A 56,037-nucleotide genomic window follows, 5' to 3' on the forward strand; every position below is an offset into this window, starting at 1 on the left:
CCGGCAAATACTCTGCTGGCTGCCCTACCCTCTGACCTTCGCGCTGTGATGAAGTCTGTAACCAAGTACACTGATAATACCGGCAATGGCAGCAATGTGGCTGGGAACGTCACTGCTACAACTGATTATCTCTGGCTCTTTGCTGAGTTTGAGGTCTTTGGTGCTCGGTATTATGCGAACCAGTATGAACAGAACAGCCAGGCCCAATATGCCTACTTCTCTGCTGGAAACTCTCGTGTAGCGTACAAACATTCGTCTACTGGCACGGCCGTCTGGTGGTGGCTCCGCTCCGCCTATTACGACGGCACCAATACCTTCTGTTATGTCAACACCGACGGCTCCTACACCAATGACAATGCTTCCTGGTCGGCGGGTGTCCTCGCCGGCTTTGCTGCCTAATCCTCCGCAGAGCTATCCAGACCCCATCCCGCCCCCGGAAGGGGGCGGTCCCCCGATAGAAGTAAGGAGCTCCAGGGAGCGCCGAAAAAAGAATATCGGCGCGAAGCGCCGACGCGATTTTTTAAAAAACGCCCCCTTAAAATGCTATCACTTACCTGTCTTTTGACTGCATACAGGAGGCGAAAATAGTCATAAAATAGCCCTATGCCAATCAGTTTGGGGGTATTCTATGGCTACAAATAAAAGAGTGTTCACCCTCCGCCTGTCTGATGAAGTGTTTCAGAAAATCGGAATATTGGCTACCAACGAGCACCGTTCCGTTACGAACTATATTGAGTTTGTGCTGCTGAAGCACCTGGAGGATGTGGAGAGGGAGCAAGGCGAAATTAAGGCCGGTGAAACAGAGGTGTAGCTATGTCGGTATTGAAATCCAAGAGAACTGTCAGCAAGGCCGAGTTTGTGAATACGGCCCACCAAATTTTCGTTGAAACCCTGAATTTCCTCACCCGCCTGTCTGCCCGGTATTCCCGCCTTCTGGCGGAGCCTACCGCAAAACTGGCTGGTGAGGTCATTGACCATGCCGAGAAGGCCAACAGTATTTTCCCATCTGACCCCCAGAGGGTGGAGCTGAGAAAAGCCCACCTGCTGGAGGCAAGGGCTTCGCTCATGGCTCTGGATGTACGGCTTACCCACTGTTATACGATTATGAGCCAGAACCCCCAGGGCTGCTTTACCAACAGCAAGGGGAAAAGCCTATCTCCTTCTGAGGCTACTGAGAAACTGGACCGAATGGCTCAAAGCCTGGGGGAAAAGATTGACCAGGAAAACGAGCTGCTGAAGGGCCAAATCAAGAGCTTGGCCCAAAAGAAGGAATAGCCCTATATTGGGTGCGTGTCTGATAATTCCAGGCTCGGTGTTTTCGGCCCTTCGGGCCGTCTGGTGGTGGCTCCGCTCCGCCAATTACAACAACAACAATAACTTCTGTAATGTCAACACCGACGGCAACTACAACAATAACAATGCTTCCTGGTCGGCGGGTGTCCTCGCCGGATTTTGCGATATGCGGGGTCAAATGGAGTAGCGAAAGTGAAAGACGACCCACGCAAAAGGAGACACGCTTCCCTGGGTGAAAGTCCCTAAAACTGCCCTCTGATGCTTCCGCACGAACGCTTCTTGCATGGCGGGGTGATATGCCTACCCCCGTTTCATGTGCTGGAGCAAAGCAGATTAGACGGCATCCTACACCACATCTGTACGGAGGTGCGAATACCCATTATGACCAGTCAAGAGCGCCGAGAGGCGCGATACCAAAGGCGCCAGGACCGCCGCCTGGAGAATAAGCGAGCCCGCTGTGAGAGCTTGGGCGGACTGAAGAAGGCATTCTCCTATCGGAAGATGTTCTTCCATGGGAAGAAGTGCTGCAACGGCGTAGGATGGAAGCAGAGCACCCAAAACTTTGGGCTCCACCTGTTCTCTGGCACTGCCCGCCGCCGAAAGGATATACTGAACGGGAAATACAAGTTCAAGAAATGCTCCCACTTCACCCTGAGGGAAAGAGGGAAAGTCCGCCCTATTGATGCACCGCATGTCACAGACCGGCAAATCCACAAGACCCTGTGCAATGAGGTCCTAATACCGCTATACAGCCCGTGCATGATTTATGACAATGGGGCATCCCAGAAAAAGAAAGGGCTCCACTGGGCATACCGCCGACTGGAGGAACAACTTCACTGGCATTTCCGCCGGTATGGCCGCCAGGGGGCTGTGTTCCTGCTGGACCTGAAAGGCTTCTTCCCGAATGCCCCCCATGCTGCCCTTTACCAGCGGCACCGTCAACTCATTTTCGACCCTGAGCTCCTGGCCCTGGCTGATGCCATCGTTGCAAGCTCCCCCTGTCCTACCCCTGGACGCGGTATGCCATTGGGTGTGGAGCCATCCCAGCAAGAGATGGTGGCCCTTCCTAGCTCCGTGGATAACTGGATAAAATGCCAAGCTGGGGTGCATGTTGCAGCCCACTACATGGATGATTACTATATCATCCTGCCTGATATTGAAAAACTGAAGGAACTCGCCCGCGAGGTTGTGCGTCGTTTTGAGGCAATGGGCATTAGGGTGAATAAGCGGAAATGCAAGATAATCCCCCTCACCAAGCCCTTCCGCTTCTGTAAGGTCCGCTTTACCCTGACTGAGAGCGGGGCCGTCAAGCGGAATGGGTGTCGTGATGGAATGAAGCGGAGCCGCAGAAAACTGAAGTTTTTCCAGCGGGAGGTTGCCGCCGGCAGACGTACCCTTGCTGAAGCTGCTGAGTATATGCAATCCCAACGAGCCTATTACAGCAGTTTTGATGACCACGGTAGGCTGCTCCGCCTGGAGCGGCTGGCCTATTCAATTTTTGGAGGTGTAAAACTGTGTTCAAAATTCTTAAAGACGGAACCCAAATCGGCATGACCGAAGCCCCGAACTACATAAAACTGGCACCCAACGGATGCTATAACCTCTGCCCTGAGCCCGAAGCTCAGGGCATTGTTTTTTCCGGTACTGTGTACCAGCTTATTGGACGGGAGGAGATGGGAGACAGCCTGGGCTCTGTCTCTCTGGAGGAGACCGACGCAGGGGAGGAGATTACCAAGGCCGTCGGTGTCAATGGTATTATGTTCGTCACCCTGACTGAGGCTGGGAGTATTGATGACACTACCGCCTCAGAACACGCCGACCTATTTGCCTCCTGGGCATACCCTGTGAACTATACCAAGGGACAGATCCGCCGCTATACTGACGGGAAACTGTATAAATGCCTCCAGGCCCACACCTCTCAGTCTGATTGGACCCCCAACACCGCCGTGAGCCTCTGGGTGAGTATTTCTGACCCGGCCGAGGAGTGGCCTGAGTGGTCCCAGCCACTCGGTGCCCATGATGCCTATGAAATGGGGGCGAAGGTGAGCCATAACGGGAAGCACTGGACCAGCGACGTCGCCGCCAATGTGTGGGAGCCTGGTGTCTATGGGTGGACGGAGGTGCAGAGCTAATATGGGAAAATATGTAGCGCGAGACCGGGCGAGATTCAAAGGGTTTTCCGGTCCTGTCAATATCCCTTGGGGGTCCGTCCTGGATGAGCAGGACGGACTTCTTTTTTGGCATGGAGAAGCTGTCTGCACCATCACAAGCCAAAATGCCTATGACTTCTTCTCTGCTGATAATGACGGTCAAGGGAAACTTCGCGGGAAACTGGTGACCGCCATCAAGAAGAAACTGGAGAAACGGGACACAGGGTATCAGGCCAGATGGGACAAGGTGTGGGCTGATGACCTATGCCAGAAGTACCGGCGGCCCGAGCACGAGGATTGGTGGCTCTGGAACCACGATTTTTTCAATGCCCCAATTCAGGACCTCCGTCATATTGCCTCCCTGGTCGGAGCTCCTTCTATCTGGTGAGGAGGACCGACTATGAGCAACCTTCAAATTATCGAAAGCCTCTGCTCACTTGCTGAGGAGCAAAGCGCCATCATCCGGGCCATGAACCTGCGCCTCGGTGAGCTGGGCGCCGCCTTTGGTGAGGATGAGCTTGCCGCCGCTGACGAGCAATTCAGGCGGCTCATCGGTAGAGAGAACCAGTCAGAAAGGGGGTGATACCAGTGGTTCAAATTGACGTTGGTAAACTGCTTCTGGCCTTTGTTGTTTCTATGGGTATCCCTAGCACCATCATGGGGCTTATCGTCTGGCGTCTGAAAGGCCGAATTGAGGAAAAGGACTCCGCCCAGGCAAAAAGAACCAAAGACCAACAGGACCTATTCCTCATCATTGTCCAGAGTACCAGGGCCTCCATTGCCTTGGGAGAGGCTACTGCCAAGGCCGTCCAGCGTATCCCGGATGCTCATTGCAATGGGGATATGCACGCCGCCCTGGAGTATGCAACCAGTATCAAGCACAAGCAGAAAGAATTTTTAGACCGGCAGGGAATTTCTGCCCTGCTCGATGACTGAAAGGAGAATTTACCATGACTTTTGACATCACCCCTATTGTTGAGGCTGTCGCCGCGGTCCTGTGCGCCGTCGTTACCTGTGTCCTGGTCCCCTACATCAAGAGCAAGACCACTGCCGAGCAGCAGAAGGAAATCAATGCGTGGGTGAAGATTGCCGTTGCCGCTGCCGAGCAGATTTATGTCGGTTCCGGGCGCGGCGAGGAGAAGAAGGCCTATGTCCTGGAGTGGCTGCGGGCTCACGGGGTCACTGTGGACGATGAGAAACTGGATGCCATGATTGAGGCCGCCGTTTATGAGCTGTCCCAGGGCCTCATCCCCCTGGAGGGCGTTGTGGTTGGGGAGGAAAAGAGCAATGAATAAACGCCCTGTATCCTATCTCCAGACTGACCCCCGCTGGAAAAACAAGCCCTACCGGGTGACGGGTGAAAACTCCACCATTGGCGGCTCCGGCTGCGGGCCTACGGCGGCGGCCATGCTCATTGAGACTATCACTGGCAAGACCTTCACCCCGGAGGATGCCTGCAACTGGAGCATGGCGCACGGGTACAAGGCCCTGAACCAGGGAACCTACTACGCCTACTTCACCCCCCAGTTCGCGGAGTTCGGCATTGATTGCCAAATGCTGAATTGGACCAATACCTACGGGAAGCCTGACCACGCCAACCACGAGAAAGTGGTGGAGAAACTGAAAGAGGGATACTATGCTATCGCCCTGATGAACAAAGGCCTTTGGACCAGTTCCGGCCATTTTGTTGTCCTGTGGTGGCAGGATGATAAGGTCCGTATCAATGACCCTGCCAGCACAAAGGATGCCAGGGTAAACGGAGACATCCGGACCTTCCGCTCCCAGGCCAAATATTACTGGCTAATTGATGCCAGAGACTACAACAAGGAGGATGAAGATATGGACCAGAGCAAATTCAATGAGATGTTCAAGACGGCTATGTCCGAGTACCGTAAGGAGCTCCGGGACAACGATAGTGGAGACTGGAGCGATGAGGCCCGCGACTGGTGCGTGTCTGTTGGCTTGTTCGCCGGTAACGGTACCACGGTGGACGGCCAGCCCAATATGATGTGGGAGGACCTTCTGACCCGTGAGCAGGCCGCCCAGCTCTTTTACCGCTTTGCCAAGAACAATGGGCTTGCCTGATGAGCGGCGGTAAGAGAGAAGCCGTCAAGAAGCGCCGGGGGCCCCTGGAGGCCTTAGGCTTCACCAACTGCCTGGCCGTTTGCCTGGTGGCCCTTCTGGCTGCTGGGCTGGCCGGGGGCTTTTATCTTGCTGACCTGAGTATCCGCTATCAGTACACCGGCGCCCTGGCTTGCTGGACGGTTGTTTTTACTCCAATAGGCACCGCCCTGTCTTTGGTGCTGGCCCGCATAGTGGACAAGAGCCGCGCAGAGAATACCGGGGCTGACGGAGAGGGCATTACCTATGCCGCGGCAAAGGCCTCTGGATTCCAGAAACCCGATACAATGACAGGAAGCGAGAACAGCCCTGGAATTTAGGCAACAACGTGGATGCGCTGAAATCCCCCATACGGCCCTCCGCCCCTTCTGTGTGGATATTCCCTCCCCTGAATAGGAAAGCGGCTTGTGCGGTCAGCAGAGCGGCAATGCGTGGCCTTCTGCCCACGCCCCTTGCGTCGCTTCTCCCAATGTGATATACTCGGCCCATAGACTTGCCCCTCTCTGCCACGAATGTCCCCAAAGTTTCCTGTGGCTCTATTTTGGGGGCACGGGAATTATGGACGAGGTGGACTACAAGGAAACGGCAATCCTAGGGCAAAATGAGAGGACTGGGAAAGAGAAAAAAGACCGCAAAATACCCTTCCCCGGTAGAGTGGGAATGACGCTCGAAACGGCGAAAACCCGCATGAATACAGGCTTTTTTGCCCGTCCATACTGCTCTTGATACTGGATTGATACTATTTGTGTCCGCCCGGTATTCTCAAGAGAAAAATCCCAAAAGGACAAGCAAAACCGCCCTGCTGAACGACAAATTCAGCAGGGCGGTTTTTTTGCTTGTCTTATTTATTTTTCCGCCAAGGGATATAATATTCGCTTTCCAGGCCATCGTCGCAGGTATGGGGCCAGTTGAGTTTCCATTCAAAATACTCTTCCCTGGTGATCTCCCCGGCGTGTAACTCCTGCTGACGAAAAAGCCATTCCCGCATGAACTCGTCCACAAGGCCATACTGGAAGTACATACCCACGGGAGGGTGTGCGGGCCAGTCATCGCTATCATTGTACCGTACAGCGGTATCATCAGCGGCCCCTGCTCTGCCCGGATTGCGGACAAGTTGGAACAGGCGGATAGCGCCAGGGCTGTCCTCGTCCAGCCAGAAGAATGTCCGCATGAAGTCCTCGGCAGAGCCGGGGGCGATGGTGTAGAAGTTCTGGCGGTCTACCCGCAGCGCCTCGGCCATCTTGTCCAGCAGTTCCCGTTTCGGAACACGGTAATTCGTCTCATACTGGGCGATCCGGTTGTCCGCTCCCTTTTCCTCAAAGCCGATAGCAAGCCCCAATTCCTTTTGTGTCATGCCTCGAAAGGTGCGGATTTTCTTTATCTTGTCTCCGACTGTCATAATATCCCACCGCCTTTGCCAATAGTATAGCGCAAAAAAGCGAAAGATGCAAGATAATCTTTAACAAAAATGCGAAATAAATTCTTGACATTAACACTTATGTTAATGTATAATGAAGATGGTGACATTAACATATTTGCGAAACTAAAATAAGGAGGTGCTGACCATGGAAAAGGAGCTGTTTGTGAGAGCAGAGGAGGTCGCCAGGGAGCTGGGCATTTCCAAGCCCTACGCCTACAAGCTGGTGCGGGAGATGAACGAGGAGCTGAAGAAAAAAGGCTTTCTCACCATTCCCGGACGGGTAAGCAGGCGCTACTTCGAGGAAAAATTCTATGGGCTGCGGGACAGACAATAAGGAGGGAACCACAATGCCGGCATACAAAGACAAGGCAAAGGGCACATGGTATGCGTCCTTTTACTACGAGGACTGGACGGGCAAGAAAGTAAAGAAAATGAAACGGGGCTTTCCCACCAAGCGGGAGGCTCTGGAGTGGGAGCGGACATTCCTGCAACAACAGACCGCCGACCTGGAAATGACCTTTGAAAACTTCGTGGCTGTCTATGTGGCGGACATGAAAGGCCGTATCAAGGAAAACACCTGGGGGACGAAAGAGCATATCCTCTACAAGAAGTTGGTGCCGTACTTCGGCAAGCGGAAGATGTGCGACATTCACTCCAAGGAGGTCATCGCCTGGCAGAATGAAATGCTGGGTTACCGGGACAAGAACGGCAAGCCCTACTCTCCGGTGTACTTAAAAACGCTGCACAATCAGTTGAGCGCCGTGTTCAACCATGCGGTACGGCACTACAATCTAAAGGTCAATCCCGCTGCCCAGGCGGGCAATATGGGAAAGCCAAAGGGACGGGAAATGCTGTTCTGGACAAAGGCGGAGTATCTGAAATTCGCCGAGGCCATGATGGACAAGCCCCTTTCCTATTACGCCTTTGAAATGCTCTACTGGTGCGGCGTCCGGGAGGGGGAGCTGCTGGCCCTCACTCCTGGCGACTTCGACTTTGAGAAACAGACCGTCACCATCTCCAAGTCCTACCAGCGGATTAAGGGCAAGGATGTGATTACCGACCCCAAGACCCCTAAGAGCAACCGGGTCATTCAAATGCCCGCTTTCCTCTGTGAAGAAATGCGAGACTATATCAAGAGCCTGTATGGGGTGAAGCCCACCGACCGCATTTTCACGGTGACAAAATCCTACCTCCACCGGGAGATGGACAGGGGTGCGAAAGAGGCCGGGGTAAAGCGGATCAGAATACACGACCTGAGGCACTCCCACATTTCGCTGCTCATTGACATGGGCTTTACGGCCCTGGCAATCGCTGACCGGGTGGGACATGAAAGCATTGATATTACCTACCGCTACGCCCACCTGTTCCCCACCCGGCAGGCGGAGATGGCGGACAAACTGGACATGGAGCGAAAGGGGGCCTAAATCATGTCAGTGAAAAATCTTGACCGACACAACCGCTGGAGAAACAAAACTGTGGCTTTCCGGGTGTCCCCGGATGAGGACAGGGAAATTGAAACCGCTGTGCGGCTCTCCGGCCTTACCAAACAGGACTACATCACCCGACGGCTGCTGTGCCGGGATGTGGTGGTACAGGGCAACCCCAGGGTGTATAAGGCCCTGCGGAACGAGCTGGCCGCCGTTCTGGAAGAACTGGAGCGTATCGAGGCCGGGAATGGCGTGGATGGGGAGTTGCTGGACACCATCCGGCTGATCGCCGCCATCATGGACGGCATGAGGGAGGATTGATAGATGGATAGATTGCAAGAGAAAACGACTGCCCCATATCCGCCTGTTGGCGCAGACGGGGGACAGTCGCTCTCACAAAAACCTAACCAAAGTATAGCAGAGGGCGTGACAGAACACAAGCCCCCGGAAAGAGATTTGGAGGAAATCCTGCGGCAGATAAGCCGGGTCAATGACCCGGCCTATCTGCCTACCGTGTCTATGAATGACCTCTACGAACAGGTGTACCCCGGCAGACCTCCTGTGGTAGACGGTCTGCTCTATGCGGGGACATATCTCTTTGTGGGCGCTCCCAAGGTGGGCAAGTCCTTTCTCATGGCCCAGCTTGCCTATCATGTGAGTATGGGCCTTTCCCTGTGGGGGTATGAGGTGCGCCAGGGGACAGTCCTCTATCTGGCCCTGGAGGACAACCACCGTCGCTTACAGGAGCGGTTGTACCGGATGTTTGGAGTAGAGAGTACCGGAAACCTGTTCTTTGCCATCGGAGCTAAGCAGCTCGGCGGTGGCCTGGAGGAGCAGCTAAAGGGCTTTGTCCGGGAACACACGGACACCCGGCTTATTATCATCGACACCCTGCAAAAAATCCGGGAGGCCGGGGCAGAGAAGTACAGCTATGCCAACGACTATGAGGTAATCACCAAACTGAAACGGTTTGCCGATATAAGCGGGGTTTGCCTCCTGGTTGTACATCACACCCGCAAGCAGCAGGCCGATGATAAGTTTGATATGATCTCCGGCACCAACGGCTTATTGGGTGCGGCAGACGGGGCCTTTCTGCTCCAAAAGGAGCGGCGGGCAGACAACGCCGCCACCCTGGACATTTCTGGGCGGGATCAGCAAGACCAGCGCCTCTACCTCAAGCGGGACGAGGAACGGCTTGTGTGGGAGCTGGAGCGGCGGGAAACGGAGCTGCGGCAGGAGCCGCCTGACCCGGTGTTGGAGGCTGTTGCCGCCCTGGTAACGGCGGAACGGCCAGAGTGGAGAGGGACGGCCACGGAACTTGTCGCCGCCCTGGGGCTGGATATGAAACCCAATGCCCTGGCTATGCGGCTGAATGTCCGGGCGTGGCGGCTGTCCTATGAGTACCACATCCACTATGAAAGCGCCCGAACCCATGCCGGGCGGAGTATCAAGCTCACGTTGGAGGAACCCCAGGCGTGACGACCGTGACAGCTGTGACAGCTTTTCGGAGTGCGGAGGCGGTGTGTAAAACATCGTCACGGTCGTCACGGCTGTCACGGGGAGCGGGGGCGAAAGTCAAGGGGGGCATACCTGCGGGTGGAGATTGCCGCAAGTCAATACAACCCGTACCCCTTGACTTTCGGCCCACGGAAAACACTTGCCGGGCGGTGGAAAGGCCCCTGGCCTTTCCACCCTGCCCAACGGCGAGTGACAAAGTTTAGGCGGGGTGCAGGGTGCCCTTTTCAAAGGGCGGCCCTGCTGGGGGAGGCAACCGCAGTTGCCGGGGGCAAAGCCCCCACACCACCCCGTAGGGCGCAAATGCGCTTTTGATGGCCGTCAGGCTGTCAAAAGTGCTTTTGCGTTACTTTCGCAGAAAGTAACAAAGGCTCGCCGCTTGCGCGGCGGAAAAGGGAGGAGGGATTGATTTGAAAAGGACAATCAGCGCCATGGTGGGCCAAGGATCGGTGAACCATAACAGTAGAAAATTCCACGCCAAGAACACTGACCCGGAACGCTCCCACTTGAATATAACCTACTGCCAGGAGAATATCAAGGCGGTGTACCATGAACTCTTTGACGAGGCTCTGGAACGGTACAACGCTAAACAAACCAGGGCCGACAGAAGGATAGAGGATTACTATGAGAAGATCCGCTCCGGCAAGCAGGAAAAGCCGTTCCATGAAATCATCCTGCAAGTGGGCAATCGAGATGATATGAGCGCCGACAGCGAGGAGGGACAGCTTGCGGCAGCGGTTTTGGACGAGTACATGAAGGGCTTTCAAGAGCGCAACCCCCAACTCCGGGTGTTCTCTGCCCACCTCCACATGGACGAGGCTACGCCCCATCTGCACATTGACTTTGTACCATTCACCACCGGGAGCAAGCGAGGGCTGGACACGAGGGTATCTTTGAAACAGGCGTTAGCGGCCCAGGGTTTCCAGGGCGGCACCAGAGGGGACACAGAGTGGAGCCAGTGGGTGCGCTCGGAAAAGGAGCAGCTTTCCCTGGTCATGGAGCGCCACGGGATTGAGTGGGAGGACAAAGGCACCCACGACAAGCACTTGTCTGTGCTGGACTACAAGAAAGAGCAGCGGGCAAAGGAGATCGCCGTTCTGGAGACGGTCAAGGCGGAGAAAGAAAACCAGGTGGAGAGCCAGGAACGGCGGCTCAAAGAACTTGCCCCGGCGGTGAAAAATATGGAGCGGTTGGCAGCGGATTTCTCCGCCAATCCGGAGGAGATTTTGCCGGAGCCGGGAACGCTGGAAACAGGCCGGGCCTACCGAGAGAAAAAGGCAAAGCCCCTGCTGGCCCAAATCGTCAAGGTGCTGCGCTCCCTGTATCTGGCCTATGTGGAGCTGCGGGGGAAATTTGAGCGTCTGCAAGGGGACTATGGCCGGGTGAGGGAGAGCAACATCCGCCTGTCTGATCGATTGCAGGAGGTCAAGTTGGAAAACAAGGCCATGCGGCAAGTCTCCGCTGACTATGAGCGGGTCAAAAGGGCCTTTGGCCCAGAACAAGTGGACAGAATATTAGAGGCAGCTTACCAGCAGGAACATGCCGAAAAGGAACGGAAACGGGCCGCAAAGTCAAAAATTCGGATAGACGCACGATAATCACCAAAACCGGAGGGTATTCCAGTGAATACCCTCCGATTTTATTTGTGGAATCGGTAAAATGATTTCTTGTTTTTTAGAGCGTACTATGATATACTGCTATTATCCTGATTTGAGGAGTCTATCAAATATGCGGCAAGGTATTCTTAAATAAAATTTGATAATGGGCGCAAAAATGATTGCCCCTTGCAGGGGCTTGGTTTTTGTACCCAATTTTAAGAATACTTTTGCCTTTTTAGTAAATATCGTGACGGACCGCGGCTTATGTAAGTCGTGTATGTTTCTGTGTGTCCGAAGTCATGATCCCCAGCGGTAAAAGTATTAGCCGCTGGGGATTTTTGCGCCCATTCGGGCCTTGTATGGAGGATAGACATGAACATTATCAATATCGGGATTCTTGCCCATGTAGACGCTGGAAAGACGACCTTGACGGAGAGTCTGCTATATGCCAGTGGAGCCATTTCAGAACCAGGGAGCGTCGAAAAAGGGACAACGAGGACGGACACCTTGTTTTTGGAGCGGCAGCGTGGGATTACCATTCAAGCGGCAGTCACTTCCTTCCAGTGGCACAGATGTAAAGTTAACATTGTGGATACGCCCGGCCACATGGATTTTTTGGCGGAGGTGTACCGCTCTTTGGCTGTTTTAGATGGGGCCATCTTGGTGATCTCCGCGAAAGATGGCGTGCAGGCCCAGACCCGTATTCTGTTCCATGCCCTGCGGAAAATGAACATTCCCACCGTTATCTTTATCAACAAGATCGACCAGGCTGGCGTTGATTTGCAGAGCGTGGTTCAGTCTGTTCGGGATAAGCTCTCCGCCGATATTATCATCAAGCAGACGGTGTCGCTGTCCCCGGAAATAGTCCTGGAGGAAAATACCGACATAGAAGCATGGGATGCGGTCATCGAAAATAACGATGCATTATTGGAAAAGTATATCGCAGGAGAACCAATCAGCCAGGAAAAACTTGCGCGGGAGGAACAGCGGCGGGTTCAAGAAGCCTCCCTGTTTCCGGTCTATCATGGCAGCGCCAAAAAGGGCCTTGGCATTCAACCGTTGATGGATGCGGTGACAGGACTGTTCCAACCGATTGGGGAACAGGGGAGCGCCACCCTATGCGGCAGCGTTTTCAAGGTTGAGTACACCGATTGCGGCCAGCGGCGTGTCTATCTGCGGCTATACAGCGGAACGCTGCGCCTGCGGGATACGGTGGCCCTGGCCGGGAGAGAAAAGCTGAAAATCACAGAGATGCGTATTCCATCCAAAGGGGAAATTGTTCGGACAGACACCGCTTATCCGGGCGAAATTGTTATCCTTCCCAGCGACAGCGTGAGGTTAAACGATGTATTAGGGGATCAAACCCGGCTCCCTCGTAAAAGGTGGCGCGAGGCCCCCCTCCCCATGCTGCGGACGACGATTGCGCCGAAAACGGCAGCGCAAAGAGAACGGCTGCTGGACGCTCTTACGCAACTTGCGGATACTGACCCGCTTTTGCGCTGCGAAGTGGATTCCATCACCCATGAGATCATTCTTTCTTTTTTGGGCCGGGTGCAGTTGGAGGTCGTTTCCGCTTTGCTGTCGGAAAAATACAAGATTGAAACAGTGGTAAAGGAACCCACCGTCATTTATATGGAGCGGCCGCTCAAAGCAGCCAGCCACACCATCCATATCGAGGTGCCGCCCAACCCGTTTTGGGCATCTATCGGACTGTCTGTTACACCACTCCCGCTTGGCTCCGGCGTACAATACGAGAGCCGGGTTTCGCTGGGATACTTGAACCAGAGTTTTCAAAACGCTGTCAGGGATGGTATCCGTTACGGGCTGGAGCAGGGCTTGTTCGGCTGGAACGTAACGGACTGTAAGATTTGCTTTGAATACGGGCTTTATTACAGTCCAGTCAGCACGCCGGCGGACTTCCGCTCATTGGCCCCGATTGTATTGGAACAGGCATTGAAGGAATCGGGGACGCAGCTGCTGGAACCTTATCTCTCCTTCACCCTCTATGCGCCCCAGGAATACCTTTCCAGGGCTTATCATGATGCACCGAAATACTGTGCCACCATCGAAACGGCCCAGGTAAAAAAGGATGAAGTTGTCTTTACTGGCGAGATTCCCGCCCGCTGTATACAGGCATACCGTACTGATCTGGCCTTTTACACCAACGGGCAGAGCGTATGCCTTACAGAGCTAAAAGGGTATCAGGCCGCTGTCGGCCAGCCGGTCATCCAGCCCCGCCGTCCAAACAACCGCCTGGACAAGGTGCGCCATATGTTTCAGAAGGTAATGTAAAGATACATAATCGTCAAGACGGCAACAATCAGAAGTTATGGAGGGTAACAATGGAATATCGTAAGGAAGATTTAATGGAAGCAAAAAAGCAAATTTTGGGAGTGGGAGAGAACATGGGAACAGAGGAAAGTAAAAAAATCTGGGAGGAGAACGCACAATTTTGGGATAATGCAATGGGTGACGAATCTAATGAATTTCACAGAGAGGTAGTGCGTCCCAAAGTAACGGAACTTCTATCTCCTAATCCTGCGGATTATATTTTGGATATTGCGTGTGGCAATGGAAATTATTCTTCGTATCTTGCACAAAGAGGCGCTTCGGTTGTCGCTTTTGATTACAGCAAAAAAATGATAGAATTGGCTAAAAGACGGCAATCACAATATGCAAAACAAATTGAATTTTGTGTGGCGGATGCGACCAATAGAAAAAGTATATTAGAATTAAAAAGAAATCGAGCCTTTACGAAAGCAGTTTCTAATATGGCAATTATGGATATTACGGATATTGAACCACTTCTTATGGCTGTTTATGAACTGTTGCAGGAAAGCGGAATTTTTGTCTTTGCAACGCAACACCCTTGTTTTGTCACGTTGACTGAAAAATATATGACACCGCACAGTTACTATGATATAGCGATTGAAGGGCAACCGAAAGAGCAGATTTATTATCATCGTTCCATACAAGATATTTTTAACCTTTGTTTTAGAGCTGGATTTGTCATTGATGGATTTTATGAAGAATGTTTCAAAACCAACAAAGAAATTCCTATGGTAATGATAGTAAGGCTTAAGAAGGTAAAACGTGATACCTTACAATAAATTCAAGTTTGTCGGGTAAATAGCAAAGCCAGCCGAGCCAGCGGGCGGTCAAGATGAACGGGCTTCGCCCACCGTTGACAGCCCCGCCCGGTTTCGCAGTTAGGCAGTCAAGGAGCGACAGCAAGGAGTGCTGCCGCCCCGCACTATTATTCAGAGAGGGGGAATTTCCATGACAGACCAGAAAGCCTATCAAGAATATATCCAGCGCAGGTACAACGCCTCTTGCAAGGCTGTTATCCGCTGTGCCTGACAGCGTCCGTCCGTGCCGGAATTATGTAGAGCTCCACATAATTCTGTTGTATTTCCCAGCCTTTTGTGATACTATTTTGATACTAATAAACTTTACAGCCGAAAATAGCAGGTGGAATATTAACATATTTGCGAAAGTTTTTCCTGCGAAATCACCTCAAATACACCCTACTATATCTGAATTTGCCGAGTGGGAATAATCTCATAACCTGACTTTCCCGGTTCAAGAGCCGGAAAAGTAGCGATTTCGGAGCTTGTGGCAACGAAATGGCAACAAATTTTCATTATTGATAGAAAAAGAGCTAACTGGTTTTGTTAAACCGGTTAGCTCTTTTTTTGTTTTATCAAGTGTTATTTTGATGAAGTTACTTTTTAGTCGGGAGTTTTATATTGAATTTGCCGCCAAGCACAGCGGTTCCAATTCCAACGGCAGTAAGGACTAAGAAGCTTGCACTTCCGATAACCTTCCAGTTGAACATCCGTTTTTCAGAGTCTTTCTGCTCTGCTTCCTGCACAGCACTTTGTTCTTGTTGTCTGGCTTCAGTATCTTTTTGGTCAACCATTTTCATAATTTCGATTTCTCGGTCGATAATTTCTTGTCGCTGTTCAGGCGTCATATCGGGGTTATCAAGACATTTGCTGCAATCAGTCTGAACCTTTTCCGCAAACTGAATATACTAAGTACGGCTTTGATTCGAATGCTCTATTTCCTGCTGAATGAGATCAAAAGTCTGTTTCAGGTTGGTATCATCGCTTGCAATGATGGCATCAAGTACACCCTTATATTCACTCAAACAAGAGTGAACAAAATTGACGTATTCAGGATATTGTGCAATGACCTGGGCGGCTACTTCAGGGCGTAATTCGTTTAGTTTTGAAGCATAGCTTATAAAATCGCTTTTCGATAGGTTTCTGAAATCTGTGCAATCTACAAGAGCCATAATCTCTTTCTCTTTATCGGTGTATTCCATCTCGCTACCTCCTTAGTGCAAACTTGATAGTTACCGATTACTTCAAATCGTTTATTAGCATATCACTTAGCCCCTGTGACATAACTTTTGCTCGCTTCTGTGTGGTGTCAAACTCCGGATAGTGATACCGCCAGTTGTCATAGTCCTCTTGGCTGATTTCCTCAGCTTGAAGCATGGCTGCGGCCTGACGCCAAGCACAGAGCATCTGGTGCAGCTCAGCAGCATCACGGTTCTTTCGTACATTGACTTTTAGACAAATCTCTCCGTCCACCTCGTCAACATACAGACCATAGCGATCTTCCAGCGTGAACAGCGTGTGCATCAAGCCAATATAGGAGTCTATATCCGGTACAGAAAGAGCATTTGGTGAGACTTCAAGAACCTGTGCCAGAGCAGCCGTGAGGTCAGCTTTAGGAGTTCTTGAGCCAGTTTCATACTGAGCCAGACGTACATCTGCGGATTTTTCAGGGAAACCGAGCAGCTTTCCAAGCTGTTTTTGTGTCATTCCGCACTTATTGCGGAAAAAATGAATTCTTTCACCGATTGCCATAGCATCATCTCCTGTTATATGCGGTGTTGTGTTATCTCTAATATAGCAGATATGTTTAGGATAGTCAAGGAACGTTAAATAAATTTGCTTAATATTTTCTTGCAAGCCTGTTGACATAAGCTAAAATGTTTAGTATAATCATTTTTACAAAGCAAATATGTTTAACTTCGGATGAACCTTGAAAACTGAATAACACTCTACCGAGCAACAATCTCTCTGTACAATCAGGAAACTGATGAGCCACATCAAAGGGTACGCCAAGACCTTCCGCAAAGGAGTGAGCGATCACTACCAGCTTTGAAAAATCCGGGCAGTTCCCGGAGGCGGCGATGACAGCAGAGAGAAGATACTCCCCACCGAAATCCGGTGAGAGGCTTCGTAAGTTAAGCGGAGATCAAAAGATGAGCGCTGATCCACTGTCAGCGGTTCGGAGAGCAGGAAAACAAAAAATCGTGTTGAAAGGGGGAATGCCTAACCAGTTTGAAAATGAAGCTTGTAAGGGATCAATTAAAATGAACAGGAGGATTTTATATGGAAGAGAACCGTTTTATGCGTGTGGACAATGTAGCAAAAGAGCTGGACGTTTCCAACTCTCATGCCTACCGAATCATGAAAGCCCTCAATGACGAGCTGGAAGCGATGGGCTATATGGTTGTTTCCGGCAGAGTGAACCGGGCGTTCTTCATGAAAAAGTTCTGTTATAAAGAAGAGGAGGAAATGTAATGTCTGTTTATAAGGAAGAAAAAACTGGTACCTGGCGTGTCCTATACCGCTATACCGACTGGACTGGCGAGAAAAAGCAGACCCAGAAGCGAGGCTTTAAGACCAAACGAGAAGCTCAGGCATGGGAACGGGAACAGATGAATCTGGTTTCCTCAAGCTTGGATATGACCTTTCAGAGCTTTGTGGAGCGTTACCGTGAGGACAAAGCTGGACGCATCAAGGAAAACACATGGGAGATGAAAAATCACATCATTGAAACAAAGCTGCTGCCCTACTTTGGCAAGCTGAAAATCAGCAGTATTACCCCGCAGCAGATTATCAGCTGGCAGAATGAACTGTTGAACTATAAGGACGATAAGCGAAAAGCCTATTCGCCTGTCTACCTTAAAACGGTTCACAATCAACTTAGCGCTATTTTCAACCACGCTGTACGGTATTACAATCTGCGGGAAAATCCCTGCACAAAAGCTGGCAGTATGGGAAAGAAGAAAAACCGTGAGATGTTGTTCTGGGCAAAAGAAGAATATCTTAAGTTTGCCGATGCGATGATGGACAAGCCAATGTCCTTCTACGCCTTTGAGATGCTTTACTGGTGCGGTATCCGAGAAGGTGAGCTGCTGGCACTGACCCCGGCAGATTTCGACTTTGAGAAAGGTACAGTGACCATCAACAAGAGCTATCAGCGACTGAAAGGCCAGGATGTAATCACCACGCCCAAGACTGAAAAGAGCAATCGAACCATCACCATGCCGCAGTTTCTGACCGATGAAATTCAGGACTACTTGAAAATGCAGTATGACATCGGCGAGGATGACCGGATGTTCACCATCACGAAAAGCTATCTCCATCGGGAGATAGACAGAGGCTCTAAGGAGACCGGGGTAAAGAGAATCAGAATACACAATCTTCGTCATAGCGCAATTTCAATTCTCATCGATATGGGATTTTCGGCAACAGCAATCGCAGATCGAGTGGGCCATGAAAGTATCGACATCACTTACAACTATGCCCACCTGTTCCCGTCAAAGCAGAAAGAAATGGCTGAAAAGCTGAATATGGAAAGGAATGATTAAATCATGTCAGCAAAGAATTTGGACAATCACAATCGTTGGAGAAATCGAACCGTGGCATTCCGTGTCTCGGAAGAGGAAAACGCACAGATTGACACAGCCGTGAGGCTCACTGGGTTGACCAAGCAGGACTACATCACCAGACGTCTGCTCTGCAAAGATGTGGTCGTGCAGGGAAATCCCAGAGTGTTCAAGGCGCTGCGAAATCAGATGACAGACATTCTGGATGAGCTGCGCAGGATTGAAGCTGGTGCCGGTGTTGATGATGAACTGCTGGATATCATCGAGATGGTTGCCATCATCATGAATGGCATGAAGGAGGATACTTATGGAAAATAAGAAAACGACCGCCCCAAACGCATCTGTTGGCGCAGATGCAGGGCAGCCGTCCGTTAAAACTAACACTGAAATTGTATCAAACTCTCGGGCGCAAAGCAACCTTTCTGAGGATGAATTTATGGCTATGTGCCGTAAAATGGACGAAATCAACGCTCCCGGTTACCTGCATATGGTGTCCCACAATGAACTGCTGGATACACCGTATGTAGGAAAGCAGGCAATCATTGATGACCTGCTTTATACAGGAGCCTATATTTTGGCGGGAGCGCCCAAAATCGGCAAGTCGTTTTTTGTGGCACAGATTGCCTACCATGTCAGCACTGGACAGCCCTTGTGGGGGTACAACGCCCGACAGGGCGATGTCCGCTATCTGGCACTGGAGGATGACGAAAAGCGGCTGCAAGATCGAATGTATCGGATGTTTGGGGTAAACGGAACGGACAAGCTCCGCTTTGCAACTGCTGCAAAACAAGTTGGAAACGGACTGGATGAACAGCTGGAATTTGCGCTCCACAAATATCTGGGAACCAAACTCATCATCATAGATACGCTGCAAAAGGTCCGAGAGGCAACCAGCGACAATTACAGCTACACCAGCGATTATCAGGTAATCGGAGCGTTGAAGAACTTTGCTGATAAGCATAGTATCTGCATTTTAATTGTCCATCATACCCGCAAACAGCCGGCGGGTGACACTTTCGAGAAAATCTCCGGCACCACTGGACTGCTGGGATGTGCAGATGGCTCATTCCTGCTGGAGAAAGAGAAACGAACTTCCAGCAAAGCAACGCTCAGTATTGTGGGCCGAAATCAGCCAGATCAGCAGCTCTATCTGGTCAAGAACCAGGAACGGCTGATTTGGGAGTTGGAGAGAAAAGAAAACGAGCTTTGGAAGGAACCGCCTGACCCGCTTCTTGAGGAAATCAGCCACCTGTTTCATGGTGAGCTGACAGAGTGGAAAGGCAGCGCAACAGAGCTACTTGCACTGATGGGCAAGGATATGCAGCCGAATATTCTTACCAGAAAACTGAATGTGAAAGTCAGCGAGCTGCTGAGCGAGTATCAGATTCAGTACACTGCGAAGAGAATCAGAGAGGGCAGCAGCCTTTGTTTGAAGCGCATTGACCAGAGTGTGTGACGATTGGTGACGGTTATGACGATTAAAACGACAGCGGGTGCGGTATCGAAAATACCGTCACAATCGTCACAACCGTCACAGAACCCCAAAACGCATCCCTCGTCCCCACCAGAGATCCACAGATTGACGGTGGTTTATCTGAGAAAATCCGGTGAATTTTCCCAGATAGCGGGAACCAGAAACGATGATTAATCGAGGCTGGTGAGCGCACCGAGCTTGCAGTGGTGGATAGCCATTGCAAGCTCGGCAGGCTCCCGCAGGAGCCGCACGCCCCCTCGGAGAGCCCACGACATCTTTGCACGCAGTGAAAGTGTCATAGTGGGTTATTACACTTTGAAAAAGTGCATCCCCGGCCCGCAGGCCGTACAAACAGGAAAGGAGTTCTATGGCAAGAAACGACGGGATTGACCGTACCAGCGCAAGAAACGTAAATTTGACTGCCGTAAAAATTGGAAACGCACAGCGGCACAATGAATGGGAAAAAGAGTCCTACACCAACCAGGACATCGTCCCGGAACGCACTCCTCTGAATATCCACTTCAAGAAACCAACCGCTGGATATCAGCAGATGTTTGATAAAATGAAAGCCGATGGAGCGATCTCTACAAGAGGTCTGAAAGAAGATGCACACCTTTTCGGAGAGCTGATCTTCGATGTAAACTCTGCCTATTTTTACAACCACGGTGGCTATGACTTTGCCAAACAGTTCTATGCGGATGCCTACAAAGCGGCAGTGGAAATCGTGGGCGGTGAGCAGTACATTCTGTCTGCGGTTATGCACGCCGATGAGCGAAACCGAGCTATGTCAGAAGCCTTGGGCAAGGATGTATTTCACTACCATCTTCATGTGGTCTACATCCCGGTGGTAGAAAAGCAGATTCTATGGTCGAAGCGGTGCAAGGACAAATCTCTGGTGGGCACCGTGAAAGAGACTGTGTTGCAGGTCAGCAGCAGTAAGAAGTGGGCCTCTCAGCCTGCCTCGGATGGACAGGGACGGCCACTGTTGACCAAGACGGGCAAGAAAGTTCTGAAAAAATCCTACACTGTTTTGCAGGATAACTTTTTCAACGCCATGCAAGCTTGCTGGTTATAGCGACATCCAGCGTGGAGAGCGAGGCAGCAGTGAAGAACATCTGACCGTGACCCAGTTTAAGGTGATGAAGGAACAGGAACGACTGGAAGAGTTGACGGAACAGACAGCACAGAAAGTTCAGGAAGCAGCAACGCTGGATAAGAAAATTGAAAAAGTTCAAAAGCAGCAGTTGGCGGTTCAGAACGTTGAGAAAATCGAAGCAAAGGCTGTACCTTTTTCTTCTAAGGTGATGCTGGAGCGCTCCGAATACGAAAGCCTTGCCACTGCCGCCAAGAAATATGTGACTCAGGAGAAGAAAGAGCGGCATCTGCAAAAGCTGCTGGATGCTGCCAACAAACTGATTTCGGAGCTAAAAAGCAAAATCGCTGAGTTGACCGCTGAACTGGCAGAATACAAGTCTGTCCGTGGAAAGCTGCGTGCCAGCGAATTAGAGAAGGAAAATGACGAGCTTCGGGGCAAGCTCCGCAGCTATGAAAATGTAATCGACCGGCATGATTTGTGGCACTTGTTTGGTCGCAAACGGTCTAAAACGGTGACAAGAGAAGAAAATCGTTGATTTCCGTGTAGAGCCGAAGAAAAATTCAGAAATCAGGAGGTATTTATGACAACAGGCCTTACCAAGAGGCAGAAAACAACTGCCATCTTTTTTGATGAGCAAGGGGATATGATAGAAGTACAGACCCACAACACAGACCTTAAAAATCGGCTGGCAGAATATGCGCTCAAATACCCCCAGGAGTGCTGCCAGGCCGATGACGATGAGCAAGGCGGACTGACCTTTGAAATCAGGAAAGGTCGTTTGAGCTTTCGACTGACCGCCCTATATAGTAAAGAACGCTGTCAAAAGTGCAGTAATCTGGCAAAGAAACACACTGAAAATCTGAAAGGAGCACAGAAATGAAGATTTTATCCTGTGCGTTTAACATGGATACAGCCTGTGTCGAACTGAAATTTGCCGATAGCAGCACGATCTCCATCGACACCATTGCCGTGGAGAATGAGGTTGCCAGCAACATGTATGAGCGGTCAGAGCTGGACTATCTAATCTACAATGACCCGGCAGCTTACGCTGACCTGATCCTGAACGGTAATCCGGAAGCCTACCTGAAAATAGTCACGGAGTATAAGCCCCTGGACTGAGCCGTGAATCTAATGGTTAGATTTCGTTAGAAATGATAAGAAAACCCGCCTGCATCCGTATCACGCCGGTACGAGTGCAGGCGGGTTATTTTTTATTGAATTTCCTGTTCCAAATCTCGGAACAACTCAGAGTTAAAAAAGTCCTCAATCGTAATCCCCAGGCCATCGCAGATCTTCTCGTAAACAAGGAATACTAACAGATTCTATTCAATAAAAACCTCCGAAGTAGATATCGTTTGCTCCAGAGACAATAAGTGGTCCGAAAATACTACAAAAATACTATAAATCTGTCAAATCAAAATCTGAGGAAAGAGGTTCTTTATCTTCGCAACGTTGGGTTTCAGCCTGAAGGATGGCATCCTGGACGACCTGGATACATCCATCTAAATCCTTATTGATTTCTTTTTCCCAGAAATGAAGGGGAATCCACCCAGAAGATAGTAGCAGTTTGTCATTGCGGATATCTCTTTGGATATTCTCCTCGATTTTCTCAATCCAGAATTCTCGGTTCGATTTCAGTTTTTCTTTTTTGTTCTTCCAATCGTAGCCATGCCAAAATTCGCCATCCACAAAAATGGCGATTTGATATGTTGTGATAGCAATATCAGGAGAACCGGGCAATTTTTTATAATTCAGTCGATAACGATAACCACAGTGCCAAAGGGCTTTAGCAAGAATGGTTTCAGCTTTTCCTTTTTTGAGGTGTACATGGGACATCCTCTTAGAAATAGCTGGTGTTGTTTTAAGTTTCTGGTGTTTCATGGTTATTGTCGAATTACAAGATCCCCACAAGCTTCGTTAAATCTGGATTGGGGTAATGGTGCCACACCTGTGCGTTGAAAACTATCGATTAATTTAGATATGCCAATCTTACCTCTTATGTGGGAAATAACAGTTAGATGAGAGAGGCAATTATTTATTCTTCCTGTCGTGATATTCCAATGATTTCCTTGCAAATAATGATATTTGCAATCCTCATTCTGAGCTAATAAGTCATTATAATATAAAAATCCCTCTAAAGAAATGCCTTCAAAAGATTCAAAGCGATCATTCAACGTTTCAATAACATCGGAATCGAGTCTCAGATAATTCCAAACAAATCGAACGGTTTGTGTATTAACTATTGTGCCACTCGGGATGTCAAGTGTTTCACAGATGTAGCCGTTTTCAGTGTGCATATAGTCAATCATATAGGCAATTCGTAAAAAGATAGTTGCAAGAATATCTATATCGGCTCGATGGTTTTGTCCTATTAAATCGATAATATCCCATATTTTTTTGAAATCCATATCTTGAGCATATGAGCCATCAGCTTTTATTAATACAGGTCTGGCATCTAAAGGAAAATTTCGATTACCTGCACGTGAACTTTCTAAGCCGGGATACTGCATATATAGCTTTTCGCCAGCAATAGTTTCATATAAACAAATTCTTTTTTCAGTCATTCCGTATGAAAGATTTTCTCGAGGCAAAGATGAAAAATTCTCAATATTTTCCATTTTTTGATTTTCGGAAGTGCGGTACGGAGTTTGCTGGGGAATTGTTGTTGTTAAACGATTTCGCACTTCATGCATTGAAATAAGTGGCATGTTAAATTTCCTTTCAACAATTTTTTATTTGATTTGCAATATAAGTATTATTTAGCCAGAAGCACTGTTTTGTCATCATGCGGCCATCAGGTAGCGGCAATTTATCGGCAGCGTTCTTTCCGTGTGGGCGGACATGAGCTACACGACTTTCAGAACTCTTGGGTAAGTTGTTTCGCACACCTCGGGGAGAGTCAAAAAGTTTCACGCCTTCCCGAATGATCTGTACGGTCTTCTCCCAAACACGATGGACCTCGTCAAGGTCTGCGTCCGGAATGTTCCAGAACTGGATACGGTCAAATACTAACTCACCAGCAGCGTTTTCCTGGAAGATGACAAACAAGAATTTTGTCGGGGCGAGGTAGTTGCGGAGAGTGGAATCCTCCCATTTCTCCTGGCTCAACTCGATAAAATCGAAGGTGGGGAAGGACATACTCTCTTTAATCGTTCCATCACGCCGGACTCGGATGGTTTTAGGTACGATGCTTGCCTTTTGAAACTCGTCGGTATATGCGATTTTTCCGGACACGCCGAGCATCTTGGCCAGCAGGACCTCATTCAGATTTTTCGCTTTACAGTCAAGTCCGAATCGATGCTGGAGTTGATTTTGGGTCAAACCAATATAGGGAGAAACTGCATCGATGATATGCTGTTCAAAGCTGTGCTTCTGCAGGATACGGGAATCCTTGATGATATGCTCATTTTGCTGGTTCCCGAAGATGTACACATTCAAGATATGCGTCATATAAGAAGACTTCAGAGAATATGCCCTCTGTTTTGCGGGGATATCAGAAAAAGGCTGCTGGCGGACACTTTTTGCGTTGGCACCCTTGGTGCAGGCAGCCAGATACATCGTATCGCCCTCGGAAATCAGATGGGCATTGCCGGAGCGGACTTTATTCATGATGGTTTCCCAGTCATGCTCGATGATGGCCAAATCTTCTTCTGGGAAAGTGAACAAGACCGCTTTGTCAATAGTGTACTGGCTCTTGGGAACATCGTACCTGTGTTCATAGGACATGAGCAACATCGTTTCGCATTTATGCCAGAAGGAGCTGGTTCTAAGAGTTTTATCATACTCGGTCATGTAATCGATGATATTGCAGACCAAGCGCTCCTTTGCACGGATGTTCCCGGATTTACGAATATAAGGCGTAACCTTGAGTTCTACACCTGCCTCAGGAAAGTCGGGCTCAGCTTCAGAGTTGGGAGTATAGCCAAACCAGCTTTCTTCGATAACTGTACCAATTGCACCTTTTCCAGTCTGAATCCGCCCGGTTTTATCGATGTCTTTCATAGGGATACCGATGACTTCGGTGGCTCTCTGCAAAATAGCGGCTTTGGTGGTATAAGCTGTTCCTTCCACAAAAATCACCTCGATTTCGAAAATAGTGCTTGATCTTTCGGTCAAGATGTGCTATACTAACAAAATTATGGAAGTATATCCATTATATCAAATTGAGAGGTGATGCGAAAGTGGCTAACAACAAAAAGAATGTTCGTGTAGTCGAACTTTTTGCTGGCGTCGGCGGTTTCCGTGTGGGCCTCGAAAGATGTGCCAAAGATGTATTCCGGACCGTATGGGCGAACCAGTGGGAACCTGGTCAAAAAGGCCAGTGGGCATATAAGTGCTACTCTGAGCGTTTTGGTGCGGATGCACATTGCGTTAATAAAGATATTTCAACCGTAATTGAACAGGTGCCAGAGCATGATTTATTGGTCGGAGGCTTCCCTTGCCAAGATTATTCTGTTGCAAGTACTGGGGCAAAGGGTATCGAAGGTAAAAAAGGTGTTCTTTGGTGGTCAATCAACGATATCGTGCGCAAGCGGCATCCCCAATTTATCTTGTTGGAAAATGTTGACCGCCTTTTGAAATCTCCTACGAAGCAGCGTGGTCGAGATTTTGGTATTATTCTAAAATGCTTATATGATGAAGGTTACGCTGTCGAGTGGCGAGTTATCAATGCAGCAGAATATGGAAATATACAACGTCGTCGCCGTACTTTCATTTTTGCATTCAAGGATACAACAAAACAGTTTGCTCGAATCAAAAAATATATGGAAACTGAAGGCGAGTTTGAGTGGTTGGTCAGGGATGGTTTCTTTGCTGAAAGCTTCCCTGTGAAACAGGAACACCACGACAAGAAAAAGCCGACCGAACTGGACTTGGACGAGTACGAGGATTTGGTCACTGTCAGCGATATGTTCCACGCTACTTTTTACAACAGCGGTGTAATGTATGCTGGTAAAATTTATTCGGAAGAACTGAGTCCTGACTATAATGGCCCACAGAAACTGTTGGGAGATATCGTTCTTGAGGAGCCCGTAGACGATAAGTATTTTATTTCTCAGGATCAAATAGAGAAATGGGAGTACATGAAGGGTTCTAAAAAAATCGAGCGAACCTCAAAAGAGGGATTCACCTACCAGTTCTCAGAGGGGGCCATTGCTTTCCCTGACCCGTTGGACCGTCCAGCCAGAACGATGTTGACCAGTGAGGGTACAGCGAACCGTAGTAGTCATGTCATTACAGATAAGCTCACCGGAAAATATCGCCGCCTGACTCCTGAGGAGTGTGAGCGGATCAATGGATTCGATACGGGGTGGACAGATACAGGTACGCCAGAACGACAGAGATACTTCATCATGGGTAATGCCCTTGTGGTGCCGCTGATTGAAAAAATGGGCGGAAAACTGTTGGAAATCATGTAAGACAAGGGACACACCGTTATTGGTGTGTCCCTTTGTCTATAGGAGGCTACCATGGAGAAAATAAGAACAGTTGAATTATTTGCTGGTGTTGGCGGCTTCCGATTAGGTCTGGAACAGGCTTCAGAGCGATTCCAGACAGTGTGGGCCAATCAATGGGAGCCGTCGACGGAGGATCAATGGGCATTCAGGTGTTATGCAAAACACTTTGGCGAATCTCATAATCATGTATGCAAAGATATTGCAGCAATCGACAAAGATAAAATTCCTGACCATGATTTACTGGTAGGTGGCTTTCCGTGCCAAGACTATTCTATTGCGAAAAAAGGGGCAAAGGGCATTGAAGGTAAAAAAGGTGTGCTATGGTGGCAGATAGACGAAATTTTGGATAAGAAAAGACCTTTGTATGTATTACTGGAGAATGTGGATAGACTGATCCGTTCTCCCGCAAAACAAAAAGGCAGGGACTTATCTATCATTCTCAGGTGTTTTTATGAAAAAGGGTATGCAGCAGAATGGCGTGTAATCAATGCAGCTGATTACGGTCAGGCCCAGCGGCGTAGACGTACTTTCTTATTGGCATATCATAACGATACGGAAATTTTTAAGCAATTTGCAGAAGAGACTTGTCGATATGGTGTGAAAAGGATGCATACCCATGTTATGACCGATGGGGTCTTGGCAAAAGCATTCCCTGTCAGTGGACATGGGAGGTCTTATTTAGATAACTGGATTGATGAGTTCAGTTATGAAGATATGGCAAGTCTATCAAGGGAACAGTCTGTATATTTTTATAACGCTGGTGCCATGATGAATGGACGTATCTATTCGGTGGATGTGGTGCCGGAGATAGAACATTGCATCCCTATCCGGGATATTTTGCAGGATGGAGAGATAGACAGTCGTTACTTTATCAAGGAAGAGGACCTGCCCCGTTGGCGCTATATGAAGGGTGCTAAAAACGAACTGCGTCATAGGAAGGACGGAAGTACCTACTGTTTTTCAGAAGGCGTAGTAGCCTTTCCAGAACCCTTGGATAGGCCGTCCAGAACGATGTTGACCAGCGAATCGAATGTCAGCCGAACGTCCCATGTGGTCGTAGATCCACAAACGAAGAAACTACGTACCTTGATGCCCGTTGAATGTGAACGATTGAATGGCTTCCCTGACGGGTGGACCGAGGGTATGCCGGAGCGAATGCGATATTTTACGATGGGAAATGCGTTAGTAGTTCCTTTAGTTAGTGCAATCGGAAAAATAATCAATGATATAACTTGATCTTTGGTAAATTACATGATATCATATAGAACACAAGTTGGTTTTAAGGAGGGGAGAATGTGGGGACCATCAATCTATACAGAATAGATGAGGAAAAGCAGGGACTTTTTCTTCAAGAATTGGCGCAAAAAATGGAACTTAGGGACACTATCTTTTTGGAATCAGAAAATGAAACTGGGATGGTAGAAAATTTTGGCCTGACCTTATATTTGTCTCGTCCAGGAGAAAATAAAGAGATTGCCTGGAATTGGGTACTGGAAGAATTTCATGAGCAATCAATAGAAATATCAACTGCACCAAAGGGGATTATTATCGTAGAAAAAGACGATGGAATAACATATGCAGTAACATTTGGCCATTCATAGAAGGGAATCTATTGACGGCAATTGCTGAAAATCCAACGCAAGTTAACATATCTGAGTTGGATATTATCGGTGTAACAGAAATTTTCAACCACAATGACGGAGAATTTCAGTTGAGTTACAGAGGACAGCAAAAAAATATTTCATCTCTCTCAAATGCGGAAATTGAAAAATTTTGCGATGAAAACGGTTGGGATTATAGTCGAACTCTGCTGAATATTTCTGTGATAAGCTTATATAATGGACATTCAGTTGTAACGAAGAAGGTAAGGGATCTAATCGATTACACAGATGACGGACAAAAATGTCTATTATCAAAAGGAACTTGGTATCAATATAATGATGATTATTTGTCTTATCTGAGAGACTCAATTGCTGAAATAGAAGTAAAATATAATCCTGCATTTGATTTTTCGAGGGAGCAACACGATAATTTCATAAACCAGAAATATGAAGAAGAGAAAAATGAGCCTCGTTATCAGGGACAGGATGAGACAGCCATAAAAATAGCGCTGAAACAAAAGTATTATGCAGAGAGAGCGTATAACTTGCTACGAGAGCAAGAAAATGGATTTCAGAACTATGACCGTGTTGATGTGAAAATAGGCGACTGTAATATTGAGGTCATGGACTTATACAAAGATGGAATGATGTGTGCGGTGAAAATAGGTAGCGCATCTTCTAAATTGTGTTACGCTGTAGACCAATCTTTGACTGCTCTTAAGCTGTATAAAAAAGGAAACTTGCCTAATGTCCCTAAAATCAATACGGTAGTTTTGTGGTTCGTTTTAGAAACACAGACACATATCGAAGATGTGGATGGGCGGCCGCAGTTGAATCAGTGGAAGAAAGAAGTAAGATTGCAAGGATTTACCCCTATGATTTATATCAATTATAGATTGAACTAAAAAATCTGTGGCAACACTATCAGATAGCCTATCCTATTCCGATAATGAAGATAATAGTGATATGAGAAGCAATTTCCACTAACTAAAAACGCTTAGTTTCTCGCAAACAGGAGCGAGTGTAAATGTGGATACGTGCATATTCCTTTGTAACCTCTGCACTGTGGCATGGCTCATACCATGCTTTTCCCGCAAAGTATATGTTGTCACCCGTTTATCTGACATAGTTTTCCATAGAGGACTGTATTGAATCATAGCAAAAAGGCCCCTTTTATTGTATTACCTCTTTACTCTTGTGTGTTCGCACATTGAATGGCGGCTTCAATAATCTCAATAACATATTTCCGTTTCGCCTAAAGACAGGTACAGCAATCAGTAACCTGTCTTTACTCATCAGCCGAATCTTCAAACGAATAGTCATTTAGGGCTTGAAAATCTAAAAATTCAGCTACTGTCATACCAAAGGCCAATGCAATTTGATGAAGTGTACGGATACGGGGATTAAATGTCCTTTTATTTACAAAATTGTCAAGTGTTGACTGACTAACGCCACTCATCTCTGATAGTCTGTTAATAGATATACCTTTTGATCGACAAAGTATCAAGATCCTATCTACAAGAATTTGTGAATACTTATAGTCTATCTCTGCTATCTGAATCCCCTCCTTACTTTGAGTAATAGTTTTTATGGTATTACCCTTTCTCTATTATCTAACTTTTATCTCTGTTCTCTCGAAGGCCGCGAAGGTGGTATATTTTTGAAAAACTCCTCATATTCCACATTAAACACAGTCTTTAGACCAACAAGATCATTAATAAACAAATTACCACGACCCATTTCTATGAGAGAATATGTACTTCGGCTCAATGGAGAGCCCAACACTTGTAGCTTGGCAATAGTCTGTTCCTGTGTCAATCCAGACCGATTCCGTATTTGTTTGATATTTTCCCCCAATAACTCACTACCCAACAGCTTTGACATAAACAATCACCTAAATAGACAAGATTTTTCATCATCTTATCAATATTCTTATTTCCTATTGCTTATACCTATAAGCTGTGCTACAATTTGTTTCTATATTACTCGTTCTATTAATGGCAAAAAAGTGTATCCCCGCCAACAGGGATACACTGAACCATTGAATCATTCTCTAAAATAGGCTTCTGTTGCGGCCTCGAGCATCGCCACTACACGATGTACATCTTCACTGTCTCGGTTGGCAAGCATCGTTCCAATGTTAAACAAAAGTGGATCCTTTTCAACATCACCAAACAAGATCGTATGAGCGTTTACGTTCAAGACCTGACATAATTTTATAAATCGTTCAAGACTAACTCCAGAATTACCAAGCTCCAAATCGGCCAGAAATTGAACTGATATTCCCACTCTTTCAGCTAAAAACTCCCGGCTCCATTTCTTTGCTTCTCTAGCATTACGGAATCGTTGTCCCATATTCACATTTTGGGGCTTTTTTTCTTTCACTCCGCAACACCTTATACATCTAATTTTTCATTTTATATTACCCCAATATTGAACACTTTAACATATAGTATGGGTACCTCATTTTTTTAGTGTCAAATGGAAAGTATTACTAAGGCCACTATTTTTCATGCAGTACATCTTATTTCGTAGGCAACTATTTTTTAATAGGGAGAACATCGCCATGTCAGAAAGTCATACCAAACTTGAGGAGCTTCCTTTCAGCTTTCAGGGGGTGGAGGAGAAATATGGCTCTCTCATCGACGCTGAGGAACTGTGCCCTGGGGTATACTACGCCTCCGCCAGATTGTTGGAGCGTTATACCTTTCTCGTGGCCCAGTACATGGTCGTGACGGCCAGCTCCCCAGCTATCTCGCCGGAGGCCAGGGCCTACGGCGCCCCCCTGCCCGACGGCGCCCTGATCTTCGAGGCCAACGACTATTACGACAAGGGCCAGCACGTCGTCCGGTATGAGGCCCACAAATATCTCGCTGACCACGGCCTTCCTCTACCGGAAGCGGAATCTCTGCTGGGGGACCGGGTCTTTGGGATGGAGGTCTGCCCTGAATATTTCGGCCAGCTCCCGGTCCCCACGGACACACCCTGGGGACCGCCTCTCCGCCACGACCGCCTGGGGAACGGGCTCTACTGGCTGGAGACTGAGCACGCCGGCTGGGTGCTGGCCCTGGCCTACCCCATCCGTGAGGATCTGATGTTCCACACCAGGGTCTTTGCCGCCCTCATGCCAACCGACCGGGAACGGGGGCTGGACAATACCTTCGGCTACTGCTTCTATCCCTTTGAGGTGAGCTGCATCCCCCTCTTTGAGCTGCTGGAGTACGGGGAGCGGGACTGGGCGGACAAAATCGACATCGCCGCCCTGAAAAACGCCATCCTGAAATTCTACCCCGACTATCTCAAGCCCGACCTGTATGAGCGCCAGAATCCGCCGAGCATAGCGGCCACTCCCGGCGCCGGGACGGACTTTTACCGCTTCCCGGCCTGAACCCAGCACGAAAAAGGCGGCCTCCCATGGGAGGCCGCCTTGAACCCAATTTCCTCTATATCCCAACTGCCCGGGGCGCCCCAACGGGGCGCTCCGGGCAGTTTTCCGCTCTATTTCTCTCTATTGGCGCTGGCCGGGCATCTCCCAGGCCTTGTGGTCGGTGTGAAGCAACTCCTCCGCCTTCTGACTCAACGGGGCGCCCAAGAACTCCCGGTACAGGGCTTGGACCTGGGGGTTCTCGTGAGAAAAGCGGATGGGCTCCGCCCGGTCCAGGTCGTACAACCGCTGGCCCCGGACGCCATACAGCTCCTCGTCCTCTACGGAGATGGGCTGACCGCCGCCGCCCACACAGCCGCCGGGGCAGGCCATGACCTCCACAAAGTCGTAATGGACCTTGCCCGCCTTCAGCCGCTCGATGAGCTTTCGGGCGTTGCCCAAGCCGCTGACCACGGCGCAGCGCACAGGGGTGCCGGCCAGCTCAAAGGCGGCCTCCCGCAGTCCGGGCCCGGTACGGACCGCCGCGAAGGCGTCCGGGTCCGGGTTTTTCCCTGTGAGCACATAGGCCGCTGTCCGCAGGGCCGCCTCCATCACGCCGCCGGTGGCCCCGAAGATAACTCCGGCCCCGGTGTGGACGCCCAAGGGGCTGTCTGGCTCCTCTTCCGGCAGGAGGGCGGGGTCCAGCTTGTCGGCCCGGAGCATACGGACCAGCTCCCGGGTCGTGAGAACCAGGTCCACATCCGGGCGGCCGTCCACCGCCATGGTAGGCAGCTCACTCTCCGCCTTTTTGGCCACACAGGGCATGATGGACACGCAGAAGATTTTTTCCGGCGCTACCCCCAGCGTTTGAGCAAACCAGCTCTTAGCCACGCTGCCAAACATCTGCTGGGGCGACTTGGCGGAGGAAAGCTGATGGGTCAGCTCCGGGTATTGGCTCTTCAGGAACCGGACCCAGCCGGGGCAGCAGCTTGTGAACATGGGCCAGCGGGTCAGCCCCCCGGCCTGGAGGCGGTGGAGGAACTCGCTGCCCTCCTCCATAATGGTCAGGTCGGCGGCAAAGTTGGTGTCAAACACATATTGGAAGCCCAGCCGCCGCAGGGCGGCGGCCATGCGGCCCATGGTGGCCTCCTCCCGCTTCAGCCCAAATGCCTCGCCCCAGGCGGCACGGACGGCGGGAGCCACCTGGACCACGGTAATCTTGTCCGGGTCGGCCAGGGCGGCAAAGGCCCGCTGGGTGTCGTCCCGCTCCCGCAGGCCGCCCACGGGACAGTGGGTGATGCACTGGCCGCACAGGGCACAGTCCGAGTCCTTAATGACCCGGTTGTCCGACACGTCGATGGTGGTGCGGCCGCCGGTGCCCGCCAGGTCCCAGATGGACAGGGACTGGACCTTGTCACAAATCTGGATGCAGCGCATGCATTTGATGCACTTATTATAATCATGGTACAGGGGGAAGGTGGTGGTCCAGGCCCCCCGCAGTCCCCGTGGCAGCTGGCTCTCATAGGGCAGGGACAGGATGCCCAGGTCATTGGCAATCGCTTGAAGCTGGCAGTTCCCGCTGCGGACGCAGGTGGCGCACTTGCAGTCGTGCTGGGACAGAATCAGCTCCACATTGGTCCGCCGGGTGGTCCTGGCACGGGGGGAATTGGTGTGGACCACCATTCCCTCCTTCACCGGGTTGTTGCAGGCGGTGACCATGGCCCGCTCCCCCTCCACCTCCACGCAGCAGACCCGGCAGGCAGCGATCTCATTGATCCCCTTCAGGTAGCACAGGTGGGGAATACGGATGTGGGCCGTTTTGGCGGCCTCCAGGATGGTGGTGCCCTCCGGCACCTGGACAGTCAGTCCGTCAATGGTCATCGTCACCATTCCGTGTTCCTCCCTCCCTTGAAGATACCGTAGCCGAAGTGGTCACAGCGCAGACAGCGGCTGGCCTCCTGCTGGGCCTCCTCCAGTGTCATGCCCTCCTTGAGCAGAGAGAAGTCCCCGCTGTAACAGGAGAGATGGCGGTTTTTCAGATTCACCCGGCCGCAGGGCGGGGTGTTGGTCATATGGGCCGGCGGGATCTCCACATCACAGCGGATCTTGTGGTCAAAGCCCAGATAGTTGTCAATGTTGGCGGCGGCCACCTTTCCGGCGGCCACGGCCCGAATCACGGTGGCTGGGCCGGACACGGCGTCGCCGCCGGCAAAGACGTTGTCCACGCCTGGGACCGAGCTGGTCAGGTCGGTCTGGATGGCCCCCCGGCGTGTGGCAATGCCCACCGCCTCGAAGGGCTGGGCCTCGATGGCCTGGCCGATGGCCACGACGACGTAGTCGCAGGGGATGCGGAATTCCTTTGTCTGGGCGCCGGCCGGAGTGGGCCGGCCATCCCGGCCATAGCGGCTGATGATCTGGGGCTGTGTCCACAGGGCGGCCACCTTTCCCTCCTCGTCCGCCTCAATGCGGGCGGGGGCCTGGAGGGGCAGAATTTGGCAGCCCTCGGCCATGGCCTCCTCGATCTCTTCAGACAGGGCGGTCATGTCCTCCACCCGGCGGCGGTAGACACAGGTGACGCTGTCCGCCCCCAGGCGCAGGGCGGTGCGGGTGGCGTCCATGGACACGTTGCCGCCGCCGATGACGCACACCTTCTTTCCCGTGAAGTCCGGGACCTGGCCCTCGCCAATGCCCCGGAGCAGCTCCACAGCGCTGATGACGTTTTGGGAGTCCTCCCCCTCCAGCCCCAGCTTTTTGTCGTTGTGGGCGCCGATGGCGATGTACACCGCGTCAAAACTCTTCTGGATGTCCTCCATGGTCAGATCTCTGCCAATGGACACCCCAGTATGGACTCGGACTCCGGCGGACAGGATGTGGTCGATATCCCGGTCCAGGATCTCCTGAGGCAGACGGTAGTCCGGGATGCCGTACCGCAGCATACCGCCCAGTTTAGGGCGCTGCTCATACACCGTCACCTGGTGCCCCATAAGGGACAGATAATAGGCGGCGGTCATGCCGCCTGGGCCGCCGCCTATGACGGCCACTGTCTTTCCAGTGTCCGCCGCCCGCTCCGGCGGGGCGGCAGGGGCGGCGTGATCCACCGCAAACCGCTTCAGCCCGCAGATGTTGACCGCGTCATCCACCATCCGGCGGCGGCACTGGGCCTCGCAGGGATGCTCGCACACATAGGCGCAGGCGGAGGGAAAGGGATTGTCCTTCCGGATCAGGCGGACCGCGTCGTCGTACCGCTCCTCCCGGACCAGGGCCACATAGCCGGGGACATCCACATGGGCCGGACAGACGGACACGCAGGGCACCGGGTGGCTCAGGCCGCAGATACAGCGGCCGTGGACCACATGCTCCTCATAGTCCTCCCGAAAGCCCCGCACTCCCCTGAGCACCATGTGGGCAGCCTCATAGCCGATGGCGCAGTCGGCGGAATCGGCTATGACCTGGGCAGTGCTCTCAATCAGGTCGATGGTCTCCAGCGTAGCGGTGCGGTCCAGCACCTGCTCGATCAGGATGGCCAGCTGGTTCAGCCCCACCCGGCAGGGAACACACTTGCCGCAGGTCTGGGCGTGGCACAGCCGCAAAAAATTCAGGGACATGTCCACAGGACACAGGCCAGAGGAGCTGGCACTGATCCTGCGCTCCATGTCCCGACTGAGCCACGAAAGGACGGTCTGGGCCCGCCCCGGCGTTTCGATGGACAATCGGCTCAAAGGGATCTCCTCCTTCACATCTTCTCGCTGTTCTGCAAAGCATTCCTTCCTTGTCTTTCATAGTTCGGCAAAAAGTTTCTGCTTTCCAGCGTTTTTCCTGCCTCGATTGCAAAAATCTTGACAGCTTCACTTTTCCTATATTCAAAAAAGTATCACAAGGCCCAGCCGTTGTCAATGGCAACCGGGCATTCTCTTATTTCATATGATATCATTTTTATCCGGGGGATATTTTTGTTCCAGCCTACCAAAATGAAAACCGGCCGGCGGCCGCTGGAGCGCGGACGCCGGCCGGGAACTCTCGGTCCAGTTCAGGCCTTCTGAGACAGGGCAGTACAGAAGGCCAGGGAGTGGAAGGCCACCTCTTTGTCATCACTTCTGGAGGTGAGGGCCACAGGGATTTTGGCCCCGATGACCACGCCGCAGGTCTGGGCGTGGGCGTGCATCTGCCAGCACTTGACAATCAGGTTGCCCGCCAGCAGACTGGGAACGACGATCCCGTCGAACTCCCCACACAAGGGACAGTCGTAGCCCTTCAACCGGGCGGCCTCCTTGGACAGGATCAGGTCATAGGCGATAGGGCCCACCAATTGGCAGTCCGCGATGGGGTGCCGGCAGTGCTCTCGGACCAGCTCCTGGGCCTCGATGGTGTCCTTCATATGGAAGGCGACCTTCTCCACCATGGATAGCAGGGCAATATTGGGCCTCTCATAACCCACAGTCTTCAGCATATCCACCATGTCAGCGATGATGGTCTTTTTCTGTTGAAGATTGGGCTCAATGGTGACGGTGACATCTCCGATGGCTATGACCTTGGGATACTCGGGCATACAGACCAAGTCAATGTGGGCCAGCAGCTTGTCGGTGCGCAGCCCATTCTCCGGCACCAGGAGGGGCAGCAGGAACTCCCGGGTCTGGGTGTTGCCCCGCATGAGCATATCCCCCTCGCCCCGGTTGACCACATCCACCGCCGTCTGGGCCACATTCTCCCCAGGCTGGGTGGGTACCAGGCGGTAGGGCCTGTCTTTCATCCCCAGCCGCTCCAGCATGGGGACCACCTTCTCCTCCTCGCCCACTAGGACGGGAAATACAAAGCTGGCCTCCTGAGCCATAAAGGCCCCCAGCAAGATATTCTCCGCGTCCGCACCGGCGATAACGACAGTCTTAGGCTTCTGAACGCTCTTAGCCTGCTCCACGATCTGATCAAAATTTTTCAGCGCCATGGTACACAACATCTCCTTTTTCACATCGATCCTTCGTCACAGTTCAAAAGCGGGAAACAGGGACTCTGTCTGGTCTTTTCCCCCATCTTAGCATCTTTCTTCCGCTAAAACAAGGCTTTCCAGGGATAATTGTGGGAAAAAGTTGTGATTACAAGTCCGGCGGCACTCACCGGCGGGACCAGTTCTTCCCTGGGCTTTCGCCGCGCATAAATTCGATGAGCTGCCGATGAATTGGGCTGGTCTTGTTCCTAGAGTAGGATAAATAGATGTTTCGGAATGCCTGGGGGTCGTCCAGCAGATAGAACACCACGCCACTGGTGGGAGTGACAAACTCTGGGATAGTGGTTCGCAGAAATGTGATTCCCTTTCCCTCGCACACCAGGTAATAGGCGGTCATCATCTGGCTGAGGTACAGGGATACGTTGGGGGTGAATCCGGCATTCCGGCACAGGGTCAGGCTACGGTCGTGGACGTCGTTGTCCGGCTTGAGCAAAAGGAAAGGCTCGTCCTTGAAATGGTGCAGTGGGACTGGCGGACGCCTGTGCTCCAGCTCGTCCCGTCGGAGCAGCCCCTCAAAGGTGTATCGGTAGGGCTCCAGCCGCTGGTTGATCTCATAGTGGGCCGGAACCGCCAGGATAATCTGCTCTGACGCCCAGGGAAAGGTCTGTATGTCGCTGCCAGAGGGGCACTCCGCTTCCAGCAAAAAGTCCAGCTGGCCCGCCCTCAGCTTCTCAGTCAGGCCAGAGGTAGTCCCCTCGGTGAAGGTTAGGGTGACCTGGGGGTACAGAGCGCAGAAGTCGGTAAGCAGCTTAGGCAGCACATAGGTACAGAAAAACATAGAACTGCCAATGTGCAGCTCCACATTGTTGACGCTGCGCATCTCGTTGAAATGCCGCTGCATCTCCTCCTCGATGGCCATAATGCGCTCGATCTGCTCAATATAGTACCGCCCCGCATCGGTAAGACTGATAGGGTTGGTGCTCCGGTCAAAGAGGGGGATCTGGAGCTGCTGCTCCACCTTTTTCACTGTGGCACTCAGCCAGGGCTGGGACACATATAGTTTTTTTGCCGCCTTGGAAAAGCTCTTCTCCTGATATATGGCGTAAATGTACTCTTTATAATCCGTCATAGCAGCCCTCTATAAGGAAAATCATATAGCGCCTTCAACGATTTGCTATTTTACATCGCGGCCGGCACCTGCTAGAATTATATCAGAATGTCCCCCCGTCCAGCAAGAGGATTCCTCTCCGCGGCGGGTACAATTTAACATTTTAAGGGAGAATCATCGCTATGGAACTGAAAACTTCAGCCAGAATGGACCAACTGGCCCCCTCCGGCATCCGCAAAGTCAATGAGAAGGCTCTGGCTATGGAGCGGGCCGGGGAGCATGTCATTCATTTTGAAATTGGCCGTCCCGATTTTGACACCCCTGAATATATCAAGAAGGCGGCTGAGGCGGCTCTGGACAAGGGGGACGTGTTTTACACCTCCAACTTCGGCACTCTGGAGCTGCGGCAGGAGATTGCCAACAAGCTGAAGCGGCAGAACAATGTGGACTATAAGGCCAGCGAGGTGCTGGTCACCGTAGGCCTGTCCGAGGCTGTCTTTGCTGTTCTGGCCGCTATTCTGGACGAGGGGGACGAGATCCTGGTCCCCGACCCTGCTTGGCTCAACTACCACAATGTGCCCCGTATGTTGGGCGCCGTCCCCGTCACCTACTCTCTGAAGGAGGAGAATGGCTACCAAATGGACCTGGCCGAGCTGCGCTCCAAGGTGACGGACAAGACCAAGGCCGTGGTCATCATCACCCCTAACAATCCCACTGGCGGCGTTCTGTCCCAGGATACCCTCCAGGGCCTAGCCGACCTGGCCATCGAGAAGGACCTGTTAGTCATCTCCGACGAGGTGTATGAGCGGCTCATCTACGATGGGGAGAAGCACATTAGCATCGCCTCCCTGCCGGGCATGAAGGAGCGGACCTTCACCATGAACGGCATGTCCAAGGCCTACTCCATGACCGGCTGGCGCCTGGGCTATGTGGCCGCCCCCGAGGCCTATATCGCGGTCCTCAACAAGTTCCACCAGCATAACACCACCTGCGCCCCCTCCTTCGTCCAGACGGCCTCTGTGGCAGCTCTCCGTGACGAGAAGAACGAGGTCAACGACATGGTTAAGGAGTATCAGCGCCGCCGGGATTATGCCGTCAAGGCCATCAACGACATTCCCGGTTTGAGCTGTCTGTGCCCCAAGGGCGCCTTCTACATCTTCATCAACTGCAAATCCCTGGGAAAGCCCTCCGCCGAGCTGGCCTCCTATCTGCTGGATGAGGCCAAGATCGCCCTGGTTCCCGGCGATGTCTTTGGTCCCGGCGGAGAGGGATATCTCCGCCTCTCCTTCGCCAACAGCTATGACAATATCGTGGAGGGCTGCAAGCGGCTGGCCCAGGCTGTGGCTAAACTGCGGCAGTAAGTCTTCCCGATGGAACAAACTGCACAAGAGAGCGCCCAAAAGGGCGCTCTCTTTTTCCGTTCAGAGGAGGGAAAGGGAGAGGCACGGCCTTGCAAAAAGCCCTCCTTTCCATTACAATGACGTTAGGAGAAGATTAACCGATTCGTGATAGCAGACCGTTTCAAAAGAAGGGAAACTTGGATGGAAACGACAGTGCAGCGGAAGACTCTCAATGACCTGGCTCCGGGCCAGAGCGGCACGATCCTGTCTGTGGGCAATCAGTCCGGGGCAGTGAAGCGCCGGCTAGTGGATATGGGGCTGACCCCCGGCACCCAGGTGAAGGTAAATAAAATCGCCCCTCTGGGCGACCCCCTGGAGGTGTCCCTCCGGGGCTATGAGCTGTCCCTGCGCCGGGCGGACGCCGAACAGATCGTCATAGGGCAGCCCCGCCTGCGGCGGGCCGGAGGGACCACCCTCCAGACCGGTCCAGATCCCGAAGCCGCCCGCCGGCAGCTGCGGGACCACGAGCATGAGCTGGAGGCCCACGGCGGCCGCTATGACGCCGCCGCCCACGACAGTCGGTCTATGCGTGTGGCTCTGGCTGGCAATCCCAACTGCGGCAAGACTACTCTGTTCAACGCCCTCACCGGCTCCAACCAGTATGTAGGAAACTGGCCCGGTGTCACCGTGGAAAAGAAGGAAGGCACCGCCCGTTTGGGCGATAAGTCCATGACGGTGGTGGACCTGCCTGGCATCTATTCCCTGTCCCCCTATTCCATGGAGGAGATCGTAGCCAGGGATTTTATTATCGGCGAGGCGCCGGACTGTATCATCGACATCGTAGACGCCACCAATCTGGAGCGCAATCTGTACCTCACAGTCCAGCTTCTGGAGCTGGAGCGGCCCATGGTGGTGGCGCTGAACTTTATGGACGAGGTTGCTAAACGGGGCGACCAGATCGACGTGGCCCGGCTGTCCAAGGAGCTGGGTATTCCCGTAGTCCCTATCACCGCCCGAACCGGCGAGGGGCTGGACACCTTGCTCCACACCGCCCACCGTCAGATGCACCTGGGCTTTACAATCGAACCTGACGATTTGTACGACAGCTTCACCCATGACATCCACCACCGGATGGGCGAGCTGATCCACGACTACGCCTACGCCGCCGGGCTGCCCGCCCACTGGGCCGCCATCAAGCTGCTGGAGGGAGACGACATCGTAGCCAAGGCCCTGAAGTTGCCCGCGCGGGTGTCCGGCCTGCTGGATGCGGTAGTGGCCGAGTATGAGGGATCCAGTGACCTGGGCGACCGGGAGACCCTGATTGCCGACAGCCGTTACCAGTACATCGAAAAGGTGGTAGCCGCCTCTGTGGTCAAGGGCGGCCGTCCCGGCGAACTGACCTTCAGCGAGAAGGTGGATAAGGTGGTCACCCACCGCCTGTTCGCCATTCCCCTGTTTCTGTTGACTATGCTGCTTATGTTTGTCGTCACCTTTGGTCCCTTTGGCTCCTGGCTGTCCAACGGGGTGGGGGCCGCCGTGGACAGTCTATCCGGCTGGCTCTCCGGGGCGCTGTCCGGGGCGGGAGTGTCCCCGGTCCTGGTGTCCCTGGTGTGCGACGGCATCATTGCCGGGGTGGGGGGCGTGCTCACCTTTCTGCCCCAGATCGCCCTGCTCTTTTTCTTCCTGTCCTTCCTGGAGGACTCGGGCTATATGTCTCGGGCCGCTTTTATCATGGACCGCCTGCTCCGCCGGTTCGGACTGTCTGGAAAGGCGTTCATCCCCATGCTCATGGGCTTTGGCTGCTCGGTGCCCGCCATCATGGGGGCCCGGACCATGGAAAACGAGAAGGACCGGAGGATGACCATTCTACTGGTTCCCTTCATGTCCTGCTCGGCCAAGCTGCCCGTCTACGGGCTGCTATCCGCCGCCTTCTTCGGCCCCTACGCCGGACTGGTGGTCTTTGGGCTGTATCTCATCGGCATGGCGGCGGGCATCCTGTCCGGCCTGTTCTTTAAAAAGACCCTGTTCGCCGGGGAGCCCGCCCCCTTTGTACTGGAGCTGCCCCCCTATCGCCTCCCCTCCCTGTCCAATATGCTCACCCATGTGTGGCAGAAGGTACGGGGCTTCCTCATCAAGGCAGGCACCCTCATCCTTCTCATGTCCATGGTGCTGTGGCTGCTCCAGTCCTTCGACTTCTCTCTGCGCATGGTGGAGGACGCCGGCCAGAGTATGCTGGGTACTCTGGGCTCCCTCATCGCCCCCATCTTTGCCCCCTGCGGCTTCGGCCACTGGCAGGCCGCTGTTGCCCTGCTCACCGGGCTTGTCGCTAAGGAGATGGTGGTGTCCTCCCTGTCCATGTTCTACGGCTTCTCCCTCACCGCCTCCAGCGGAGCGGTGGCAGCGGCCATGGCTGGCTTCACCCCCCTGTCCGCCTTCTCCATGCTGGTGTTCATTCTGCTGTACGTCCCCTGTGTGGCCGCCGTATCCACCCTGTTCAAGGAGATGAACAGCCCCAAGTGGGCCTGGTTCTCCATCGCCTGGCAGGTAGGCTGCGCCTATGTGGTATCTCTGCTGGTGTATCAGGCGGGCAGTCTGTTTTTCTAAATGGTGGGAGCGGCCGAAGGCCTCTCTGACCTCTCGATCTAGGAGGAATCTGTTATGGTAAAACTCATCTCGCTGGACCTGGACGGCACGCTGCTGGATCCACAGGGCCAGATCACCCCGGCCTCTAAGGCGGCTATCGCCCTGGCCCGGGCCGCTGAGATTCGGGTAGTGCTGAATACTGGCCGTCCCATCCCTGAGGCCTGCTTTTTCGCCAGGCAGGCCGGGTGTGATGATCTGGTATCTGCTTTGGGAGGGGCGGCGCTGGCGGACAGCTCCACTGGCCAGGTCCTCCAGCGCCAGGACCTGCCCCAAAACACGGGGCGGAGGGTGCTGGAGCTGTGTCTGGGCCGGCGGATCGAGCTGATGATTTTCGCCGGGGAGGAGATCGTCCTGGACCCCTTCTCCAAGGAGTCCCTGCTGCGGACCTATCCCTATCCAGTCTTTCATGACAACGCCGTGGTGGTGGAGGACCCCCTGGCCTATCTGGAGGAGCACCGCCTGCCCTTGACCAAGGTACACGGGGACTGGAATCAGCCGGCTTATCCCTTGGAGGAGCTGCGGGCCCTGGAGGGGTTGTATCTGACCTCCTCCAACGACCATGACTTCGAGGTGGTGCCCGCCGGGGTGGATAAGGGGGTTGCTCTGGCCCAGCTGGCCCAGCGGTACGGCGTGCCCCTGGACCAGTGCGCCGCCGTGGGGGACAGCGACAACGACCTGGCCATGCTCCAGGCGGCTGGCGTTCCTATCGCCATGGGCAACGCCTCCCAGGCCGTCAAGGACCTGGCCCTCCGGGTTGTTGCGGACAATGGACAGGACGGTGTGGCTGCGGCTATTCTGAATTGTCTGAAATAAGTTTTTAGGAATGAAAAACCGCATTGTCAGAACTGTCCTGACAATGCGGTTATTTTTTAGGATAAGGCGTACTATCATCTGTAAAATCCAACAGGTAATCGATACTCGTATTAAAAAATGATGCAAGCTGTTTCAAATATGTTGCCGGGATATTTACATGTCCCAACTCGTAATCAGAATACGTTGTCTGATGGACATTTAACAATTTTGCCATATACGCTTGGCTCAAATCCCTATCTTCACGTAAGCTTCGGAGATGTTCTAACATCATATCACCTTTTGCTATTATAGCTAAGGAAAATATCCTTATTGACTTTTAAGGGTATTTTCCTTAAAATATTTGGAGAGGTGATTTTATGTACAGAGGTCCCCATGTAGACGATCCGAAAAAGTCGGTGACCGTCGTTCTCCCACTGGACCGCTACCAGGCGCTGGCCCGTCTGGCGGAGCAGAACTCATACAGCCTTCCCGCCTATATCCGCCAGGTGCTGCGGAACCATATCCAGTCCCTGGAGGGGGAGCCATAAGGCCGAAATTCCCGCCCGGTTTCACCGGGCAGGAATTTTTATGCCCTCTCCCCCACTGGAATACAAATTTCCCCTTGACCTTCCACCTGCTGGACGGTATAAACTGTCACGGCAGCGGTGGGAGAAATTTTAATGAAATTTTCATCTATTCTTTCAATGGATATAAACTTTGTCCCGTACAATGGAAGCACACAGGGACACCCCGGCGAAACCGGCCCTCGGGCCATGAAGATAAGGAGTTTTTTTATGGACGCGACACAGGTCAGCACACAGGGGGAGATACAGCTCCCACAGGAGCCGGGGAAGAAGGGACCTCTTTTTCCAGTCCCCCGGAAAAAGAAGAAGTGGATCAAGCGGGGGGCCATCCTCCTTGTGGTCCTTCTAGCCATATGGTGGTTTTTCCTCCGCCCGTCGGGCGGAGGGGGCGGCGTCAGCGCCGCCGGGCAGTACATTCCTGTTCCCGCCTCTCTCCAGGATCTGACGGTGGCGGTGGACGGCTCCGGGGCGGTGACGCCCATCGAGTCCTATCAGGTGGGCGCCCTGGTCAGCGGCGAGGTGCTTGCCGCCCCCTTCGAGGTGGGCGACTGGATTGAGAAGGGAGATCTGCTCTATCAACTGGATGCCGGGGACGCGGAAATCGGTCTTCAGCAGGCCCAGTTATCCCTGCGTCAGGCCCAGCTCAACTATGATGAGCTGCTCTCCGGCATGAGCCCAAGCGCCTCCGCCGCCGGGGTGGTCCAACAGGTCCACGTCCAAAAGGGGGACTTGGTCTCTCCCGGCACCCCTATTGCCGACGTGGCGGACAACTCCACCATGACCTTGACCCTCCCCTTCCAGTCGGCGGATGCCTCCAGCCTGTCCCCCGGTCAGGGGGCCCAGGTGACCATCGCCGGCACCATGGAGGTGCTGTCCGGCACAGTGGAGTCCATCTCCTCCGCCGAGCTGGTGGGAAATGGCGGTGCTCTGGTCCGGCAGGTGAAGATACGGGTGGATAACCCAGGCGCTCTAACCTCCGCCAATTCGGCCACCGCCACTGTGGGGGACATCGCCTGTGCCGGAAGCGGCTCCTTTGAGGAAAATACGCGCCAGACCGTGGTGGCCCAGACCTCCGGCGAGGTGACTGCCGTCCACGTCACCGCTGGCAGCAGGGTGTCCGCCGGTACTGCCCTGGTCACCCTGGGGGGCGATGGGGCCCAGAGCGCCCTGGAAAACAGCGCCATCTCCGTGGAAAATGCCCAGCTGGCCCTCCAAAGGGCCCAGGACGCCCTGGAGAGCTACACCATCACCGCCCCTATCTCCGGCACGATCATTGAGAAGAACTATAAGGTGGGTGACAAGGTAGACGGCATGGACGCCGGCTCCCTGGCCATTCTCTATGACATGAGCAGTCTGAAGCTGACCATGAACATCAGTGAGTTGGACCTGAACCAGGTCCAGGAGGGTCAGGAGGTAGACATCACCGCCGAGGCGCTGCCCGGACAGGTCTTTCAAGGCGTAGTGGACCGGGTGTCCATCAACGGCACCACCACCAACGGCTTTACCACCTATCCCGTCACCATTCTGCTGCGGGAGTTCGGCGACCTGAATCCAGGCATGAACGTGTCCGCCGATATCGTTGTCGAGCGGACCACGGGCGTCCTCTGTGTCCCGGTGTCCGCCGTCAACAGCGACGGCACTGTGCTGGTAGCCGGACCGGGCACACTTTCTGAGGATGGCCTCACCATAGCCGATCTTTCCAAGGCGGAGCGCCGCCCTGTGGAGCTGGGACGGAGCAACGAGGAGTACATCGAGATCACTTCCGGACTGTCTCAGGACGAGGTGGTGCTGGTTCCTGACCAGGCCACCGGCTCCATGGGCGCCGTTGCGATGGGAGGCTGACCGGCTTGGAACATCTCATCGAACTGAAGGACATATATAAGATCTATCCGATGGGGGAGGAGACAGTCCATGCCCTGGATGGGGTGAACATCACCATCGACCAGGGGGAGTTCGTGGCCATTGTAGGCTCCTCCGGTTCAGGCAAGTCCACAGCTATGAACATTATCGGCTGCCTGGACGTGCCCACCTCCGGCACCTACCATCTGGGGGGTGTGGATGTGTCCACCATGGAGGACGACCAGCAGGCGGACATTCGCAACAAGATGCTGGGTTTTATCTTCCAGCAGTACAACCTGATCCCCAAGCTGTCTGTGCTGGAAAATGTGGAGCTTCCCCTGCTCTACGCCGGCGTGCCCGCCGACCAGCGTCGGGAGCGGGCCATCCGCTCTCTGGAGCGGGTGGGACTGGCGGACAAGAAAAAGAATCTGCCCAGCCAGCTCTCCGGCGGCCAGCAGCAGCGGGTATCCATCGCCCGTGCCCTGGCCGGGGACCCCTCGGTCATCCTGGCTGACGAGCCCACTGGAGCCCTGGACTCCAAAACAGGCCGGGAGGTACTGGGCTTTTTGAAAAAGCTCAATCGTGAGGGGGACACGGTGGTCCTCATCACCCACGACAACTCCATCGCCGTCAAGGCGGACCGCATCATCCGCCTTCAGGACGGCAAGGTCATCTATGACGGGGACGCCCACGATCCACGGGCGGTGGTCCAGCCCGACGCGGCGGACGAGGAGGTGGAGACGGTATGAACTATGGACAGTCCTTCCGCCTGGCCATCAAGGCCCTGGCCACCAGCAAGATGCGCTCCCTGCTCACCATGCTGGGCATCATCATCGGCGTGGCCGCCGTCATCATTATCCTGGCCCTGGGCAACGGCCTGACCGGCATGGTGCAGCAGCAGGTGGATAAGCTGGGGGTCAACATGATGATGACCTATGTCTGGGGACGAGGGGATGGGTCCACCTCTACCCTGGACCCCCAGGATATGTATGATCTGGTGGAGGAAAACCCGGACGTGCTCTCCGGTGTTTCCCCCTATGTGAACGCCCAGGCCACCGTCCGCAAGGGGGACGAAAAATTTGACAAGACCTCTCTCTACGGAGTCAGCGAGGTCATGTTCAACAACAGTACCAAGGGCACCATCGACGGCGGGGAGAAGCTAGGCCAGGGACGGTTCCTCTCCTGGCTGGACGTGGAGCGGCGAAGCCAGGTGTGTGTCATTGGAAGCTATCTGGCGGAAAACGCCTTTGGGGGCGACGCCCTGGGCCAGACTCTGACCATCAACGGTCAGGCTTACACTGTCATCGGCGTGCTGGAGCAAATCCGGGAGAACATGGAGGAGGGCGGCCCTGACGACCAGGTGTACATCCCCTATGAGAACGCCCTGGAGATGCTGGGCACCCGGAACGTGACCTTGTATATGTTCACCAGCACTTCCGGCGAAACAGCGGCCGCCGCGCGAATGGTCATCGACAGTATGCTGCTGGAGTATTTTGACGGGGATTATGACGCCTTCTACACCCAGACCATGGCGGAGCAGGCCGAAATGATCAACCTGATGATGGGGGTGGCCATGGGGGTACTGGTGGCCATCGCCGCCATCTCCCTGTTAGTAGGGGGCATCGGCATCATGAACATCATGCTGGTATCCGTCACCGAGCGCACCCGTGAAATCGGCATTCGGAAATCTCTGGGCGCCAAACGGCGGGACATCCGCCGCCAGTTCGTCATCGAGGCCGGGACCACCTCCGCCATTGGCGGGCTGCTGGGCATCGGCCTGGGCTGTCTGCTGGCGATGGGACTGGGGGCATTGTTCGGTGGGATGCTGTCCGCCCAGATGGGCGGCGCCGTCTTTAACGCCACTCCTACTCTGGGCGCTATTGCCATCAGCTTCGGGGTGTCTGTGGGCATCGGTGTCCTGTTCGGCTATCTGCCCGCCAACAAGGCGGCCAAGCTGAATCCTATTGACGCGCTGCGATATGACTGATAAATTAGAGACAGAAGAAGCGCGGCGGTCCCTTTCTAACGGTCGTTTTTTCCTTAGGGCCCCGTTGGACGCTCAATCTTCTGACCTCTGATGAAAAAAGGAGCCATTAAAATGAGAAAAAAATTCACATCCGCCCTGTTGACCGCCTGTCTGGTGCTGGGCTTGGCTCTCCCCGCTCGCGCGGCAAGCCAGCCCCAGCAGGAGGAGGCCATCCAGGTGGTCAACGCCCTAGGCATCATGGTGGGGGACACCAATGGCAACATGAATTTGTCCAGCCGGGTCACCCGTGCGGAGTTTATCACCATGGCTGTCAAAGCCACGCCCGGCGGGGAGCAAATTGGTCAGGCCGCCACCTCCCCCTACCCCGATGTCCCACGGAGCCACTGGGCCTCCGGCTATGTGGAGGCGGGAGTGGCCGCTGGACTGGTATCCGGCTACACAGACGGTACTTTCCGCCCCAACCGGGAGATCAGTCTGGCCGAGGGCGTGACCATTGCCCTGCAGCTTCTGGGTTATGGCCCCAGTGATTTCTCAGGCGCCTACCCCACCGGACAGCTTGCCATGTATCACAGTCTAAAGCTGGACCAGGGTGTGACCGCTGCCGGGCCCTCTACCCTTCTGACCCGGCAGGATGCCATGTACCTGTTCTATAACCTGATGACCGCCAACACCAAGGAGGGGCGTCCCTACCTGGAGAGTCTCGGCTATTCCCTCAACGCCGCTGGTGAAATCGACCTGGTGGCCTTGATCAGCGGACAGATGGAGGGCCCGGTGGTCGCACAGGGGAACTGGCAGTCCTCCCTCTCCTTTGACCCGGCCCAGGCCAAGGTTTACCGCAACGGCGGCGTGTCCACGCTGTCTGCCATTCAGAACTACGACGTGGTCTATTGGAACCGGGCCATGCGCACCCTGTGGGCTTACTCCGACAAGGTAACAGGCACGATCCAGGCCCTGGAGCCCAGCGCCTCTAACCCTACCTCTGTCACGGTATCTGGAAGGACCTGCACCATTGAAACCTCCTCTGCCGCCTATTCCCTTTCCACACTGGGAGAATATGCTCTGGGCGACACAGTGACCCTGCTGTTGGGACGCGAGGGGGGTGTGGCCGCTGTGATAGGGGCCCTATCCGCCGATGAGAGCCAGCAGGTGGGCGTGGTCACCTCAGTGTCCAATTCCTCTTACCCCGATGGCAAGGGCGGCACCTATCAGGCCAAAACTGTGACGCTGTTGTCCACGGATGGCCAGACCTACCGCTATCAGACCACCAGCTCTGTCAAAGAGGGAGCCCTGGTCCGAGCCGCGGTGGATGACCAGGGGAAGGTGACCCTGAAGGGCCTGACCAGCGCCTCTCTCACCGGCAAGGTGAACGCCGCCGGCACCAAGCTGGGCAGCCACCCCTTTGCGGAGGGTGCAGAGATTCTGGATGTCAGCGATGGGCAGGGCGCGCGGATCTATCCCAGCCGTCTGGCCGGACTGGAACTGACCGACAGCATGGTCAAGTACCACTCCCTAAACGGCTCCGGTGAAATCGAGACACTGGTACTCAACGATGTGACCGGCGACGCTTACCGGTACGGCATCCTCACCCGCATGGAGAGTACGTCTGCCGGGGAATTTTCCTCCTATTACAGCTACGAGCTGGATGTAGGAGGACAGCAGATCTCCCTTCCCCAGAGCACGACCCGCTACCCTGTGGAGCGGGGGCCGATCCGCATTAAGGGCGACCCTGCCCATCCTGACGGGCTCTACTCCCTGACACTCGCCGGCAAGGGCGAGGCCAGCGGGGGCCAGTTCCTGTCCGGTTCCAAGGGATATACCCTCTCCGACAATCTGATGGTCTACGAGTACCAGGACGGGGCGTACTATTTGTCCACCCTGGCCAGAGTCCAGGGCGGCCGCTTTGAGCTAAGTGGCTGGTATGACAAGTCTGAATCCTTGGGAGGCCGCATCCGGGTCATCGTAGCCCGAAGCATCTAACTAAAACAGAAAGACCGCTCCAGCGCCTTTTCAGGCGCCGGAGCGGTCTTATTTGTCACATGGCAGGAGTGGTATCGGAAACATAGGTCTGTTCCAAGCCGAGATCCAGCTCCAACAGGAAATTCAAGTCATCCAGGGCCAGGTACAGCTCCCCCTCCAGCATCAGCGCCGGGGCGGACAGTTCTACCCTTTGGCCGTCCCGCTGACTGTTCTGGCCGGTCGTCAGCGTATACCAGTGCTCCCCGCCGTACAGGACGACTTCCTCCCCGCCGAATGTGGTTCCGACCCGCCACCCCAGCGCCTGGGCCAGACGGCCGGCAGAGAGGTAAACTCTGCCCTCCAGCATCAGAGCGCCGGAGCCCAGCTCCAGCTCCCGTCCCTGTATGTACAAAGCCGGCACGCCATTTGTGCCCTGGACAGGGAGGCGGGCCACATATTCCTCATAGGTCAAGTCCCGCTCCATACAGAGCTTGGCAATGTCCTTGCCCACATAGCGGTAATGCCAGGGCTCAAACCGGTAGCCGGTGATCCGCTCCTTCCCCTCTGGATAGCGGAGGATAAATCCGTACTCCGCACAGTGCTCTACCAGCCAGGCGTAGGTGGGCGTGTTCTCAAAGTGGGCCTGGACACTGGCGGTATTGATGTCCAGTGCCAGTCCGGTCTGATGCTCCGAGGAGCCTGGACGGGCGGAATAGGTGTCCGCCAGGCTCTGACCATCCTGGGACACATATCGGTCATATACCCGCTCCTGTGTCCCATAGGAGCGGTAGGAGGATACGTTCCACAGCCGAATCCCCTCCGTCCGGGCCTGGTCCGCCATGGCCTTGAACTGCTCCCAGGCCTCCCGCTGGAGATAAGCTGTCCCATAAGTATAGGCTGTCCCCATCCGGACCAGATCAGGTTTATAGTCCGGGCTGAGTTGGTGGTACTTATTGACCAGGACGGTCTGGCTGTCCGGGTCCTCCACCATCTGGATTCCCTGATAGAATGGGCGGTCCAGGCCGATATTCACCTCGGTCGCCACCTGTTCTGTGGTCAGCTCCGGGTGCCGCTCCCCGTAGTCCAGATAGCGGCCCATATTTTCCACATGGCAGTAGGGCAGGACCAGCAATTCCAATTCCCGCTGGGACAGCGCTCCCTCCATCAGCCGGTGATAGAGCTCTCGGTCCAGGCGGCTCCAAACCTGGGCGATTTGATCCCGCTCCAGCCCTCTCCGGGCCAGCAGAGCGGACACATCCCGATAGGCTGCCGCCGGGTCGCCGTTGTCCAGCACCAGGGGCGAGGGATCCCCAGGCTCCTCTGGCGGTATGGCAAAGACCACCGCCGGGAGCAAAAATACCAAAAGTCCAGCCGCCAACATCCTGGACAGGCGGCGCTTCGGGAAAAAGCTGCGCATGGTGATATAATATCCTCCTCAGGCGGAACAGCTCCGCCGTTCTCTGTCAGTATACGGCCGGGCCTAGCCCCGGCACAGGTCCATAAAATATTGGAAGATCGGCGCTCCATCCACCGCATCCCCCCGTCTTTGGTCAAAGGACATCCGCTCCGGATGGAACTGGACCCCCAGCACCGGCCGCTGTGTGTGAATCAAAGCCTCCGGAAAGCCGCTCTCCGCCCAAGCGATGGTCTCCAGTCCCTCACCCAGTCGGTCCACCGCCTGGTGGTGGGCACTGTTCACCGGGAATATGGGGCCGTACAGCCGGTGGAGCAGAGTGCCCTCCCGGCTGCGTACAGGGTGGACCCGGTCCTCCTCCCCGCCGCCATGGAAAGGTCTGATTTCTCCCGGCAGGTCTTGGAGCAGGGTGCCCCCCAGCGCCACATTGACCACCTGCATCCCCCGGCAGATTGCCAGGATTGGCTTGCCCGCCTGAAAAAAGGCCCAGAACAGCTCCAGCTCCGCTTGGTCTCTCTGCCGGTCCGGGGGCTGGGAGCCCCGGTTTTCCTGCCCAAAGAGGGCAGGGTCCATATCCCCGCCTCCGCACAGGATGAGCCCAGCGCAGGACAGGTCAGGGGATGGGCAGCAGCCGGGGACAGGCCTCGCCCCTGTTTCACAGGCCGCCCGACAGTAGTTATCCATACGTCCGGCCTGACCAGAAATCTGGATGGAAGGGAGATGGTCCATAAAAGCTCCTCTCTGATGGGGCCCGGTCAGCTCTGCTGGGCGTCTACCGCCGCTCTGGACCGGACCAGCGCGCAAATCAGCTCCACCGCTCCGGCAATACCAGAAGTGCTGGAATTAAGGGTCAGGTCATAGCGGCGCATATCGCCCCAGGTGTGGCCGGTGTAATAATTGTAGTAGTTAGCGCGCCCCCGGTCCATCTGGATGATGCGCCGTTCCATGTCGTCTGACGGGATGTGGTACTCCTCCACACACCGGGTCACCCGGCTGGGCAGATCGGCGTGGACAAAGACCTTCAGACATTCTGGCCGATCCCCCAGCACATAGTCGCTGCACCGCCCCACAATAACACACGGGCCTTCGTCGGCCAGCTCCCGAATCACGTCGGCCTGGGCGAAAAAGGCCTGGTGGCTGACGGGCACACCTTGGTGGGCAAAGGCGGGGGTCCCGATTCCGATGGGGGTAATAGACAAATGGAAGCGGCTGCGGGCCCGCTCCTCCGCACGGGCAATAAAGTCCGGGGACAGGCCGCTCTTCTCCGCTGTCTTTTGGATGATGGTCCGGTCATAGCATGGGATGCCCAGCTGGGCAGCCAGGCGCTTGCCAATCAGTCTGCCTCCACTGCCAAATTCACGGCTGATGGAAATGACGTAATTACTCATAGTGCGCCTCCTGATCCTAAAGATATGATACCAAACCGTCAGGTATCCAACAAATTTTCTTTTGTTGTTAAATATATTATAGCGGATAAACCGAAAAATGACAATGGAAAACTGGGCCGGACCCTAAAACAGCTCTGAGAAGGCTATTCCTCCGGTTTTCCCTGATAAAACGGTTGCGGACCGTCCCCCCAGGGGGTAAAATAAGATACCGCCCCCTCTGATTCGGGGTGGAAAACACAGACAGAAAGGCGGACTCCAACGTGAGAAAAGCCGGGGTGCTGCTGCCCATCTCCTCCCTCCCCTCCCCTTGGGGCATCGGCGCCCTGGGGGCAGCGGCCAGGGAGTTCATCGACTTTTTGGCCGCTGCCGGACAGTCCTTCTGGCAGATCCTGCCCTTGGGCCCTACCAGCTATGGCGACTCCCCCTACCAGTCCTTCTCCTCCTGGGCCGGTAATCCCTATTTCATCGATCTGGATGATCTGGCGGCGGAGGGACTGCTGGAGCGGCAGGAATATCAGCGTCTGAACTGGGGGGAGGACCCGGCCCGTGTGGACTATGGGCTGCTATACAAAACGCGCTATCCCGTTCTGCGGAAGGCCTGCGCCCGGCTGCTGGAGCGGGGGGATGCCCGCTTCCATTCCTTTTGTTTGGGCGAGGCTGACTGGCTGGAGGACTACGCCCTGTTTATGGCCCTGAAAGAGCGGTTTGACGGCCGCTCCTGGCAGGAGTGGCCCCAGCCGATCCGGCTGCGGGAGCCCGCCGCCCTGGAGGCGGCCCGAACTCAGCTAGCTGGCGAGGTGAACTTCTGGAAGGGTGTTCAGTATTTGTTCTGCCAGCAGTGGAAAAAGCTGAAGTCCTATGCCAACGAGAAGGGCGTCTCCATCCTGGGGGATCTGCCCATCTACACCGCCCTGGACAGCGCCGACGTGTGGGCCAGTCCGAAGCAGTTTCAGTTGGATGACCGGGGCTGCCCCACCGAAGTGGCCGGGTGTCCCCCGGACGCCTTTTCTGAGGACGGCCAGCTCTGGGGCAACCCCCTGTTTGACTGGGAACGGATGAAGCGGGACGGCTACCAGTGGTGGCTGCACCGCGTAGGCTATCAGTTATGCCTCTATGACGCGCTGCGCATCGACCACTTCCGGGGTTTCGAGTCCTATTACGCCATCCCTTACGGGGACACCACCGCCCGCAACGGCCGCTGGCGGCCCGGCCCCGGCCTGGATTTTTTCCAGGCGGTGAACAGCGCCCTGGGGAAACAGAACATCGTCGCTGAGGACCTTGGCTTTCTCACTCCGGAGGTCCACCGCCTGCTGGAAGAGACCGGCTATCCTGGAATGAAGGTATTGGAGTTCGCCTTTGGCAGCCGGGAGCTGGGCAGCGCCTATCTGCCCCACTGCTACCCCACCAACTGCGTGGTCTACACCGGCACCCACGACAATGACACCATCCGCGGCTGGATGGCCTCCGCCCCCCGGAAAGAGGCCGCCTTTGCCAAGGAGTATCTGCGCCTGAGCCGCGGGGAGGGATACCACTGGGGGATGATGCGGGCGGCCTGGGCCTCCCCCGCCGGTCTGGCCATGGTCCAGATGCAGGACCTGCTGGGCCTGGGCTCCGAGGCCCGAATGAATATTCCCTCCACCCTGGGCGGTAACTGGCAGTGGCGCGCCCTTCCCGGCAGCTACGGCCCTAAGCTGGCCCGGCGGCTTCACCGGGAGATGAAGGTATATCAGCGCCTTCCCAGTCAGAATGAAAATGGCGGGCCCCGTTGAATGGAAATCCCAGCTTCTGTTACCGCCAGGCGTTCCGAGCTCTGTAGCAAAACGCCGGAGCCGCCCCAAAAGGGGCGGCTCCGGCACTTCATTTCAGCAGGGTCCGCTTGATATTGCCGGCAAAGCGGTCCAGCCTCTCCCCCACGCCTGGAGCGGCCAGGGCCTCCCCTGGGTCGTTGGCCCGCTCCAGCATGACAAACTTCCCCGGCAGGAAAAAGGACTTGTTCATGTTCATGGCGGCAATGAGCTGGCGGGCCAGAATATCCCCGCCGGAATAGCCAGAAACCACGATGGCGAACAGGGCCTTGTCATAAAAGCGGGTCTGGCGGAACAGGGCGGTAAGCCGGTTCACAAAGGCGGTGAGGTTGGCGGACAGAGCGTCGTTGTAATTGGGGCACAGCATGACCACCCCCTGGCACCGGCGGACAGCGGGATAGACCTCCTGCTGCATCAGCCCGCCGTAGAAGCACCCCCCCTTTTCTCCGAAGTGGAGGCACATGGTGTAGGGGCAGCCGGAGCAGTCGGACAGGGTGCCATTGCGCAAACCGATTTCCGTATAAATAAACCGGTCCCCCAGCCGCTTTTTGGTCTGCTCCCACAGGGCCATGGTGTTGGAGGTATGGTGGCTGGAGGCGTGGAGCACCAACAGCTCCGGGCTGTCCTGGGTCAGATCGGCGGGCTGCTCCAGCCGTTCTGTCAGCTCCCGGGCGGCAGCCCGGTAGGCTCCCGCCAGGTCCGTCCCCAGATTATTGGCCTGGACCTTGAAGTTGGACAGGTCTCCCGTCCCCTCCACCAGGGGGCGGCCCACAAAGGAACAGCCCGCCAGGTTGGCGGCCAGTGTCAGCTCGGCGGCGGCGGACTTGGTGTACAGGTGAGAGGTCCCGTCCACGATCAGCCCGGCAGTACAGCCCGCCAGCAGCTCCGGCTCCCGGCGCATCCGGGCCAGCATCCTGACATACTCCAGGTTCACTCCCTCCGCCCCCAGAGGCAGGGCGAAGAGGAGCCTCTGGCCCTCTAGCCTCTCCAGCTCCTCCGCGGTGCGGATGGTTCTCCCCGCCCGGCCCGCCAGGGCGCGGGCGAGAATACCGGACAGGCGGGTGTCCGCCTCCGGCCGGTCAGGGTATGGATGAATCAAAACGAGGGACATGAGATCGCCTTCTTCAAAAGTTGATGTACGGGGGCGCCGGGGAAACTCAGCCATTTCTCAGGGGCGGCCGCTGGTTGTCCACGACAGGGGACAGGGACCCCAGGGTGGTAAGCGCCACGACAACAGAGAGGTGGAGCGCCACATTGGGGAGCGTAAAGTCTTCGGTATTGGACACCTCGCCAAACTCCATCAAGAACCGGCAGGCCAGCCCCAGCAACGTCATACCGAGGGCCAGGGCGGCTGATTTCCGCACCTTGCACCGGCTATGCAGCACACCCAGGATCTGTCCGATTTCATAGTAAAAGAAGCAGAGCGCTAGCAGCAAATACCAGCTGCCAAACCGCCGCCCTGTGGTGAAATTGTGGATAGGGAAGCCGAAGCAACCGAAAAACACCAGACAAGCACACAGACCGATAAGCCAGCGGATAGGGTGGGCCAAAATTTTTTCTCTCATGGAGTACCTCCTTTATGATCCAGGGCAAAGTAAGGGACATAAAATCGCCTTCTTTCAAGGTAGGATGTCCGCATGGTAAAACAAAGCAGCTGACCAAGTTATTTTTTCCTGATCTTGGTATATACCCAGAACAAGAGCTCAAGGATGCCCCACGCTAGCAAAGCGGACAGAATGGCCGAAACGACAATACCCTCCTCAGTGCTGGGAAAAAGTCCACCCGGAATCATACCAGGCTCCAGCTCAGGGGGATTGAACCCACGCTTCAGCTGGATGAAAAACACAAGCAGGATGACAATAGAAATCAGAGTGTCTTTTTTGCTCCGTTTCATTCTGTTCTGTCCTCCTTATTACAGTAAATGTTAAAAAGAGGCCGGGCGGAAAAGGCTAGACTTCGAGGACGCCGCTCTCTACAAGATCTCTTTCAGGTGTTCCGCCGCGTCCTTAATATGCCCAAACAGAGGGTCCGGGATCTGGGGCAGCAGCTCTGTTTCGATTCCTGCCGGGGTATAACGGTTTTTCACCCCCATATAGACCCCGTCCAGAAAGACAGAACCGCAGTGCCACTCCCCCCGGAGAGTAAGCAGCAGAGACAGGGCCCCGGAGGACAGAGCGGGGGCCACATAGGGCTTAAAGCCGATCTCCCGCATCTTCAGATTGGCAGTGACGGTGAGGCGGGTCAGCTCCTGGGAGATGGCCTCATCATAATGTTTGATGGAGTTGGCGATGGTCAGCCCGGTGCCGTGGGGCCCAAAGGACCGGCCCTCTGTCAGAAAGGAGGCGAATCTGGCGTCCCGCTTGGCAAAGTAGGCCGCCCGGGCGTTCATCACCCCCAGGCCGAAGCCCTGTACCTGCTCCGGCCGCAGGCCGAGGCCGTCCCAGTTCCCATTCTCGTCCCGGTTGCTCTCCAGATAGGCGGTTTTGGCCAGGGGGTCCACCGGGTCGGACACCGCGCACCATAGTCCCTGAAACTTCTTCTCCCGCGCCATGCGGACGTAGCCCTTGACGATGGCGGCGTTTGCCTCGAACTGGGCCATCCGCACATCCTTCACCTGGGAGCCCACCGGGGGAATACCACGGGAGGCCACAAAGACGAACAGATCGCAGTCAAAGAGATTTTCCGGAGAAATGATCTCCACCTCAGGGAAGGCGCTGTACTCCCAGGGCAGGGAGATCTGCCCCATCTCGAACTCCCACCGGGCGGTGATCTGGTCGGACAGGTCACAGATACCGATGGAGGAGATCACATCTCCCCCCAGCAGCTTCAGCCCGGTGAGCAGGGTGGAGCCCACATCACCGATGGCCAGGAGATTCACCCGTTTCTTCCCTTCTTTGGGGGAGGCGGCGAGGAGGGCCTCCCACCCCGCCCGGCCAGGGTTGACGGCGGTGAGCCGCCCCTCTGTGATGGCGGCAGACAGGGCCGGGTCCGCCTCCACCCAGGGCAGGCGGGAGGCGTCCAGCGCCTCCAGCC

At 54.1% G+C, this 56,037-nt stretch carries 62 protein-coding genes and 1 pseudogene (2 of these 63 running past the window's edge); 41 read left to right on the top strand and 22 right to left on the bottom strand.

The window, feature by feature from the left end; translation table 11 throughout:
- The 13 genes from OCV64_RS00755 to OCV64_RS00815 form a co-directional block, all read left to right on the top strand.
- A protein-coding gene (locus tag OCV64_RS00755; RefSeq protein WP_262668957.1) for a DUF6273 domain-containing protein crosses the window boundary here: on the top strand, positions 1-399 show its 3' portion. Its footprint begins 1,887 nt before the window's first position; 399 of the gene's 2,286 nt are visible here — the last part of the coding sequence; its start codon lies beyond the left edge, outside the window; the stop codon is at positions 397-399.
- A gap of 229 nt (positions 400-628) precedes the next feature.
- Entirely contained in the window at positions 629-811 is a 183-nt protein-coding gene (locus OCV64_RS00760) for a hypothetical protein (protein WP_262668958.1), read from the top strand.
- A 2-nt stretch (positions 812-813) separates the two neighbouring features.
- Positions 814-1,275, top strand: a complete 462-nt coding sequence (locus OCV64_RS00765) for a hypothetical protein (RefSeq protein ID WP_262668959.1) — start codon at positions 814-816, stop codon at positions 1,273-1,275.
- Positions 1,276-1,282: 7 nt separating this feature from the next.
- Positions 1,283-1,480 carry a DUF6273 domain-containing protein gene (locus OCV64_RS00770; RefSeq protein ID WP_262668960.1) on the top strand — a complete coding sequence of 66 codons (198 nt, stop codon included), beginning with the start codon at positions 1,283-1,285 and terminating at the stop codon, positions 1,478-1,480.
- A 194-nt stretch (positions 1,481-1,674) separates the two neighbouring features.
- A complete protein-coding gene (locus tag OCV64_RS00775) occupies positions 1,675-2,847 on the top strand; it encodes a reverse transcriptase domain-containing protein (RefSeq protein ID WP_262668961.1) in 1,173 nt (390 codons plus the stop codon).
- Positions 2,808-3,425, top strand: coding sequence for a carbohydrate-binding protein (locus OCV64_RS00780; protein ID WP_262668963.1), 618 nt, complete (start codon positions 2,808-2,810; stop codon positions 3,423-3,425). Before OCV64_RS00775 ends, OCV64_RS00780 begins: the two co-directional genes overlap by 40 nt.
- Position 3,426: 1 nt before the next feature.
- Positions 3,427-3,831 (top strand): isoaspartyl peptidase, encoded by a 405-nt coding sequence (locus OCV64_RS00785; RefSeq protein ID WP_262668964.1) that lies wholly within the window; start codon positions 3,427-3,429, stop codon positions 3,829-3,831.
- Positions 3,832-3,843: 12 nt separating this feature from the next.
- Positions 3,844-4,026, top strand: a complete 183-nt coding sequence (locus OCV64_RS00790; protein WP_262668967.1) for a hypothetical protein — start codon at positions 3,844-3,846, stop codon at positions 4,024-4,026.
- Between the two features lie 5 nt (positions 4,027-4,031).
- Complete coding sequence (locus tag OCV64_RS00795; RefSeq protein ID WP_317246354.1) at positions 4,032-4,379, top strand: serine/threonine protein kinase; 348 nt, start codon at positions 4,032-4,034, stop codon at positions 4,377-4,379.
- Between the two features lie 14 nt (positions 4,380-4,393).
- Positions 4,394-4,738 (top strand): phage holin family protein, encoded by a 345-nt coding sequence (locus OCV64_RS00800; RefSeq protein ID WP_262668968.1) that lies wholly within the window; start codon positions 4,394-4,396, stop codon positions 4,736-4,738.
- Positions 4,731-5,528, top strand: a complete 798-nt coding sequence (locus tag OCV64_RS00805) for a C39 family peptidase (RefSeq protein WP_262668970.1) — start codon at positions 4,731-4,733, stop codon at positions 5,526-5,528. Before OCV64_RS00800 ends, OCV64_RS00805 begins: the two co-directional genes overlap by 8 nt.
- Positions 5,528-5,884 (top strand): hypothetical protein, encoded by a 357-nt coding sequence (locus tag OCV64_RS00810; protein WP_262668973.1) that lies wholly within the window; start codon positions 5,528-5,530, stop codon positions 5,882-5,884. Before OCV64_RS00805 ends, OCV64_RS00810 begins: the two co-directional genes overlap by 1 nt.
- 238 nt (positions 5,885-6,122) lie before the next feature.
- Entirely contained in the window at positions 6,123-6,290 is a 168-nt protein-coding gene (locus OCV64_RS00815; RefSeq protein ID WP_262668974.1) for a hypothetical protein, read from the top strand.
- A gap of 115 nt (positions 6,291-6,405) precedes the next feature.
- Here OCV64_RS00815 and OCV64_RS00820 read toward each other — a convergent pair whose 3' ends face one another.
- A complete protein-coding gene (locus OCV64_RS00820) occupies positions 6,406-6,963 on the bottom strand; it encodes a helix-turn-helix domain-containing protein (protein ID WP_004010378.1) in 558 nt (185 codons plus the stop codon).
- 166 nt (positions 6,964-7,129) lie between these two features.
- On the opposite strand from OCV64_RS00820, the gene OCV64_RS00825 reads away from it, so the two are divergent.
- From OCV64_RS00825 to OCV64_RS00855, 7 genes are all read left to right on the top strand, one after another.
- Positions 7,130-7,318, top strand: coding sequence for a helix-turn-helix domain-containing protein (locus OCV64_RS00825; protein WP_004010379.1), 189 nt, complete (start codon positions 7,130-7,132; stop codon positions 7,316-7,318).
- 13 nt (positions 7,319-7,331) lie between these two features.
- The gene (locus tag OCV64_RS00830) at positions 7,332-8,408 is read left to right on the top strand and encodes a site-specific integrase (protein ID WP_004010380.1); all 1,077 of its coding nucleotides are present in this window, start codon (positions 7,332-7,334) and stop codon (positions 8,406-8,408) included.
- A gap of 3 nt (positions 8,409-8,411) precedes the next feature.
- Positions 8,412-8,732 (top strand): plasmid mobilization protein, encoded by a 321-nt coding sequence (locus tag OCV64_RS00835; protein WP_004010381.1) that lies wholly within the window; start codon positions 8,412-8,414, stop codon positions 8,730-8,732.
- Positions 8,733-8,735: 3 nt separating this feature from the next.
- The gene (locus OCV64_RS00840; RefSeq protein WP_031474225.1) at positions 8,736-9,890 is read left to right on the top strand and encodes a helicase RepA family protein; all 1,155 of its coding nucleotides are present in this window, start codon (positions 8,736-8,738) and stop codon (positions 9,888-9,890) included.
- A 446-nt stretch (positions 9,891-10,336) separates the two neighbouring features.
- Complete coding sequence (locus tag OCV64_RS00845; RefSeq protein WP_228275371.1) at positions 10,337-11,524, top strand: plasmid recombination protein; 1,188 nt, start codon at positions 10,337-10,339, stop codon at positions 11,522-11,524.
- Positions 11,525-11,896: 372 nt separating this feature from the next.
- Positions 11,897-13,816, top strand: coding sequence for a tetracycline resistance ribosomal protection protein Tet(W) (tet(W), locus tag OCV64_RS00850; RefSeq protein WP_031474227.1), 1,920 nt, complete (start codon positions 11,897-11,899; stop codon positions 13,814-13,816).
- 50 nt (positions 13,817-13,866) lie between these two features.
- Entirely contained in the window at positions 13,867-14,634 is a 768-nt protein-coding gene (locus OCV64_RS00855; RefSeq protein ID WP_004010385.1) for a class I SAM-dependent methyltransferase, read from the top strand.
- A gap of 614 nt (positions 14,635-15,248) precedes the next feature.
- Here OCV64_RS00855 and OCV64_RS00865 read toward each other — a convergent pair.
- Genes OCV64_RS00865 through OCV64_RS00875 form a run of 3 tightly spaced genes read right to left on the bottom strand, consistent with a single transcriptional unit; the run spans position 15,249 to position 16,404 of the window.
- A complete protein-coding gene (locus tag OCV64_RS00865; RefSeq protein ID WP_243200926.1) occupies positions 15,249-15,500 on the bottom strand; it encodes a hypothetical protein in 252 nt (83 codons plus the stop codon).
- A gap of 60 nt (positions 15,501-15,560) precedes the next feature.
- Positions 15,561-15,854 (bottom strand): hypothetical protein, encoded by a 294-nt coding sequence (locus tag OCV64_RS00870; protein WP_262668982.1) that lies wholly within the window; start codon positions 15,852-15,854, stop codon positions 15,561-15,563.
- 37 nt (positions 15,855-15,891) lie between these two features.
- Positions 15,892-16,404 (bottom strand): helix-turn-helix domain-containing protein, encoded by a 513-nt coding sequence (locus tag OCV64_RS00875; protein ID WP_262668983.1) that lies wholly within the window; start codon positions 16,402-16,404, stop codon positions 15,892-15,894.
- A gap of 531 nt (positions 16,405-16,935) precedes the next feature.
- Here OCV64_RS00875 and OCV64_RS00880 point away from each other — a divergent pair.
- The 7 genes and pseudogenes from OCV64_RS00880 (at position 16,936) to OCV64_RS00910 (ending at position 21,907) form a co-directional block, all read left to right on the top strand.
- Positions 16,936-17,127: a DNA-binding protein gene (locus OCV64_RS00880; protein WP_262668984.1), complete on the top strand. Its 192-nt coding sequence runs from the start codon at positions 16,936-16,938 to the stop codon at positions 17,125-17,127.
- Positions 17,127-18,200, top strand: a complete 1,074-nt coding sequence (locus tag OCV64_RS00885; protein WP_262668985.1) for a site-specific integrase — start codon at positions 17,127-17,129, stop codon at positions 18,198-18,200. The genes OCV64_RS00880 and OCV64_RS00885 overlap by 1 nt, the downstream gene beginning before the upstream one ends.
- A 3-nt stretch (positions 18,201-18,203) precedes the next feature.
- Positions 18,204-18,536: a plasmid mobilization protein gene (locus OCV64_RS00890; protein ID WP_262668987.1), complete on the top strand. Its 333-nt coding sequence runs from the start codon at positions 18,204-18,206 to the stop codon at positions 18,534-18,536.
- A complete protein-coding gene (locus OCV64_RS00895) occupies positions 18,526-19,674 on the top strand; it encodes an AAA family ATPase (RefSeq protein ID WP_262668988.1) in 1,149 nt (382 codons plus the stop codon). The genes OCV64_RS00890 and OCV64_RS00895 overlap by 11 nt, the downstream gene beginning before the upstream one ends.
- A gap of 385 nt (positions 19,675-20,059) precedes the next feature.
- A pseudogene (locus OCV64_RS16265) lies at positions 20,060-21,323 on the top strand (plasmid recombination protein).
- Positions 21,324-21,368: 45 nt separating this feature from the next.
- On the top strand, positions 21,369-21,668 hold the full coding sequence (locus OCV64_RS00905) for a hypothetical protein (protein WP_186852322.1): 300 nt from the start codon (positions 21,369-21,371) through the stop codon (positions 21,666-21,668).
- Entirely contained in the window at positions 21,665-21,907 is a 243-nt protein-coding gene (locus OCV64_RS00910; protein WP_186852323.1) for a DUF6061 family protein, read from the top strand. The genes OCV64_RS00905 and OCV64_RS00910 overlap by 4 nt, the downstream gene beginning before the upstream one ends.
- A 279-nt stretch (positions 21,908-22,186) precedes the next feature.
- On the opposite strand, the gene OCV64_RS00915 is transcribed toward OCV64_RS00910, so the two are convergent.
- From OCV64_RS00915 to OCV64_RS00925, 3 genes are read right to left on the bottom strand one after another with little or no spacing between them, the layout of a single operon-like run.
- Positions 22,187-22,669, bottom strand: a complete 483-nt coding sequence (locus tag OCV64_RS00915; RefSeq protein WP_186852324.1) for a very short patch repair endonuclease — start codon at positions 22,667-22,669, stop codon at positions 22,187-22,189.
- Positions 22,670-22,671: 2 nt separating this feature from the next.
- Positions 22,672-23,496: a hypothetical protein gene (locus OCV64_RS00920; RefSeq protein WP_262668991.1), complete on the bottom strand. Its 825-nt coding sequence runs from the start codon at positions 23,494-23,496 to the stop codon at positions 22,672-22,674.
- A 13-nt stretch (positions 23,497-23,509) separates the two neighbouring features.
- Entirely contained in the window at positions 23,510-24,859 is a 1,350-nt protein-coding gene (locus OCV64_RS00925; protein WP_262668993.1) for a Sau3AI family type II restriction endonuclease, read from the bottom strand.
- 110 nt (positions 24,860-24,969) lie between these two features.
- Here OCV64_RS00925 and dcm (OCV64_RS00930) point away from each other — a divergent pair, with 110 nt between their 5' ends.
- From dcm (OCV64_RS00930) to OCV64_RS00945, 4 genes are read left to right on the top strand one after another with little or no spacing between them, the layout of a single operon-like run.
- Positions 24,970-26,205 carry a DNA (cytosine-5-)-methyltransferase gene (dcm, locus tag OCV64_RS00930; RefSeq protein WP_262668994.1) on the top strand — a complete coding sequence of 412 codons (1,236 nt, stop codon included), beginning with the start codon at positions 24,970-24,972 and terminating at the stop codon, positions 26,203-26,205.
- A 51-nt stretch (positions 26,206-26,256) separates the two neighbouring features.
- Positions 26,257-27,480 carry a DNA (cytosine-5-)-methyltransferase gene (dcm, locus tag OCV64_RS00935; protein WP_262668996.1) on the top strand — a complete coding sequence of 408 codons (1,224 nt, stop codon included), beginning with the start codon at positions 26,257-26,259 and terminating at the stop codon, positions 27,478-27,480.
- Between the two features lie 59 nt (positions 27,481-27,539).
- Positions 27,540-27,845, top strand: coding sequence for a hypothetical protein (locus tag OCV64_RS00940; RefSeq protein ID WP_186852329.1), 306 nt, complete (start codon positions 27,540-27,542; stop codon positions 27,843-27,845).
- Positions 27,846-27,856: 11 nt separating this feature from the next.
- Positions 27,857-28,750 carry a DUF6119 family protein gene (locus OCV64_RS00945; RefSeq protein WP_262668997.1) on the top strand — a complete coding sequence of 298 codons (894 nt, stop codon included), beginning with the start codon at positions 27,857-27,859 and terminating at the stop codon, positions 28,748-28,750.
- Between the two features lie 78 nt (positions 28,751-28,828).
- Here OCV64_RS00945 and OCV64_RS00950 read toward each other — a convergent pair whose 3' ends face one another.
- The 3 genes from OCV64_RS00950 to OCV64_RS00960 form a co-directional block, all read right to left on the bottom strand.
- The gene (locus tag OCV64_RS00950; RefSeq protein WP_317246359.1) at positions 28,829-29,002 is read right to left on the bottom strand and encodes a helix-turn-helix domain-containing protein; all 174 of its coding nucleotides are present in this window, start codon (positions 29,000-29,002) and stop codon (positions 28,829-28,831) included.
- 131 nt (positions 29,003-29,133) lie between these two features.
- Complete coding sequence (locus OCV64_RS00955; protein WP_262668998.1) at positions 29,134-29,352, bottom strand: helix-turn-helix domain-containing protein; 219 nt, start codon at positions 29,350-29,352, stop codon at positions 29,134-29,136.
- 539 nt (positions 29,353-29,891) lie between these two features.
- Complete coding sequence (locus OCV64_RS00960; RefSeq protein WP_262669000.1) at positions 29,892-30,230, bottom strand: helix-turn-helix domain-containing protein; 339 nt, start codon at positions 30,228-30,230, stop codon at positions 29,892-29,894.
- A gap of 181 nt (positions 30,231-30,411) precedes the next feature.
- Here OCV64_RS00960 and OCV64_RS00965 point away from each other — a divergent pair, with 181 nt between their 5' ends.
- Positions 30,412-31,233, top strand: coding sequence for a hypothetical protein (locus OCV64_RS00965; RefSeq protein ID WP_262669001.1), 822 nt, complete (start codon positions 30,412-30,414; stop codon positions 31,231-31,233).
- A gap of 120 nt (positions 31,234-31,353) precedes the next feature.
- On the opposite strand, the gene OCV64_RS00970 is transcribed toward OCV64_RS00965, so the two are convergent.
- The 4 genes from OCV64_RS00970 to OCV64_RS00985 form a co-directional block, all read right to left on the bottom strand.
- On the bottom strand, positions 31,354-33,099 hold the full coding sequence (locus tag OCV64_RS00970) for an NADH-dependent [FeFe] hydrogenase, group A6 (protein ID WP_262669002.1): 1,746 nt from the start codon (positions 33,097-33,099) through the stop codon (positions 31,354-31,356).
- Positions 33,093-34,928: an NAD(P)-binding protein gene (locus tag OCV64_RS00975; protein WP_147572758.1), complete on the bottom strand. Its 1,836-nt coding sequence runs from the start codon at positions 34,926-34,928 to the stop codon at positions 33,093-33,095. Before OCV64_RS00975 ends, OCV64_RS00970 begins: the two co-directional genes overlap by 7 nt.
- Before the next feature lie 308 nt (positions 34,929-35,236).
- A complete protein-coding gene (locus tag OCV64_RS00980) occupies positions 35,237-36,148 on the bottom strand; it encodes a phosphate acyltransferase (protein ID WP_262669008.1) in 912 nt (303 codons plus the stop codon).
- A 166-nt stretch (positions 36,149-36,314) separates the two neighbouring features.
- Positions 36,315-37,277: a LysR family transcriptional regulator gene (locus OCV64_RS00985; protein WP_147572762.1), complete on the bottom strand. Its 963-nt coding sequence runs from the start codon at positions 37,275-37,277 to the stop codon at positions 36,315-36,317.
- A gap of 161 nt (positions 37,278-37,438) precedes the next feature.
- Between OCV64_RS00985 and OCV64_RS00990 the strand changes: the two genes are divergently transcribed.
- The 3 genes from OCV64_RS00990 to OCV64_RS01000 all read left to right on the top strand — a co-directional run bounded on the left by OCV64_RS00990 (position 37,439) and on the right by OCV64_RS01000 (position 42,052).
- Positions 37,439-38,617 (top strand): pyridoxal phosphate-dependent aminotransferase, encoded by a 1,179-nt coding sequence (locus OCV64_RS00990; protein WP_147572764.1) that lies wholly within the window; start codon positions 37,439-37,441, stop codon positions 38,615-38,617.
- A gap of 180 nt (positions 38,618-38,797) precedes the next feature.
- Positions 38,798-41,200, top strand: coding sequence for a ferrous iron transport protein B (gene feoB / locus OCV64_RS00995; protein WP_262669009.1), 2,403 nt, complete (start codon positions 38,798-38,800; stop codon positions 41,198-41,200).
- A gap of 54 nt (positions 41,201-41,254) precedes the next feature.
- Entirely contained in the window at positions 41,255-42,052 is a 798-nt protein-coding gene (locus OCV64_RS01000; RefSeq protein WP_262669010.1) for a Cof-type HAD-IIB family hydrolase, read from the top strand.
- A gap of 49 nt (positions 42,053-42,101) precedes the next feature.
- On the opposite strand, the gene OCV64_RS01005 is transcribed toward OCV64_RS01000, so the two are convergent.
- Positions 42,102-42,323: a helix-turn-helix domain-containing protein gene (locus OCV64_RS01005; protein ID WP_317246361.1), complete on the bottom strand. Its 222-nt coding sequence runs from the start codon at positions 42,321-42,323 to the stop codon at positions 42,102-42,104.
- 85 nt (positions 42,324-42,408) lie between these two features.
- On the opposite strand from OCV64_RS01005, the gene OCV64_RS01010 reads away from it, so the two are divergent.
- The 5 genes from OCV64_RS01010 to OCV64_RS01030 all read left to right on the top strand — a co-directional run bounded on the left by OCV64_RS01010 (position 42,409) and on the right by OCV64_RS01030 (position 48,418).
- Positions 42,409-42,579 (top strand): hypothetical protein, encoded by a 171-nt coding sequence (locus tag OCV64_RS01010; RefSeq protein ID WP_262669012.1) that lies wholly within the window; start codon positions 42,409-42,411, stop codon positions 42,577-42,579.
- A 246-nt stretch (positions 42,580-42,825) separates the two neighbouring features.
- Positions 42,826-44,457 carry an efflux RND transporter periplasmic adaptor subunit gene (locus OCV64_RS01015; protein WP_262669013.1) on the top strand — a complete coding sequence of 544 codons (1,632 nt, stop codon included), beginning with the start codon at positions 42,826-42,828 and terminating at the stop codon, positions 44,455-44,457.
- Positions 44,458-44,462: 5 nt separating this feature from the next.
- A complete protein-coding gene (locus OCV64_RS01020; protein ID WP_317246363.1) occupies positions 44,463-45,203 on the top strand; it encodes an ABC transporter ATP-binding protein in 741 nt (246 codons plus the stop codon).
- Positions 45,200-46,441 carry an ABC transporter permease gene (locus OCV64_RS01025; protein ID WP_147572774.1) on the top strand — a complete coding sequence of 414 codons (1,242 nt, stop codon included), beginning with the start codon at positions 45,200-45,202 and terminating at the stop codon, positions 46,439-46,441. The genes OCV64_RS01020 and OCV64_RS01025 overlap by 4 nt, the downstream gene beginning before the upstream one ends.
- 111 nt (positions 46,442-46,552) lie before the next feature.
- Positions 46,553-48,418 carry an S-layer homology domain-containing protein gene (locus tag OCV64_RS01030; protein ID WP_186852341.1) on the top strand — a complete coding sequence of 622 codons (1,866 nt, stop codon included), beginning with the start codon at positions 46,553-46,555 and terminating at the stop codon, positions 48,416-48,418.
- Positions 48,419-48,473: 55 nt separating this feature from the next.
- Here the strand turns inward: OCV64_RS01030 and OCV64_RS01035 are convergent, their stop codons facing one another.
- The 3 genes from OCV64_RS01035 to OCV64_RS01045 form a co-directional block, all read right to left on the bottom strand.
- Positions 48,474-49,814 carry a D-alanyl-D-alanine carboxypeptidase family protein gene (locus OCV64_RS01035; RefSeq protein WP_262669014.1) on the bottom strand — a complete coding sequence of 447 codons (1,341 nt, stop codon included), beginning with the start codon at positions 49,812-49,814 and terminating at the stop codon, positions 48,474-48,476.
- A gap of 63 nt (positions 49,815-49,877) precedes the next feature.
- Positions 49,878-50,540 (bottom strand): gamma-glutamyl-gamma-aminobutyrate hydrolase family protein, encoded by a 663-nt coding sequence (locus tag OCV64_RS01040; RefSeq protein WP_240288678.1) that lies wholly within the window; start codon positions 50,538-50,540, stop codon positions 49,878-49,880.
- A gap of 26 nt (positions 50,541-50,566) precedes the next feature.
- Positions 50,567-51,199 (bottom strand): cytidylate kinase-like family protein, encoded by a 633-nt coding sequence (locus OCV64_RS01045; protein ID WP_240288680.1) that lies wholly within the window; start codon positions 51,197-51,199, stop codon positions 50,567-50,569.
- Between the two features lie 260 nt (positions 51,200-51,459).
- Between OCV64_RS01045 and malQ the strand changes: the two genes are divergently transcribed.
- A complete protein-coding gene (gene malQ, locus OCV64_RS01050) occupies positions 51,460-52,968 on the top strand; it encodes a 4-alpha-glucanotransferase (protein WP_186852345.1) in 1,509 nt (502 codons plus the stop codon).
- A gap of 88 nt (positions 52,969-53,056) precedes the next feature.
- On the opposite strand, the gene OCV64_RS01055 is transcribed toward malQ, so the two are convergent.
- The 4 genes from OCV64_RS01055 to OCV64_RS01070 form a co-directional block, all read right to left on the bottom strand.
- Entirely contained in the window at positions 53,057-54,115 is a 1,059-nt protein-coding gene (locus OCV64_RS01055) for a flavodoxin family protein (protein ID WP_262669018.1), read from the bottom strand.
- 46 nt (positions 54,116-54,161) lie between these two features.
- A complete protein-coding gene (locus OCV64_RS01060; RefSeq protein WP_262669020.1) occupies positions 54,162-54,569 on the bottom strand; it encodes a hypothetical protein in 408 nt (135 codons plus the stop codon).
- Positions 54,570-54,667: 98 nt separating this feature from the next.
- The gene (locus OCV64_RS01065; RefSeq protein WP_262669021.1) at positions 54,668-54,898 is read right to left on the bottom strand and encodes a hypothetical protein; all 231 of its coding nucleotides are present in this window, start codon (positions 54,896-54,898) and stop codon (positions 54,668-54,670) included.
- 78 nt (positions 54,899-54,976) lie between these two features.
- Positions 54,977-56,037 carry the 3' portion of a lactate dehydrogenase gene (locus OCV64_RS01070; protein WP_262669022.1) on the bottom strand. Its footprint extends 178 nt past the window's final position, so 1,061 of the gene's 1,239 nt are visible here — the last part of the coding sequence; its start codon lies beyond the right edge, outside the window; it ends in the stop codon at positions 54,977-54,979.

It is taken from the genome of Muriventricola aceti (assembly GCF_025567565.1).
GTDB lineage: Bacteria > Bacillota > Clostridia > Oscillospirales > Oscillospiraceae > Lawsonibacter > Lawsonibacter aceti.

Excerpts from the sequence above, each read along its gene's own strand:
- OCV64_RS00880 (WP_262668984.1), top strand. The coding sequence starts at position 16,936 with ATGGAAGAGAACCGTTTTATGCGTGTGGACAATGTAGCAAAAGAGCTG.
- OCV64_RS00910 (WP_186852323.1), top strand. The coding sequence starts at position 21,665 with ATGAAGATTTTATCCTGTGCGTTTAACATGGATACAGCCTGTGTCGAA.
- OCV64_RS00915 (WP_186852324.1), bottom strand. The coding sequence starts at position 22,669 with ATGAAACACCAGAAACTTAAAACAACACCAGCTATTTCTAAGAGGATG.
- OCV64_RS00970 (WP_262669002.1), bottom strand. The coding sequence starts at position 33,099 with ATGGTGACGATGACCATTGACGGACTGACTGTCCAGGTGCCGGAGGGC.
- dcm (WP_262668996.1), top strand. The coding sequence starts at position 26,257 with ATGGAGAAAATAAGAACAGTTGAATTATTTGCTGGTGTTGGCGGCTTC.
- OCV64_RS00805 (WP_262668970.1), top strand. The coding sequence starts at position 4,731 with ATGAATAAACGCCCTGTATCCTATCTCCAGACTGACCCCCGCTGGAAA.
- OCV64_RS00990 (WP_147572764.1), top strand. The coding sequence starts at position 37,439 with ATGGAACTGAAAACTTCAGCCAGAATGGACCAACTGGCCCCCTCCGGC.
- OCV64_RS00830 (WP_004010380.1), top strand. The coding sequence starts at position 7,332 with ATGCCGGCATACAAAGACAAGGCAAAGGGCACATGGTATGCGTCCTTT.
- OCV64_RS00825 (WP_004010379.1), top strand. The coding sequence starts at position 7,130 with ATGGAAAAGGAGCTGTTTGTGAGAGCAGAGGAGGTCGCCAGGGAGCTG.
- OCV64_RS00890 (WP_262668987.1), top strand. The coding sequence starts at position 18,204 with ATGTCAGCAAAGAATTTGGACAATCACAATCGTTGGAGAAATCGAACC.
- OCV64_RS00810 (WP_262668973.1), top strand. The coding sequence starts at position 5,528 with ATGAGCGGCGGTAAGAGAGAAGCCGTCAAGAAGCGCCGGGGGCCCCTG.
- OCV64_RS01000 (WP_262669010.1), top strand. The coding sequence starts at position 41,255 with ATGGTAAAACTCATCTCGCTGGACCTGGACGGCACGCTGCTGGATCCA.
- OCV64_RS00920 (WP_262668991.1), bottom strand. The coding sequence starts at position 23,496 with ATGCCACTTATTTCAATGCATGAAGTGCGAAATCGTTTAACAACAACA.
- OCV64_RS01055 (WP_262669018.1), bottom strand. The coding sequence starts at position 54,115 with ATGTCCCTCGTTTTGATTCATCCATACCCTGACCGGCCGGAGGCGGAC.
- OCV64_RS01010 (WP_262669012.1), top strand. The coding sequence starts at position 42,409 with ATGTACAGAGGTCCCCATGTAGACGATCCGAAAAAGTCGGTGACCGTC.
- OCV64_RS01060 (WP_262669020.1), bottom strand. The coding sequence starts at position 54,569 with ATGAGAGAAAAAATTTTGGCCCACCCTATCCGCTGGCTTATCGGTCTG.
- OCV64_RS00905 (WP_186852322.1), top strand. The coding sequence starts at position 21,369 with ATGACAACAGGCCTTACCAAGAGGCAGAAAACAACTGCCATCTTTTTT.
- OCV64_RS00870 (WP_262668982.1), bottom strand. The coding sequence starts at position 15,854 with ATGGAATACACCGATAAAGAGAAAGAGATTATGGCTCTTGTAGATTGC.
- OCV64_RS00760 (WP_262668958.1), top strand. The coding sequence starts at position 629 with ATGGCTACAAATAAAAGAGTGTTCACCCTCCGCCTGTCTGATGAAGTG.
- OCV64_RS00855 (WP_004010385.1), top strand. The coding sequence starts at position 13,867 with ATGGAATATCGTAAGGAAGATTTAATGGAAGCAAAAAAGCAAATTTTG.
- OCV64_RS00895 (WP_262668988.1), top strand. The coding sequence starts at position 18,526 with ATGGAAAATAAGAAAACGACCGCCCCAAACGCATCTGTTGGCGCAGAT.
- OCV64_RS00835 (WP_004010381.1), top strand. The coding sequence starts at position 8,412 with ATGTCAGTGAAAAATCTTGACCGACACAACCGCTGGAGAAACAAAACT.
- OCV64_RS00950 (WP_317246359.1), bottom strand. The coding sequence starts at position 29,002 with ATGATTCAATACAGTCCTCTATGGAAAACTATGTCAGATAAACGGGTG.
- OCV64_RS01040 (WP_240288678.1), bottom strand. The coding sequence starts at position 50,540 with ATGGACCATCTCCCTTCCATCCAGATTTCTGGTCAGGCCGGACGTATG.
- OCV64_RS00980 (WP_262669008.1), bottom strand. The coding sequence starts at position 36,148 with ATGGCGCTGAAAAATTTTGATCAGATCGTGGAGCAGGCTAAGAGCGTT.
- OCV64_RS00815 (WP_262668974.1), top strand. The coding sequence starts at position 6,123 with ATGGACGAGGTGGACTACAAGGAAACGGCAATCCTAGGGCAAAATGAG.
- feoB (WP_262669009.1), top strand. The coding sequence starts at position 38,798 with ATGGAAACGACAGTGCAGCGGAAGACTCTCAATGACCTGGCTCCGGGC.
- OCV64_RS00885 (WP_262668985.1), top strand. The coding sequence starts at position 17,127 with ATGTCTGTTTATAAGGAAGAAAAAACTGGTACCTGGCGTGTCCTATAC.
- OCV64_RS00985 (WP_147572762.1), bottom strand. The coding sequence starts at position 37,277 with ATGACGGATTATAAAGAGTACATTTACGCCATATATCAGGAGAAGAGC.
- OCV64_RS00790 (WP_262668967.1), top strand. The coding sequence starts at position 3,844 with ATGAGCAACCTTCAAATTATCGAAAGCCTCTGCTCACTTGCTGAGGAG.
- OCV64_RS01025 (WP_147572774.1), top strand. The coding sequence starts at position 45,200 with ATGAACTATGGACAGTCCTTCCGCCTGGCCATCAAGGCCCTGGCCACC.
- OCV64_RS00820 (WP_004010378.1), bottom strand. The coding sequence starts at position 6,963 with ATGACAGTCGGAGACAAGATAAAGAAAATCCGCACCTTTCGAGGCATG.
- OCV64_RS00875 (WP_262668983.1), bottom strand. The coding sequence starts at position 16,404 with ATGGCAATCGGTGAAAGAATTCATTTTTTCCGCAATAAGTGCGGAATG.
- OCV64_RS01035 (WP_262669014.1), bottom strand. The coding sequence starts at position 49,814 with ATGCGCAGCTTTTTCCCGAAGCGCCGCCTGTCCAGGATGTTGGCGGCT.
- OCV64_RS00765 (WP_262668959.1), top strand. The coding sequence starts at position 814 with ATGTCGGTATTGAAATCCAAGAGAACTGTCAGCAAGGCCGAGTTTGTG.
- OCV64_RS00965 (WP_262669001.1), top strand. The coding sequence starts at position 30,412 with ATGTCAGAAAGTCATACCAAACTTGAGGAGCTTCCTTTCAGCTTTCAG.
- OCV64_RS01015 (WP_262669013.1), top strand. The coding sequence starts at position 42,826 with ATGGACGCGACACAGGTCAGCACACAGGGGGAGATACAGCTCCCACAG.
- OCV64_RS01030 (WP_186852341.1), top strand. The coding sequence starts at position 46,553 with ATGAGAAAAAAATTCACATCCGCCCTGTTGACCGCCTGTCTGGTGCTG.
- OCV64_RS00800 (WP_262668968.1), top strand. The coding sequence starts at position 4,394 with ATGACTTTTGACATCACCCCTATTGTTGAGGCTGTCGCCGCGGTCCTG.
- OCV64_RS01005 (WP_317246361.1), bottom strand. The coding sequence starts at position 42,323 with ATGATGTTAGAACATCTCCGAAGCTTACGTGAAGATAGGGATTTGAGC.
- OCV64_RS00840 (WP_031474225.1), top strand. The coding sequence starts at position 8,736 with ATGGATAGATTGCAAGAGAAAACGACTGCCCCATATCCGCCTGTTGGC.
- OCV64_RS01045 (WP_240288680.1), bottom strand. The coding sequence starts at position 51,199 with ATGAGTAATTACGTCATTTCCATCAGCCGTGAATTTGGCAGTGGAGGC.
- OCV64_RS00775 (WP_262668961.1), top strand. The coding sequence starts at position 1,675 with ATGACCAGTCAAGAGCGCCGAGAGGCGCGATACCAAAGGCGCCAGGAC.
- OCV64_RS00865 (WP_243200926.1), bottom strand. The coding sequence starts at position 15,500 with ATGACGCCTGAACAGCGACAAGAAATTATCGACCGAGAAATCGAAATT.
- OCV64_RS01065 (WP_262669021.1), bottom strand. The coding sequence starts at position 54,898 with ATGAAACGGAGCAAAAAAGACACTCTGATTTCTATTGTCATCCTGCTT.
- OCV64_RS00785 (WP_262668964.1), top strand. The coding sequence starts at position 3,427 with ATGGGAAAATATGTAGCGCGAGACCGGGCGAGATTCAAAGGGTTTTCC.